Origin of the sequence: Rhodococcus sp. MH15 (genome assembly GCF_019266045.1) — a bacterium.
GTDB classification, from domain to species: Bacteria; Actinomycetota; Actinomycetes; order Mycobacteriales; family Mycobacteriaceae; genus Rhodococcus_F; species Rhodococcus_F qingshengii.
Map to the genome: position 1 here is coordinate 55,690 of NZ_LPNP01000055.1, position 41,420 is coordinate 97,109.

The 41,420-nt window shown below is 62.4% G+C and carries 40 protein-coding genes and 1 tRNA gene (1 of these 41 running past the window's edge); 20 read left to right on the top strand and 21 right to left on the bottom strand.

The window, feature by feature from the left end:
• Nucleotides 1-1,242, bottom strand: the 5' portion of a protein-coding gene (locus ATN37_RS02985) for an NAD(P)/FAD-dependent oxidoreductase (RefSeq protein ID WP_003946361.1). It extends 81 nt beyond the left edge of the window; 1,242 of the gene's 1,323 nt are visible here — the first part of the coding sequence; its start codon is at nucleotides 1,240-1,242; its stop codon lies off the left edge, out of view.
• Nucleotides 1,242-1,994 carry an SDR family oxidoreductase gene (locus tag ATN37_RS02990; RefSeq protein WP_019744767.1) on the bottom strand — a complete coding sequence of 251 codons (753 nt, stop codon included), beginning with the start codon at nucleotides 1,992-1,994 and terminating at the stop codon, nucleotides 1,242-1,244. The genes ATN37_RS02985 and ATN37_RS02990 overlap by 1 nt, the downstream gene beginning before the upstream one ends.
• 82 nt (nucleotides 1,995-2,076) lie before the next feature.
• Between ATN37_RS02990 and ATN37_RS02995 the strand changes: the two genes are divergently transcribed.
• The 3 genes from ATN37_RS02995 to ATN37_RS03005 are packed head-to-tail and all read left to right on the top strand — an operon-like array spanning nucleotide 2,077 to nucleotide 6,514.
• On the top strand, nucleotides 2,077-3,486 hold the full coding sequence (locus tag ATN37_RS02995) for an NAD(P)/FAD-dependent oxidoreductase (RefSeq protein ID WP_042449247.1): 1,410 nt from the start codon (nucleotides 2,077-2,079) through the stop codon (nucleotides 3,484-3,486).
• Nucleotides 3,487-3,515: 29 nt separating this feature from the next.
• Nucleotides 3,516-5,045, top strand: a complete 1,530-nt coding sequence (locus tag ATN37_RS03000; protein WP_218694727.1) for a carboxylesterase/lipase family protein — start codon at nucleotides 3,516-3,518, stop codon at nucleotides 5,043-5,045.
• The gene (locus ATN37_RS03005) at nucleotides 5,042-6,514 is read left to right on the top strand and encodes a carboxylesterase/lipase family protein (RefSeq protein WP_214927469.1); all 1,473 of its coding nucleotides are present in this window, start codon (nucleotides 5,042-5,044) and stop codon (nucleotides 6,512-6,514) included. Before ATN37_RS03000 ends, ATN37_RS03005 begins: the two co-directional genes overlap by 4 nt.
• A gap of 7 nt (nucleotides 6,515-6,521) precedes the next feature.
• Here the strand turns inward: ATN37_RS03005 and ATN37_RS03010 are convergent, their stop codons facing one another.
• Nucleotides 6,522-6,947 carry a hypothetical protein gene (locus tag ATN37_RS03010; protein ID WP_003946354.1) on the bottom strand — a complete coding sequence of 142 codons (426 nt, stop codon included), beginning with the start codon at nucleotides 6,945-6,947 and terminating at the stop codon, nucleotides 6,522-6,524.
• Nucleotides 6,944-7,534, bottom strand: a complete 591-nt coding sequence (locus tag ATN37_RS03015) for a helix-turn-helix domain-containing protein (protein ID WP_003946400.1) — start codon at nucleotides 7,532-7,534, stop codon at nucleotides 6,944-6,946. The genes ATN37_RS03010 and ATN37_RS03015 overlap by 4 nt, the downstream gene beginning before the upstream one ends.
• A 166-nt stretch (nucleotides 7,535-7,700) precedes the next feature.
• Between ATN37_RS03015 and ATN37_RS03020 the strand changes: the two genes are divergently transcribed.
• The 6 genes from ATN37_RS03020 to ATN37_RS03045 all read left to right on the top strand — a co-directional run bounded on the left by ATN37_RS03020 (nucleotide 7,701) and on the right by ATN37_RS03045 (nucleotide 13,663).
• On the top strand, nucleotides 7,701-8,486 hold the full coding sequence (locus ATN37_RS03020) for an aldolase (protein WP_063315946.1): 786 nt from the start codon (nucleotides 7,701-7,703) through the stop codon (nucleotides 8,484-8,486).
• Between the two features lie 33 nt (nucleotides 8,487-8,519).
• Complete coding sequence (locus ATN37_RS03025) at nucleotides 8,520-9,422, top strand: dihydrodipicolinate synthase family protein (RefSeq protein WP_064687551.1); 903 nt, start codon at nucleotides 8,520-8,522, stop codon at nucleotides 9,420-9,422.
• Nucleotides 9,423-9,481: 59 nt separating this feature from the next.
• Nucleotides 9,482-10,342, top strand: a complete 861-nt coding sequence (locus tag ATN37_RS03030; protein WP_081558244.1) for an SDR family oxidoreductase — start codon at nucleotides 9,482-9,484, stop codon at nucleotides 10,340-10,342.
• Nucleotides 10,342-12,150 carry a DEAD/DEAH box helicase family protein gene (locus tag ATN37_RS03035; RefSeq protein WP_081558245.1) on the top strand — a complete coding sequence of 603 codons (1,809 nt, stop codon included), beginning with the start codon at nucleotides 10,342-10,344 and terminating at the stop codon, nucleotides 12,148-12,150. Before ATN37_RS03030 ends, ATN37_RS03035 begins: the two co-directional genes overlap by 1 nt.
• Before the next feature lie 199 nt (nucleotides 12,151-12,349).
• Nucleotides 12,350-12,826: a nitroreductase/quinone reductase family protein gene (locus tag ATN37_RS03040; RefSeq protein WP_003946395.1), complete on the top strand. Its 477-nt coding sequence runs from the start codon at nucleotides 12,350-12,352 to the stop codon at nucleotides 12,824-12,826.
• Nucleotides 12,827-12,883: 57 nt separating this feature from the next.
• On the top strand, nucleotides 12,884-13,663 hold the full coding sequence (locus ATN37_RS03045; protein ID WP_042449057.1) for a DUF427 domain-containing protein: 780 nt from the start codon (nucleotides 12,884-12,886) through the stop codon (nucleotides 13,661-13,663).
• Between the two features lie 30 nt (nucleotides 13,664-13,693).
• Here ATN37_RS03045 and ATN37_RS03050 read toward each other — a convergent pair whose 3' ends face one another.
• Nucleotides 13,694-14,926: an MFS transporter gene (locus ATN37_RS03050; RefSeq protein ID WP_030534893.1), complete on the bottom strand. Its 1,233-nt coding sequence runs from the start codon at nucleotides 14,924-14,926 to the stop codon at nucleotides 13,694-13,696.
• Nucleotides 14,927-14,998: 72 nt separating this feature from the next.
• On the opposite strand from ATN37_RS03050, the gene ATN37_RS03055 reads away from it, so the two are divergent.
• Nucleotides 14,999-15,874, top strand: a complete 876-nt coding sequence (locus ATN37_RS03055; RefSeq protein WP_007727651.1) for a LysR family transcriptional regulator — start codon at nucleotides 14,999-15,001, stop codon at nucleotides 15,872-15,874.
• On the opposite strand, the gene ATN37_RS03060 is transcribed toward ATN37_RS03055, so the two are convergent.
• From ATN37_RS03060 to cobF, 4 genes are all read right to left on the bottom strand, one after another.
• On the bottom strand, nucleotides 15,867-16,733 hold the full coding sequence (locus ATN37_RS03060; protein WP_007727653.1) for an Fpg/Nei family DNA glycosylase: 867 nt from the start codon (nucleotides 16,731-16,733) through the stop codon (nucleotides 15,867-15,869). The genes ATN37_RS03055 and ATN37_RS03060 overlap by 8 nt on opposite strands.
• 40 nt (nucleotides 16,734-16,773) lie before the next feature.
• Nucleotides 16,774-17,949, bottom strand: a complete 1,176-nt coding sequence (locus ATN37_RS03065) for a diguanylate cyclase (RefSeq protein ID WP_063315942.1) — start codon at nucleotides 17,947-17,949, stop codon at nucleotides 16,774-16,776.
• Nucleotides 17,950-17,992: 43 nt separating this feature from the next.
• Nucleotides 17,993-19,159, bottom strand: a complete 1,167-nt coding sequence (locus ATN37_RS03070; protein ID WP_256933114.1) for a GGDEF domain-containing protein — start codon at nucleotides 19,157-19,159, stop codon at nucleotides 17,993-17,995.
• A 76-nt stretch (nucleotides 19,160-19,235) separates the two neighbouring features.
• On the bottom strand, nucleotides 19,236-19,976 hold the full coding sequence (gene cobF, locus ATN37_RS03075) for a precorrin-6A synthase (deacetylating) (RefSeq protein ID WP_047272582.1): 741 nt from the start codon (nucleotides 19,974-19,976) through the stop codon (nucleotides 19,236-19,238).
• Nucleotides 19,977-20,062: 86 nt separating this feature from the next.
• Between cobF and ATN37_RS03080 the strand changes: the two genes are divergently transcribed.
• The 5 genes from ATN37_RS03080 to ATN37_RS03100 all read left to right on the top strand — a co-directional run bounded on the left by ATN37_RS03080 (nucleotide 20,063) and on the right by ATN37_RS03100 (nucleotide 24,208).
• Nucleotides 20,063-20,863 carry a thymidylate synthase gene (locus tag ATN37_RS03080; protein ID WP_007727661.1) on the top strand — a complete coding sequence of 267 codons (801 nt, stop codon included), beginning with the start codon at nucleotides 20,063-20,065 and terminating at the stop codon, nucleotides 20,861-20,863.
• Between the two features lie 2 nt (nucleotides 20,864-20,865).
• Entirely contained in the window at nucleotides 20,866-21,357 is a 492-nt protein-coding gene (locus ATN37_RS03085) for a dihydrofolate reductase (RefSeq protein WP_050655569.1), read from the top strand.
• 84 nt (nucleotides 21,358-21,441) lie between these two features.
• The gene (locus ATN37_RS03090) at nucleotides 21,442-21,774 is read left to right on the top strand and encodes a cupin domain-containing protein (protein ID WP_003946336.1); all 333 of its coding nucleotides are present in this window, start codon (nucleotides 21,442-21,444) and stop codon (nucleotides 21,772-21,774) included.
• A 19-nt stretch (nucleotides 21,775-21,793) separates the two neighbouring features.
• Nucleotides 21,794-22,489 carry a hypothetical protein gene (locus ATN37_RS03095; protein WP_218694731.1) on the top strand — a complete coding sequence of 232 codons (696 nt, stop codon included), beginning with the start codon at nucleotides 21,794-21,796 and terminating at the stop codon, nucleotides 22,487-22,489.
• A 27-nt stretch (nucleotides 22,490-22,516) separates the two neighbouring features.
• Nucleotides 22,517-24,208: a GAF domain-containing protein gene (locus ATN37_RS03100; RefSeq protein WP_042921348.1), complete on the top strand. Its 1,692-nt coding sequence runs from the start codon at nucleotides 22,517-22,519 to the stop codon at nucleotides 24,206-24,208.
• A 3-nt stretch (nucleotides 24,209-24,211) separates the two neighbouring features.
• Here ATN37_RS03100 and ATN37_RS03105 read toward each other — a convergent pair whose 3' ends face one another.
• From ATN37_RS03105 to cycA, 7 genes are all read right to left on the bottom strand, one after another.
• Nucleotides 24,212-24,850, bottom strand: coding sequence for a response regulator transcription factor (locus tag ATN37_RS03105; protein ID WP_003946380.1), 639 nt, complete (start codon nucleotides 24,848-24,850; stop codon nucleotides 24,212-24,214).
• 76 nt (nucleotides 24,851-24,926) lie between these two features.
• Nucleotides 24,927-25,820 carry a universal stress protein gene (locus ATN37_RS03110; RefSeq protein ID WP_003946389.1) on the bottom strand — a complete coding sequence of 298 codons (894 nt, stop codon included), beginning with the start codon at nucleotides 25,818-25,820 and terminating at the stop codon, nucleotides 24,927-24,929.
• Between the two features lie 358 nt (nucleotides 25,821-26,178).
• Nucleotides 26,179-27,219 (bottom strand): LLM class F420-dependent oxidoreductase, encoded by a 1,041-nt coding sequence (locus ATN37_RS03115; RefSeq protein WP_007727670.1) that lies wholly within the window; start codon nucleotides 27,217-27,219, stop codon nucleotides 26,179-26,181.
• Nucleotides 27,220-27,395: 176 nt separating this feature from the next.
• A complete protein-coding gene (locus ATN37_RS03120; protein ID WP_007727672.1) occupies nucleotides 27,396-28,289 on the bottom strand; it encodes a universal stress protein in 894 nt (297 codons plus the stop codon).
• Between the two features lie 141 nt (nucleotides 28,290-28,430).
• Nucleotides 28,431-29,936 (bottom strand): glutamate-cysteine ligase family protein, encoded by a 1,506-nt coding sequence (locus ATN37_RS03125; protein WP_050654664.1) that lies wholly within the window; start codon nucleotides 29,934-29,936, stop codon nucleotides 28,431-28,433.
• A 125-nt stretch (nucleotides 29,937-30,061) separates the two neighbouring features.
• Entirely contained in the window at nucleotides 30,062-30,832 is a 771-nt protein-coding gene (locus tag ATN37_RS03130) for a M23 family metallopeptidase (RefSeq protein WP_003946431.1), read from the bottom strand.
• Nucleotides 30,833-30,954: 122 nt separating this feature from the next.
• Complete coding sequence (gene cycA / locus ATN37_RS03135; protein ID WP_003946351.1) at nucleotides 30,955-32,418, bottom strand: D-serine/D-alanine/glycine transporter; 1,464 nt, start codon at nucleotides 32,416-32,418, stop codon at nucleotides 30,955-30,957.
• Between the two features lie 142 nt (nucleotides 32,419-32,560).
• Between cycA and ATN37_RS03140 the strand changes: the two genes are divergently transcribed.
• Complete coding sequence (locus ATN37_RS03140; RefSeq protein ID WP_007727677.1) at nucleotides 32,561-33,277, top strand: HAD family hydrolase; 717 nt, start codon at nucleotides 32,561-32,563, stop codon at nucleotides 33,275-33,277.
• 7 nt (nucleotides 33,278-33,284) lie between these two features.
• Here ATN37_RS03140 and xylB read toward each other — a convergent pair whose 3' ends face one another.
• The 3 genes from xylB to ATN37_RS03155 all read right to left on the bottom strand — a co-directional run bounded on the left by xylB (nucleotide 33,285) and on the right by ATN37_RS03155 (nucleotide 35,324).
• A complete protein-coding gene (xylB, locus tag ATN37_RS03145) occupies nucleotides 33,285-34,682 on the bottom strand; it encodes a xylulokinase (protein ID WP_218694733.1) in 1,398 nt (465 codons plus the stop codon).
• A gap of 24 nt (nucleotides 34,683-34,706) precedes the next feature.
• Entirely contained in the window at nucleotides 34,707-35,024 is a 318-nt protein-coding gene (locus tag ATN37_RS03150) for a WhiB family transcriptional regulator (RefSeq protein ID WP_003946343.1), read from the bottom strand.
• A 69-nt stretch (nucleotides 35,025-35,093) separates the two neighbouring features.
• Complete coding sequence (locus ATN37_RS03155; RefSeq protein ID WP_020970382.1) at nucleotides 35,094-35,324, bottom strand: DUF3263 domain-containing protein; 231 nt, start codon at nucleotides 35,322-35,324, stop codon at nucleotides 35,094-35,096.
• Nucleotides 35,325-35,518: 194 nt separating this feature from the next.
• On the opposite strand from ATN37_RS03155, the gene ATN37_RS03160 reads away from it, so the two are divergent.
• Nucleotides 35,519-36,706, top strand: coding sequence for an ROK family transcriptional regulator (locus ATN37_RS03160; RefSeq protein WP_003946405.1), 1,188 nt, complete (start codon nucleotides 35,519-35,521; stop codon nucleotides 36,704-36,706).
• Between the two features lie 267 nt (nucleotides 36,707-36,973).
• Nucleotides 36,974-38,275, top strand: coding sequence for an MFS transporter (locus ATN37_RS03165; protein ID WP_007727683.1), 1,302 nt, complete (start codon nucleotides 36,974-36,976; stop codon nucleotides 38,273-38,275).
• A gap of 46 nt (nucleotides 38,276-38,321) precedes the next feature.
• Here ATN37_RS03165 and ATN37_RS03170 read toward each other — a convergent pair whose 3' ends face one another.
• A complete protein-coding gene (locus ATN37_RS03170) occupies nucleotides 38,322-39,122 on the bottom strand; it encodes a crotonase/enoyl-CoA hydratase family protein (RefSeq protein ID WP_218694735.1) in 801 nt (266 codons plus the stop codon).
• A 259-nt stretch (nucleotides 39,123-39,381) separates the two neighbouring features.
• Here ATN37_RS03170 and ATN37_RS32345 point away from each other — a divergent pair, with 259 nt between their 5' ends.
• The gene (locus tag ATN37_RS32345; protein WP_228401232.1) at nucleotides 39,382-39,480 is read left to right on the top strand and encodes a winged helix-turn-helix transcriptional regulator; all 99 of its coding nucleotides are present in this window, start codon (nucleotides 39,382-39,384) and stop codon (nucleotides 39,478-39,480) included.
• Between the two features lie 155 nt (nucleotides 39,481-39,635).
• Here ATN37_RS32345 and ATN37_RS03180 read toward each other — a convergent pair whose 3' ends face one another.
• Complete coding sequence (locus ATN37_RS03180) at nucleotides 39,636-41,015, bottom strand: LLM class flavin-dependent oxidoreductase (RefSeq protein ID WP_218694737.1); 1,380 nt, start codon at nucleotides 41,013-41,015, stop codon at nucleotides 39,636-39,638.
• Between the two features lie 242 nt (nucleotides 41,016-41,257).
• On the opposite strand from ATN37_RS03180, the gene ATN37_RS03185 reads away from it, so the two are divergent.
• Nucleotides 41,258-41,330: transfer RNA gene (locus ATN37_RS03185), tRNA-Arg, on the top strand.
• The last annotated feature ends 90 nt before the right edge of the window (nucleotides 41,331-41,420 follow it).

The following is a 41,420-nucleotide window of genomic DNA, read 5'->3' on the forward strand; positions in this document are numbered from 1 at the left end:
GCCCCAGTTCAGCACCGTGCTGGCGCGATTGCGGAACCCCGCGAGGAACGCGATGTGGATGATTCCCCATGACACCCATCCGATGAACCCGGACAACTGGACCGGCCCTGCCTGAAGCAACGCGTGGCGTCGCGAAATGTAGGCCGCGGTTCCAAGATCGCGGTACTTGAACGGTTTTCGGCTGGGCACTCCGTTTTCCACGGTTGCAGCGATCCGGGCACCGGCGTGCCGACCACCCTGCATCGCGACCTCGGCCACCCCGGCAAGTTTGTCCCTCGACATGAGGTCGCCCACCACGTAGACGTTCGGGTGGCCGGGAACGGTCAGATCGGCTTCCACCTCGATGCGGCCACCGCCGACCTGCTTCACACCCAGCGCCGTGGCCAGTGCCTCGGCGAACGGCACTGCTTCGACGCCCGCGGTCCACAGAATCGTGCGGGTCTCGTACTGCCGCTTCTCTTTTGTCTTCTTGTCCGTCGTCTCGATGCTGGTCTCGCACACGTCGGTGACGTGCACGCCGAGGTGAGTCTCGACGCCGATCCCGTCGAGAGTACGTTTGGCGGCGGCCGAGAGCTTGCGACTGAACGAAGGGAGCACCCGATCGTCGCCGTGGAAGAGCAGTACCCTTGCCTCGTCAGGGTCGATGGACCGGAACTCGTTGGTGAGCGCGTGCATCGCCAATTCGCGGATCTGTCCGGCTAATTCGACGCCGGTGGGTCCGCCGCCCGCCACGGCGAATGTCAGCCACGGTCGACGTTCTTCCGCAGTCGGGAGCGATTCGGCCATCTCGAACGCAGCAATGAGACTGCGCCTGATCGCCAAAGCGTCGTCGAGGGTTTTCATGCCAGGCGCCCATTTGATGAACTCGTCCTGGCCGTGGTACGACTGGCGCATTCCAGCCGCCACGATCAGGTAGTCGTACGGCAATTCGAAGGTCGACCCGTCGAAGCGACTGGCAGTCAGTATCCCGGCGTCGGCGTCCACCGACTTGGCCTCGCCCAGAACGACGTTCGTGTTCTTGTTGTCCTCGAGCAGATGTCGCAGCGGACTTGCGATCTGCCCTTCGGAGAGCAGACCCGTGGCGCACTGGTATAGCAGGGGCTGGAAGACGTGGCTGGTCCCTCGGTCGATCAGAACCACCTCGACGTCGGCCTTCTTGAGCCGTCTCGCTGCGTACAGTCCACCGAAGCCGCCACCGACGATCACTACGCGGGGCTTACCGTTCGAGATGTGGATGCTCATCAGACAAACCTCGCTGTCACGGAGTTGGGCAGGAATCGTAGGGCCGCATCTATCCCTTGCCACTTGAGGCCGGGTAGCGCCGCTCGTGTGGTTTCCTTCTCGATGGCGTCGACCATGGCACTGACGCCTTCGTCCAGACTGGCCATGAGCGCTGCGTCGTCGCCGGCGCCGGCGGACATGTCGGTCTTGATGAAGCCCGGCAGCAGGGTGGTGACCCGAATAGGTGTGCGCGCCAACTCGATACTGAGCGCCTCACCCAGAGCCGCTACCCCGGCCTTGCTTGCCGAATAGGCCGCTTTTGGCCCGGGTAGCCCCCGATCCGCGCTTATCGAGGACACGAGAACCAGGTGTCCGGCGTCCTGCGCGCGGAAGATCTCGAGCGCAGCTTCACACTGCGACAGCGCGCCGACAAAATTCGTCTGCGCTGTTGCAAGATTCGCGTGCGCTTTTCCGGTTCCGATCTTGGCGCCCTTGCCGAGCCCGGCGTTCACGATCACCCGGTCCAGGCCACCCAACTCGTCGCGCAGCTCACCGAAAACCCGGACGACGGAATCGTGTTCGGTCACATCGAGTTCGCGCACTGCGACGCTGATCGACGGGTACTGCGCCACCAACTCCCCTCGCAGCGTGTCGAGACGATCCGTCCGCCGGGCACACAGCGCGAGGTCGCGACCGGCCGCGGCGAATCTCCTGGCCATCTCCTCCCCCAGACCCGAACTGGCACCGGTGATCAAAATCTTCTGCCGCGTCATGGGTGCAACTGTAGCCACCATCGAGCTCTCGTACCCGGCAGTAACCGAGCGAACTCGGACCGATCCGGCATACCGTGGAGCAATGACCGACGAATTCGATGTCATCGTGATCGGCGGTGGGCCCGCCGGCGAGAACGCCGCCGCATACGCCATCGCCGGAAGTAATCGCACCGCCGCAATCGTGGAACACGAACTGGTCGGTGGTGAATGCTCGTATTGGGCCTGTATGCCCAGCAAGGCACTACTGCGCCCGGGGCAGGTCCTCGAGGCGGCCGACGCCTTGCCCGGGATCCCGGCCGGACCGCTGGACGTCGATGCCATTCTGAAACGGCGCGACTCGTTCACCCACAACCACGACGATTCGTCCCAGGTCGACTGGGCAACCTCCGCGGGCATCACCGTGATCAAAGGCCACGGGGTCATCGACGGCGAGCGAGCAGTGACCGTCGACGGGACCCGTAAGCTCCGTGCCCGCCAGGCCGTCGTACTCGCCACGGGAACGACCGCCACCGTCCCGAAGACACCGGGATTGCGCGAGGCACTCCCGTGGACCTCGCGCGACGCCACCAACCTGCACGAGGTTCCGTCGCGAGTGGCGGTCATCGGCGGCGGAGTGGTCGCAACGGAGTGCGCAACGTGGTTGTCGTCGTTCGGCGCTCACGTGACGTTGCTCGTGAGGGGCGATGCTCTGTTGAAATCAGCAGAACCGTTTGCCGGAACGATGGTGGCCGAAGCACTCGGCGCCCGCGGTGTGGACGTTCGACTGAGCACTGCCGTCAACTCGGTCTCACGCCCCGATGCCAAGGACACCGGCGAAGGTCACATCCACGGTGGACCCGTCAGCATCGAGACATCGTCCGGCGTGATCGAAGTCGACGAGGTCATCGTCGCGGCGGGCCGCGGGCCGACATCTGCCGATCTCGGCTTGTCCGTCATCGGCCTCGAGGACGGCAAGTACGTCACCACTGACGATCACCTCTGTGCCCAAGGTGAGTGGCTCTACGCCGTCGGCGACATCAACGGTCGTTCTCCCCTCACCCACATGGGCAAGTATCAGGCGAGAGTCTGCGGAGACGTCATCGCCGCGCGGGCCGAGAGCCGCGGACTCAGGGGACCTCGGTACACGGCGTCGGCGGACAACGGACAGGTCCCCCAGGTGGTGTTCACCTCACCCGAAATCGCCTGGGTGGGACGCACCGAGAAGAAAGCTCGCGACGACGGCTACGACGTCGAAGTCGTGGAGATCGAACTCGCCGTCGCGGGATCTTCGCTGCTGCGCGACGACTACTCTGGGCGCGCGAAGTTGGTGATCGACAAGGCCACCGACGTGATCCTCGGCGCTACCTTCGCCGGGCCCGAAGTATCCGAGCTGGTGCATGCGGCGACAATCGCGGTCGTCGGCGCCGTACCACTGGAAACTCTCTGGCATGCGGTGCCCTCGTATCCGACGGTCAGTGAAGTCTGGCTTCGATTGCTGGAGGCTCGCCGCTGACGCGCTCCCGAAGTACGTATAGTCGCGACATGGCGTCCGACATACTTGTGACCACGGCCGACGGCACCCTGCGCGGCCGCCGGGTGGGAAAACTTCGTGCCTGGCGCGGAATTCCCTACGCCCGGCCGCCGGTCGGAACACTGCGTCTGACGCGACCCCAGCCGGTCACGCCGTGGACCGGAGAACGCGACGCGACCAGGTTCGGCGACGCGTCTGTCCAACACAAGAAGGGGCTGTTGCTCGCGCCCGGGAAGTACCAGCCGAGCAGCGAGGACTGCCTGACGCTCAACGTGCTCGCCCCCCCGAACACCGGCAATACTCCGCGTCCCGTCATGGTTTTCATCCACGGTGGGGCAAACACCATCGGGACCTCGGCCACCGGCTTGTACTCGGGCGTGTCCCTCGTCGAACGCGGCGACGTCGTCTACGTCTCGATCAACTACCGGCTCGGCGCTCTGGGCTACCTCGATTTCACCCCGTTCTCCACATCCGAGCGCGTATTCGACTCCAACCTCGGACTGCGCGATCAGGTCGCGGCCCTGCAGTGGGTGCAACGCAACATCGCCGCCTTCGGTGGGGATCCTGAAAAAGTCACGATTTTCGGTGAATCCGCCGGAGCCACCGCCGTCACCACCCTGATGGCGACTCCGGCCGCCAAGGGACTCTTTGCCGGCGCTATCGCCGAGAGTTCGGCTCCGGATCTGGTCTCGAGCACGCAGCGATCGCATGCCTGGGGCGCGCGTTTCGTCGAGATCCTCAATTCCGGCCTACCACCCGCGAAGGCCCTGACCTCGGCGACAGCCGTCGAATTGGGCAGAGCCGGAAGCAGACTGGGCGCCGAGGTACTCGCGAACACACCTGGACTACATCCCTTCGGACCGGTCGTCGACGGCGACTTCCTGCCGCGCTCCCCCTTGGACGCATTCAAAGAAGGATCGGCACACCAGGTGCCGATGATCATCGGCACCAACAGACGGGAGGGGACGCTGTTCCCGAAGGTGCTCGACGCACTTCCGACCAACCCGTCGCGCATCGACACCATGTTTGCCCTCACCGATCCCGAGGCCGGGAAGCGCATCCTCGCAACCTATCCCGGCTACCCGGACGAGCAGTCCGCGATCGACGTCGGCGGAGACGTCACGTTCTGGCACCCGTCCGTGGAGTTGATGCAAGCGCACGCACAATCAGCGCCGACGTACGCCTACCGATTCGACTTCGCGCCGACGATGATGCGCTGGCTCGGCCTCGACGCCACACACGGATTCGAGATGTTTGCAGTCTTCGGCATCGGTGACACCCTTGTCGGGCGCGGCCTCACCCTTCCCGGCGGTCGACGCGGACTGCGCGCAGTCACCGAATCTGTTCAGGGACACTGGCTTCACTTCGCCGAGCACGGCTCGCCGCGCGGATCGTGGCCGCGCTACGAGGGGCAGGAGCGTCGGACCATGATCTTCGACGAGATCGTCCGCGTCGAGAACGATCCCAGACGTGAACAACGCTTGGCCTGGGCGGGATACAGCGGTTACCGTAGCCACGGCACCGACATCTCCCTACCGTGACGAGCCCCCTCGAGATCACTCTCGATTCCGGGGTCGTACGCGGGCGCCTCGATCGAGGACTGCGCACCTGGCGAGCAATCCCCTACGCAACGGCCCCGACCGGTCCTTGGAGATTTCGCGCACCGCAGCCGGTCGAGGCTTGGCATGGTGTCCGCCCGGCGGAAGCATTCGGCTCTCCGTCTCCGCAGCGCAAGAGCAACTTCGACGAGAACTCACTCTTCGTCAATGTCGTGGCTCCGCAGGTACCGTCGGATTCGTTGCGACCGGTCATGGTTTTCATTCACGGCGGCGCGTACAACGGCGGGAATCCGTCGACGCCCATGTACCGCGGAACTAGCCTGGTCGAACGTGGCGACATCGTCTACGTCTCGATCCAATATCGTCTCGGCGCGTTGGGCTACCTCGATTTCAGTGAATATTCCACTGCGGAAAGATCATTCGAGACGAACCTCGGATTGCGCGATCAGATCGCCGCGATGACGTGGGTCCAACGCAACATCGCCGCTTTCGGCGGCGACCCGAACGCCGTCACCGTCTTCGGTGAATCGTCCGGCGCCAACGCGGTCACCACTCTGATGGCAACGCCGGCGGCACGAGGGCTGTTCGCCCGGGCCATCGCTCAAAGTCCGCCGGCTGCTTCGGCATACGGAAAAGAGCGAGCGCACCGTTGGGCACGCGAGTTCCTCGAGATCGCACAGGCTCCGGATGCCGATCCGGCATCGTGGCTGCGCTCCGCTTCGGTGAAGGACCTGGTCGATGCCGGCGAAGAACTTGCGCGCCGCGGCGCGGACGAAGAACCCGGAACGCGGGCATTTGCCCCCGTGGTGGGTGACGACGTCCTTCCCGAACACCCGCTCGACGTGTTCGCCGCCGGACGCGCCCACCCCGTTCCGCTGCTCGTCGGTTCGAATCTCCACGAGGGAAGAATCTTCCCGCGCGTTCTCGACATCTTGCCTACCGACCCGGTTCGGATCGAGAAGATGTTCTCCCACACCACCCCTGAAGTGAAAGCACGTGCGCTCGCGGCGTATCCCACGTATCCGCACCGGTTTGCTGCCGCAGATCTCGGCGGCGACATCACGTTCTGGGAGCCCGCGATACTCTGCGCACAGGGTCATTGCCAGGTAGCTCCTACCTACAGTTACCGCTACGATTTTGCGCCTCGCCTGCTCAGACTCATCGGCATGGGCGCTACCCACGCCACCGAATTGCTTGCGGTCTTCGGGCGTTCGGATGCACTCACCGCGGCCTTGACAGCGGTCGGTGGGCGCCGCGGACTGACTGCGGTGACCTCCACCATGCAGCGCCACTGGATCCATTTCGCCCGCCACGGAGTGCCGGACCGGGATTGGCCCGCCTACTCCGTACCGGAGCGGCAAACAATGATCTTCGACGAGACGTCCCGAGTGGAGAACGACCCGATGGGTGAGCGTCGACGGGCTTGGATCGGCTACGAGCACAGGCGCTGAAGCCCGATCAGAAGAACTGGCCTTTCACGAAACCTGCGAGTAGGACGGCAAATCCGCCCACCTCGCCGAGAATCAGCAGAAACATCCCGAGGTGCAGGGGCGGACCGGCGGACTCGAACTGATTGTCGGTGTCCTTCATCGCACCGTGAGCGATGTAGCTGAATATCGCTGCGAGAAAGAAGAACACGACCACTGCGGCACTGGTCAGGTTGATCCACGTCGGCCACGCACTGAGTTCGACGAACACCGCGATCAGCAGCGTCGCAAACGAGTACATCAGGGCAGCGCGGTGTGCGATGTCGACATACGGATGGGCGAGGTGATTGTCCGAAGTGGCCATCTGTCGGTATTTCCAGATTCCCAGGCACAGGGAGAGAAGGAAGATCAGACCGGCCGCGAGAAGCGTCAGTGTCGTGTCGATCCCCAGCGTCATCTGCCCACCCCGCAGTGCGTTTCCAGCGAGTCACCGCTGGGTGATCCAGCCGAAGGCTTGTCGTAGACGACAACCAGCACCACCGCACGATCCGCCGACACCGACCGCATCCGGTGCGGCGTATTCGCGTCGAAGTACAAGCTGTCGCCGGCGTCGAGGTGCATCGTCTGCCCGGGGATTTCGAATTCTACGGATCCGGAATGCACGAACACGAACTCCTCTCCCGTGTGGTCCATGAACTTGGGACCCATCACCGAGGCCGGATGAACCACGAACGGCTGCATGGCCTTTCCGACCAGTGAGGGCGCGATCGGATCGTAGACGGAAGACTGCACGGAGTTGGCCGGGTCGATCACGCGGTCCTTCGCGCGCACGATCGTCATGGCATTTCCCTCCATACTGTCCGAGAACAGTTGCCCCACATCGGCGTCGAGCACACGCGCAATCTTGAGTGCCACCGCGATCGACGGGGTACTGATACCCCGCTCGACCTTGGAGAGATAGCTCTTCGTCAGACCGGTCTGCTCGGCCAGGCCCTCGAGCGTCAGACCGGCGCGACGCCGATGTGTTCGCAAAAACGCTGCCATTCGGTTCCCCTCACGAGACTTTGTGTCATCACCCTACCAATACATTGACCTGCGGCGATCAGCGATGCAGGAATCGAAGGTTGCACATTTCCGTCCTATATGACACTTTGTGTCTTATAGGTGACTGAATGTCATTGATTCCCGGGTCCCGAGAAAGGCACACCCTATGACCGACACGATGCATGCGAGCAAGCAGGAACTCATGGCCACCGCCGAGACGAAGATGCTCACCGAAGTAGCGACAGGTAGTTGGACTCTTCGACAGAAGATCGCACTGACCTGCCGGGCACTGTCGGACGCCGGCCACGACTCCGGCCTTGCCGGACAGATCTCCGCCCGCGGTGAGCAGCCAGGAACGTTTGTCACACAGCGACTCGGCCTCGGGTTCGACGAGATCACCGAGGACAACCTCCTGCTCGTCAACGAGGATCTCGAAGTCCTCGACGGGGAAGGCATGCCGAACCCCGCCAACAGGTTCCACAGTTGGATCTACCGCGCACGACCCGACGTCAACTGCATCGTCCACACACACCCGCTACATGCGACGGCGCTGTCGATGCTCGAGATTCCCCTCGTCGTCTCCCAAATGGACATCGCGCCGCTCTACGACGACTGCGCATTTCTCGCCGACTGGCCCGGGGTTCCCGTGGGAAACGAGGAGGGCGAGATCATTTCGGCTGCACTCGGCGACAAGCGGGCAATTCTGCTCGCCCACCACGGCCAACTCGTCGTCGGCAACACGGTCGAAGAGGCATGCTCTCTCGGGCATCTGATCGAGCGAGCGGCCAGACTGCAGTTGCTGGCGATGGCTGCCGGAGACATCAAGCCGCTACCGCCTCGCCTGGCGAAGGAGGCACACGATTGGACACTGACTCCTCGGCGCAGCGAGGCGAACTTCGCTTACTACGCCCGTCGCGCTCTCCGCAATCATCCCGACACACTGACCAACTGACTTTTGTTTCCCACCAACAGAACTGAGAGCCTCATGAGCAGCACCATCAAGGGAATCGTCGCCTATCCCATCACCCCGTTCGACCGGGACACCGGAGCATTCGACCCCAAGCCGCTACACACGCTCCTCGACAGCATGATCAGCAGTGGTGTCGACGCGATAGCCCCACTCGGCAGTACCGGCGAGAGCGCCTATCTCGACGATGCAGAGTGGGAGACGGTCGCTCGGGAGACTGTCGACTACGTCGACCGCCGAGTCCCCACCGTCGTCGGAGTGTCGGATCTGACGACGGCGGGAGCACTCCGCCGAGCATCGATCGCGGCAGACGCCGGAGCCGACGCAATGATGATCCTCCCCACGTCGTACTGGCATCTGGGTGAGCAGGAGATTCGTGAACACGTCACCGCGGTGGCCGATTCCGTCGACATTCCCACGATGATCTACAACAATCCGGCCACCACCGGGATCGACATGTCGCCGGAGTTTCTCGTCGATCTCGTCTCCACCGTCGACGGCATCACGATGATCAAGGAATCCACCGGCGACATCACCCGGATGAACCGCATCAACGAACTGAGCGGTGGCACGATCCCCTTCTTCAACGGCAGCAATCCTCTTGCACTGCAATCTTTCTCTGCCGGTGCAAGCGGATGGTGCACGGCAGCCCCGTGTCTGGCCCCCGAACAGGTGGTGCACTTCTGGCGTCTACTCGAATCCGGTGATCGGTCGGGTGCCGCCGCTGTGTTCGAACAGATCGAGCCGCTACTGAAGGTCCTCGTCAGTCGCGGACTGCCGTCGACGGTCAAAGCCGGGTTGGAATCTCTCGGCGTCGACGCCGGCCTTCCCCGCCGGCCCCTGCTGTCCCTCGACGACAACACCAGGACAGCTTTGTCCGACGCTCTGTCGGTGGCTCGCGGTGTAATCGTCGCGTCGTGACCTGACGTGGGAGTGGGTTCCGGCAAGATGGGATGCACACCGACCGAAGGAGGGGCACCATGTCCGTAGATTCACGGTCTGCGAGGATCGCCGTCACCGGCGCGACCGGTCATATCGGCGGACTGGTGGCCCGGTCGTTGGCCGACGCCGGTGTCCCGCAGCGGCTGATCGCACGGTCGGTCAACCGATTACCGCAGCTCCCCGGTGCCGATTCGGCCGAGACCACGTACGGGGATCAGGAGCGCGCTCTCGCGGCTCTGGCCGGAATCGACACCCTCTTCATGGTCTCGGCGGCCGAAAGCGCAGATCGCCTGGATCAGCACCGCACCTTCATCGACGCCGCAGCGGAGGCCGGGGTCAGGCACATCGTGTACACGTCTTTCCTCGGCGCTGCTCCGGACGCGACGTTCACGCTCGCTCGCGATCACTGGGTCACCGAAGAACATATCCGCGCTTCCGGGCTCGCATTCACCTTCCTGCGCGACAGCTTCTACCTCGATTTCCTACCCGCTCTCGCCGGTGAAGACGGTGTGATCCGCGGACCCGCAGGGGACGGTCTCGTCGGCGCGGTAGCGCGCTCCGACATTGCTGCCGTCGCTGTGTCGGTTCTGCAGGATCTGGATTCTCATGTCGGACAGACGTACAGCCTGACCGGACGGGAGGCACTGACGCTCTCCGAGGCCGCGAGCATCATCACCGAAGTCACCGGCAAGCGAACCACGTACGTCGAGGAAACGCTCGAGGAAGCTTACGAATCGCGGGCGTCGTACAACGCACCCGCTTGGGAACTCGACGCATGGGTGTCGACGTACACCGCAATCGCGCAGGGTGAATTGGCGCTGATCACGGGCACCGTGGAGGACCTTGTCGGCCGGCCTGCGCTCACGCTGCGTGAATTCCTCACAGCAGAAACCGCCTGATGCCACCACGCAAAGCAACCACGGCACGCAAGGCTGCCGCAAAGAAGGCTGCACCGCAGAAGGCTGCACCGCAGAAGGCTGCACCCAAGAGGAACACGACCAGAAAGACCGCCCCGAAGAAGACTGTCGCAAAGAAGAGCTCACGCGCGACGATGCCGGATGTGCCGACTGCCGGCCCTGGTGAGAGAGTCTGGCTCCTCGACGTTCCCTTTCGGACGCCGGCGCCTGGTGCGCAGTTCGTCAAGAAATGGAAGAGCTACGCGTGGGTCGGTACGGAGTTGCCCGTAGAACTCGCTCCATTCAAGGCACTCCCCTTCTCTTATCAGCAGTGGGTAGAGGACGACATCAATGACAGCACCGGTGAACGTCCCGTTGCTGCACCCAAAATTCCTCGGCCCGAGCAGGTTTCGGGGGCTGCAGCCGTCGTCGATGCCGCTCGCGCCGGCAAACGCGGATTTCTGTTGGCAGACAATGCAGGCCTGGGTAAGACGCTGATCGCAGTGATGTCTGCCAAGACGATTGCCGAGGAGCGTGGCGAAACCAACATCCTCGTCCTCGTCGATCGACCCGCACAGATCACCATTCCGCATTGGCGCTATTCCATCGCCTCGGTGGGCGACGGTGGATTCCGCTGGTTGATCATGTCGCCTGACCAATTGAAGAAGCTGATCGCGCGAAACGGCCGCCCCAAGTACACGTTCGGTGTGGTGATTGCCGACGAGGCCCAGCTTTACAGCAACGACACACAGCGCACGGCGGCATTCGAGAAGGTCGCGCGCTTTTCGAATGCTCACGAGCAAGCGCCGTTCGTCCTGTCCGTGACGGCAACACCGGGACACACGCCGGCCGACCAGCGTTACCTGGCACCGCTTTTCGCGCAGCTGCATTCAGAACCTTCGGAGTACTGGTCCGACCTGGGCGCCAGGCTGGTCGAGTCCGGCCTTCCGCTGGACAAGTCCTACGGGAAGTGGACGTGGAGCGCAGAGGCGAAGGAATCACCTACGCTGCAATCTCGCGCGCTCGAGACCGTGCGTGGGTGGATGTCGAACAGCAAACCGCCCTTGATGATTCATCGACCGACTCCGTGGGGACCTGTTCCGCTCGACGGTATGCCGATCGACCTCACCCATGCCCAGCGCGCCGAGTACGAGACGGAGTGGGCCGAGTACGCCTACGAAATGGGATTGGCCCGCAAGAGTCGCAACATCGCGCGCGGCCGTGCGCTGGTTCTGCGCTACCGACAGAAAGCGGGCATGATCCGCGCCGAGTCGACGGCCCAGTGGGCGCAGGCGCAGGTCAAGGCAGGCAAGCAGGTGTTGGTGGCCGTCGAATTCGTCTCCACGGCAGGTGATCCACTGGTCGAGATGATCGAAGACGCCGGGATCTCGGTGGCAAAACTGTTCGGCGCGGTGCCGGACAAGGAGGGTCAACGTCTGCGGTTTCAACGCGGGGACGCACCGGTCATCGTCTTCAATGTCACGACCTCGATCTCGCTCCATGCCAACGAAGCACTCCCGGACGGCACTCACGCGTCCCCGTTGCCACGGACGGGAATCTTTCATCAACCGCGCTACTCAGGGATCGCGGCAGAACAGACGTTCGGTCGGTCGCATCGCGACTACCAGACGTGCCCGTGGGTCATACCCTTCGGCGTGGGCACCAAGGAAGAGGACGTCGCCACGGTCATGTTGCGCAATCTCAATTCGGTCACAGGTCTGAAAGGTGGTGATCGATCCGGTCTGCGGTCGCTGTCCGAACTGCTCGGCGTCGAGTGGCTAGAGCCTGATGTCTTGACCTCGGAGGGTTGATCTTCCAACGACCGTCCAACGCGCACAAACGAACGGTTTCGGCGGTATGCCCCAATTCCACTCCACCAAAACCGAATTCGGCTGACCGCTTCATTCCTTTCGGGACCTTGGGACTCAGGTATCTGTGACCTGACGTGGCAGACTCTTCCGAGTCGAGGTGCACCAGCCTCGAAACAGTGCCGAGAATGCGAGGGGTCCGATGCGCAATATCTACCGGTCATTGATGCGCAATGTCGGCCATACACAATGGTTCTCGGATCTCGGCAAGGATCTGGTTCCGCTCGATCGAGCAGTGCAGAGAGTGTCGGGAGGCAAGCTCTCGCTGGTCGGAGAGAACACCGTGACTCAGCTACTGCTCACCACGACGGGCCGTAAGACCGGCCGTTCTCGAACCACGCCACTCCTGTACGCACCCGACGGCGATGCGTTTGTCGTCGTCGGTTCGAACTGGGGGCAGGATACGCATCCAGCATGGACACTCAATTTGATGGCAAACCCCACCGCGATCGTGACAGTGAAGGGCGTCGAAATACCGGTCGGTGCGAGTCTGGCGGAGGGCGCCACGCGTAAGAAACTGTGGGAGCTCGCGACCACCACGTGGCCGCCGTACGAAACCTACGCCGATCGAGCATTCGGGCGCCAGATCCGCGTATTTCGACTCCAACCTGTCAAATAACTGCTGCCGGGCGCAGGATGGGAAGGACCACCCTGCCGATCTCAGGAGCATTCGCGAATGTCCACAGCACTGACTCACGCAGAAGACACACAGATCACAGCTTCCAACGGGCGGATCGCACTGGAGCCGAACCCCCGCCGAATTCGAGCCTTCTTCGCTGGTCACGCCGTCGCAGACACCACTCGTTCGGTATACCTTTTCGAACGCGGCCGCCTGCCGATGTACTACATCCCCCTCGCGGACGTTCGTACCGAATTCCTCGTCCCGACGTCGACGACCACCCATTGCCCATGGAAAGGTGACGCCACCTACTGGACGATCGAGATCGGGGATCGCCGGGCCGAGGACGCCGTCTGGACCTACCCTGAACAGTTCGACGGTTCCCTGGATCTGAGTGAGTACGTCGCATTCTATTGGGATCGCATGGACGCCTGGTACGAGGAGGATCAACAGGTCTTTGTCCACGCCCGCGATCCATACGTACGTATCGACGCACTCCCCTCGTCCCGCCACGTCCAGGTTTTTGTCGGCGACGTACTGGTCGCCGAGACGAGACGACCCAGACTGCTCTTCGAAACCGGACTGCCCACGCGGTACTACATTCCGAGAATCGACGTTCACAGCGAGTACTTTGCGCCGTCCCCGACCACCACGGCCTGCCCCTACAAGGGCACTGCGTCGTATCTGTCGTTCACCGGCACAACCGAACTCGCTCCGATCGAGGATCTGGCGTGGTTCTATCCGTTCACTACCGCCGAAGCGTCCGGGATCGACGACCACGTGTCGTTCTATCCCGAACGCGTCGGCAAGATCCTGGTGGACGGTGCCGAAATCTGAAAGGTGCTGGAGCCGAGAAGGTGTGGGTGCCTACCCCACTGCAACAGGGGATTGCGGGATTCGCAGTTCAGCCGTCTCCAGTCGGCGATCATGCACCCACACCATCGCCGTTGCAACGGAGAAGACCAACCCGGCGATGCATACTCCGTTCCAGCCGTACGACTTCCACACCACTGACCCCACCGCCGAGCCCACGGCAGCACCGACGAAGTAGGTGGTCATGTACACGGAATTCACACGCGAACGCGCTTCGGGGACAAGGGCGTAGATCACGTTCTGGTTGCTGACGTGCACTCCCTGCAGCGCGAGGTCGGCAAGGACGATGGCAACGAGAAACCACACCACGTGGGTGGCACCGGCGACAAAGGGAAGCCACGACACCAAGAGAATCGCGATGGCGCCGCCGGTCGCCAGCTGACCCAATCCCCGATCGGCCAGTCTGCCCGCCACCGTCGCCATCAAAGCTCCCGCCACACCGAGTAGTCCGACCAAGCCGATTTGAGTGTCGCTGTAGCCGAATTCGCCGGACAGAAGAAAGGCCATCGTCGTGAAGACGGTGCTGACAGCAGCAAAAGCCAGTCCGCCCATGGCCGATCGGGTTCTCAGGCGCGGCAAGGTCGCAGCCAACTTCCCTACCGAAGCGAGCGTTGCGCGGTAGCTTGCCTTCGGGCGATCTGCGGAATCGGAAGGCAGAGATCGCCACAATGCCACGGCCATCACCACCATCAGCACCGCCGCAACCTTGTATACCGTCGACCAACCTCCCAGTCCGGAGAGGACGCCGGCAACGCTGCGCGCCAGCAGGATTCCGATCAGCAGTCCGCTCATGATCGTGCCGACCACCTGACCGGACCTCTCAGGTTCGGCCAGTGAGGCGGCAAACGGAATGAGCACCTGGGCGGCGACCGAAAAGACGCCAGCGACAGCGATTCCCACTGCCAGCGTGGCAAAGTTGGGCGCAAATCCGCTGACCGCTTGACCGGTCGCCGCCAGCAGCATGAGCCCTACCGTCAGCTTGCGTCGGTCCACCATGTCGCCCACCGGAACCAGAAGTATCAATCCGAGTGCATACGCGACCTGCGCGATGGTCACCGTCGCGGCCGCTGCGGAGGCCGACACATTCAGGTGATCTGCGATGGAATCGAGGAGTGGCTGGTTGAAATAGTTACCGCCCGCGCACAGGCCCGTCGCCGCAGCCATCAGCAGCACTATCGGTAGTCCGAGCCTCGGACGCGCGTCGCTTGAAATCATGTCGTCAAGCATGACCGCCTACACCGACGCGCGTCCAATAGATAGATATGCATGATCTATCTCCAGAAACGATAGATTGGTGTAATGGAACTACGTCACATCCGCTACGCCCTGGCAGTCGCGGAAGACAGACACTTCAGCCGAGCAGCGTCGCGGTTGCACGTTTCCCAGTCCGCCTTGAGTGCCCAGATCAGAGACCTCGAAAAGGAACTGGGAGTCGAATTGTTCAACCGGAACAGCCGAAACGTCGGCCTGACTGCTGCAGGCGAGGTTTTTGTCGCCCGCTCCCGCGAGGTACTCGGCGCCGTGTCGAGACTCGTCAGTGATGTCTCGGCACGGAGCAACGAGCAAGTGCGGTTGACGGTCGGCACCATCACCTCGGCGGGGCGCGTCGACGTCGGACGCGCCCTGGCAGATCTGACACGGCGCCACCCTGCAATCAACATCACCGCGCGACCGTACGGCAGTGAAGTAGTTATCGAGGGAGTCCGGTCCGGTGCAATCGACGTCGGCATTGTCGGATTGGCCGCAGGTCGCCTACCCAAGAGCTTTGCCGCCGCACCGCTGTGGAGTGAACCCACCGCAGCGTTCGTTGCTCCCGACCATCCCTTTGCCCAGGCTTCGTCGATCAGGCTCGAAGACCTACGCGATCACACTCTCGTGGACTTCGCCTCCGGCAGCGAGGCCCGTGTCCAAACCGACCAAGCCTTCGCCGAATCACAGGTCCCTCGGGGAAAAACACTTGAAGCCAACTCGGTAGACCTGATCTGTTCACTGACCGCCAACGGCCTGGGCGTAGGTTTGCTCCCCCAGTCCATGAGCGCCCTGCACCCCGAATTGGTCTGTATTCCGATCACCGATGCGCCGCATCGGATCGTCCACGCAATCACCGAACCCACCCATTCGTCGGCACTCGCCCGCGAGTTCGTCGAACTACTCGCAGCACAGTTCGCTACTTGAGCAGTTTCGACATTCGCCTGTCCGCCAACGGCTTACCGCCGGTCTGGCACGTCGCGCAGTATTGAAAAGAACGCTCCGCGAACGACACTTCGCGTACGACGTCACCGCACACCGGGCACGGAAGTCCGGTACGAGCATGCACTCGCATCCCCGAGCGTTTCTCACCTTTGAGCCGGGCCGCGTCCTGACCTTCCGAACGCTCGATCGCGTCGGCCAGCGTGGATCGCATCACGGCATACAGCGTCGAAATCTGATCCGGCGTCAGCCGCGACGAGGTCGCGAAAGGCGAGAGTTTCGCGGTGTGGAGGATCTCGTCCGAGTAGGCGTTCCCGATACCGGCGATCAACGACTGCTCGACTATCGAGTTCTTGATCCGCGCCGACGTTCCGCCCAGAATCTGTGCGAACTCGGCTTCGGTCACGGCCATCGCGTCCGGCCCCAACCGGGCGATGCCCGGAACCTCCTGCGGATCGTTCACGACCCAGACGGCGAGGCGTTTCTTGGTGCCGGCTTCGGTGAGATCGAATGCCGGCGTCAACCCTTCGGGTGTGAAGAAATGAACGCGCAGCGCCAACGGCCCCTTCCCCGGCTTCGGCGGCGTCGCCGATGGATTGTCCAGCCAGCGCATCCAGCCGGCACGGGAGAGATGCGTGACCAACCACAACCCGTCGCAATCCAGAGCCAGATGCTTCCCGAAGCGGGCGGCGCCCGTGACGTCACGCCCCTGCAGAGCAGTGATCGGCGGATCGAAGGTCTTGAGCACACTCAATGCAGCGATGTCGACGCGTCCCACCACTGCGCCGACCGCGTGCTGACGAAGGAACCCTGCCAGCGCTTCCACCTCGGGTAGTTCAGGCATGGCAACAGACTAACGCCGACCACGGACACTCACAGCGCGCTCAGTCCGTTTCCGTCTGCAGCACCACCGAATGCCCACCGCGTGCCTTCGCGGAGTACATCGCCCGATCCGCTCGCCGCAGCAGAGTCGGGTAGGCGACCAGCGCATCATCCGCTGATTCGAAAGGCCCTGCAATCTTCGCGATTCCGACGCTCATCGCCACCTCGGGATGATCGGGCGAGGTGATCGTCGAACGGAGTAGCTCATGTTCGAGTCGATGGAACGAGCGTTGATCGACCGAATCGACGATGACGAACTCGTCGCCGCCTATCCGTGCGATCAAGGCCGCCGGGCCGGCGCATTCGACCAGTCTCGATCCGACTTTTTCGATCACGGCGTCACCGACGGTATGTCCGTACTCGTCGTTGATGGCCTTGAATCGATTGATGTCGACGGCGGCGACTACCAAGAGCGCCGAGTGCGTGTACGACCGCTCCAGCAACAGTCGCACTTCGTCGGCCAGTCCCCTCCTGTTGAGCAGTCCGGTCAGTGGGTCCAATTGCGAGTTCAACGCGTCGGTGCCGAGGATGGAGAAAATGAACTGACAGGCAAAGGGAATCACGTAGATTGCCGCGCCGACCAGTACTACCAACGCGACCAGAACCGGAGCATCCACATCGTTTTCGACCACCGCCGTACGTGTCACGATGCCGATGACCACGACGAGTACCCACAACATGTGAAGGCTCTGTATTCGAGCATTGTGGAAGAACGCGATGTATCCGCCGATCACCGAGAACATCACGGCGTGTGCCAGTGCTGCAAGTGGATTGGAGTACAGCAGCATTGCGGCCGCTATTCCCACTTCCGAGTAGAGCACAAAGGCGTAAGACCAGGAACGGGAGAGATTGCGCCTCGTCGAGAGGGCGACGGCCATCATCACGGTTATGACCATGATGACTGCGTTCGCGGTGCGCGCGTGCGAAGTGGTCGGTCCCTGTGGACTGAAGCGAGTGAGGAACATGATCACGGTGACCAGCACCAACGAGCAGACGACGAGAAACCGCGAGGCGACGGTCAACCCTTTGTCCGCGAGATAGCGATTGAAGGTGTCGAATTGGTCCGGACGCCGATACCAATCGACAAGTTGAGAAGAGATCAGCCGGAACGCGGGACCCGAGAGCGGTCGTCGAGACGCCACGGCGTCCGAACGCTCAACACTCTCGGCAGATTCCATAGGGTCAGGGTAATCCAGTCAACTCCCCGCAATCAGACAATTTTCACTGTTTGCCGTCCCACATCACAACCTGATCGCCGCCGGCGGCCTTCGCGCGGTACATCGAGGCATCGGCTACTCGAAACAGTTCCGTCAACTCCTCGTCGGAAATAATCGACGACCATTCGGCAGAGGTGATCGCGACTCCGACGCTGGTGGTCACTACCGGATCACGATCGTCGATTCGCAAGTGCCTTCGCAGATTGTCTTCGAACGCAGGCGCTGCGCCGACGTCTATCGTGTCTACCAACACGAACTCGTCCCCACCGAATCTGGCGAAGAGCGCCTTCTCGCCGCCGCACCACCGCAGTCGATCAGCAATCTGGCGAAGTACGAGATCGCCTTCTTCGTGCCCCTGTGAGTCGTTGACGCTCTTGAACGAATCGACATCGACAATCGCGACGACATACGACGACTTGCTCGACGCATGCCCCGTCGCCCCCATTTCGACAACAGCTCGCTGCAGCCCGCGCCGATTCAGAAGCCCTGTCAACGGATCCACGTCCGAACTGTCCGCGTCGGAGCCGAGAAGTGAGAGGACGAACTGGCAGGCGAACGGGATGACCACGATCCCGGTGGCGATGATCAGACACAGTGCGGTGGCCAACGCAGGATCCGCGTAGACCGCAACCTTTCGGCCGACCACTGCCAGAACCACGATGGACAGCGCGATGTGAACCGCCTGGAGTCTCGCGTTGTGAAAGTACGCGATGTAACCACCGATCAGTACGAAGAGCACACACTGGATCAACCCGATGAAAGGGTCGTTGTTCAAGAACACACCGACGAATACGCCGACCTCGCAGTAGGCGACAAAGAAGTACGACCACCGACGCGTGATTTCGGGCAGAAGGCAGAAGAGCACGATCACCGCAATCGTGACGGCGATGATAACGGCGTTGACGACGCTGGTGACGTGGTTGTGCACGCCCGCGTCGCTGAAGCGCAGCAGAGTCATCGCAATGATGACCGTCGTCAGCGAGCCGATGACCAGCAATCGGACAGCTAGCTCCTGGCCCTTCGTGGCGAGGTATCGATTGAAACTGTCGAATTGATCAGGACGCCGATACCACTGAACCAGAAGGTCGAAAGCCGACTTCACAGCTGATTTTTCACGGCCACGCGGCGCGGGCAGAATCGACTGCAGTCGGTCCTGCCCGAACGATGTCATGCGCAGATCATAGGTGCGCAGACCGTCGTTCGGGATCAAGAGTGCAGGATCAAGGCGGCAAATTCGGGGTCGGTTGTCAGCGCCGAACGAGGTACGTATCCATGATCCAACCGTGCTTCTCACGCAACTCCGCCCGGCAAGCGACGATCCGATCTTCGACGTCACGCAGTTTGCCGGAAATCAACTCCTCGTCCGGGGTCCCGAGGTACGCGCCCCACCAGATCTCGGCGTCGTTTTCGCTTACCTGAGTGAAGGTGCAATGCGCGTCGAGCATCACGACGGCATTGTCCACGCCGTCGGGCAATCCCTCGGCCAGTTTGCGGCCGGTCGTGATGTGGATGGGTTCGCCGATTCGGTTCAGGACGATCCGGTGTTGTGCAGCCAGCGACTGCACGCTGGTGATTCCCGGGATGACGGAGTAGTCGAACGAAACTCTCCCGCGAGCGAGCACGCGCTCGACGATCCGCAGAGTGCTGTCGTAGAGGGAAGGGTCACCCCAGACGAGAATCGCGCCGACGCCAGGTTCGGCCGCGAATTCCGCTTCGAATTTCGCGGCCCGACGCTCGTGCCAGTCCTCGACGACGCCCTCGTAGTCGGTCGGGGTTCGGTCCCGCGGCGGGTCCGTGATCTCGACCACCTTGTAGTCGAGGTGAACGTGCTCGTCGAGGATGCCGGTGCGCAAGTCGACCAGGGCCTGCTTCTCGTCACCCTTTCCGATGATGAAGAAGGTATCGGCCCTGTTCATAGCCTTGATCGCCTGAACCGTCACCTGGTCGGGATCACCAGCACCGATACCGATCACCAAGAGTTCGCGCATGTGCCGAGGCTATATTGCCGTGCGCCCTTATTAACCGCCGGAGGTTAATAAAGGCGCACAGCAGGGCAGGCCCTAGACTGATTCCCGTGACTGTCTCCACTGCTTACGAAGACCTCCTCCGGCTCGTCATGGAGACGGGTACCGCCAAATCCGATCGAACCGGAACCGGCACCCGCAGCATCTTCGGTCACCAGATGCGTTTCGATCTTGCCGACGGCTTTCCGCTCGTCACCACCAAGAAGGTCCACCTCAAGTCGATAGTCAACGAACTCCTGTGGTTCCTGCGCGGCGACTCCAACGTGGCGTGGCTGCACGAGCACGGCGTCTCCATCTGGGACGAGTGGGCCGACGAGAACGGTGAACTCGGCCCCGTCTACGGCGTCCAGTGGCGTAGCTGGCCCACCCCTTCGGGCGAGCACATCGACCAGATCGCGCAGACCGTCGAGACTCTGCGCTCCAACCCCGATTCGCGGCGGATCATCGTTTCGGCGTGGAACGTCGCCGACATTCCGCAGATGGCCCTGGCGCCGTGCCACGCTTTCTTCCAGTTCTACGTCGCCGACGGCAAGCTCTCCTGCCAGCTGTACCAGCGCAGCGCCGACATGTTCCTCGGCGTTCCGTTCAACATCGCCAGCTACGCGCTGCTCACCCACATGATGGCCCAGCAGGCCGGACTCGACGTCGGCGAGTTCGTCTGGACCGGCGGCGACTGCCACATCTACGACAATCACGTCGACCAGGTGACCGAGCAGCTCGGCCGCGAACCGCTGCCGTTGCCGACCCTGAAGCTGAACAAGCGCGACTCCATCTTCGACTACACCTTCGAGGACGTGGAGATCGTCGACTACCAGCACCACCCCGCGATCAAAGCCCCGGTAGCGGTCTGACGATGACCGATCGCACAGTCACCCTCATCTGGGCGCAGGCCCTCGGCGGCGTCATCGGCGCCGACAACTCGATCCCGTGGCGCGTGCCCGAGGACATGGCTTACTTCAAGCGCGTCACCATGGGCCATCCGGTAATCATGGGGCGGCGCACCTGGGACTCCATTCCATCGAAGTTCCGTCCGTTCAGCGGGCGTCGGAACATCGTCGTCACACGCGATCCGCAATGGCACGCCGAAGGCGCCGAGGTAGTCCACAGGCTGGACGACGCCCTGGCGTTGCCGGACGGTGACGTCTTCGTCGTCGGCGGCGGGCAAATTTATTCGGCTGCACTGCCATTCGCAACGCATCTACTGGTGACCGAGATCGACCTCGACATCGCCGGTGATGCTTTTGCTCCCGAGATCGGCCCCGAATGGAACCTGAAATCCGACGAGCCCTGGCAGACCTCGGAGAAGAGCGGCCTGCGCTTCCGCTGGTTGGAGTACACGCGCTGACCGACTTCCGCCGATAACGAGGCACCTCGCGAGTGAGTCGGTCATACTCCAAGAAGGACATTCACCGCTTCCGAGAGGTCTTCGATGGACAAGAAGTCACTGACCGCTCTCGCTCGCCAACAGTTGAAACTGGCGGGCTCGGCGACCAGCGGTCGCAGTTCACAAACCGTCTACGGTGGCCACCAGCGCAGCCTGCGACAAACGGTGATCGCGCTGAGCGCCGGCAAGAGCCTCGCCGAACACGACAGTCCGGGCGAAGCCACATTGTTGGTCCTGAGCGGGAAGCTGAATCTTGTATGTGGGAGCGACCAGTGGAAAGGATCCACGGGTGATTTCCTGACCGTCCCGGCCGACCGGCACAGCGTCGAAGCGCTCGAAGACGTTGCATTTCTACTGACCGTCGCCATGAAGGGCTGAAATCGGTAGCGTCTTCCGCGTGAGCGAAACCGTGATCGAAGTGTCCGTCGTCGCAGCCCCGTCCGTACTCTGGCCCGCGCTGCGCGACCCGTCGCTGATTCGACGTTGGTTCGGCTGGGAGTACGACGGACTCGACGACGAAATCACCCAGATCTACTCCACCGCTGAGGCCGACCCCGAAGCGTTGACGCTGAAACTCGGAAACGGCGACCGTTTCTCACTTCGCGAACAGGACGGCAAGACGGTCGTCCGCATCGATCGGCCGGCCAAATCTGCCGACGACGACTGGTACGACGACATCACCGAGGGCTGGACGACATTCCTCCAGCTGCTCAGATTCGCAGTGGAGCACCACGGACTGGCCGAGCGTAGAACCATTTATCTCGACGGCCTTCTGCTCCCCGGTGAGAACGTGGCAAGCGTCCTCGGGTTCACCGAAATCGAATTGGAAGCGGGAAGTCGGTACGCGGTGACAATCGCTCCCGGCGACTATTTCGAAGGCGTAGTCGACTACGTCACCGACCACCAATTCGGGTTGACAGTCGAGGATCTCGGCCCTGGCCTGCTGTCTGTCGCCACCCAGTCGGTGACGGCGCAGCGGCCCGACGGAGGCATGTCCATCCTGCTGACCACCTACGACCTGAGCGATGACGAGTTCGACGAGATCAAGCATCACTGGTCGTCGTGGTGGGAAGGTCGCCGCCAGGAGAGCTGACGTTCGGTGAGGCGATATGCTTCGACCATGGTCGAAGCTTCGGGTCACAGTCCGGCACGTACGTTCGGCGAGTTGCTCGACCGCCTGGGCGATTCCAATGCCGACATACCGACACTCCACCGCCTGCTCGAGGCGGTCCTGGTGGTCGGCTCCGGCCTGGACCTCGACCTGACGCTTCAACGGATCATCACCTCTGCGACAACGGTTCTGGATTGCCGCTACGGCGCCCTGGGGGTCGCGGCGCCGGGGGGCGGGCTCTCGGAATTCGTGTACGAGGGAATCTCCGGGTCCCAACGCGCGACCATGGGACATTTCCCCGAAGGTCATGGCGTGCTGGGTGTTCTGATGAATCACCCGCAGACTTTGCGTGTGGCCCATCTCGGCGACCATCCCGAATCGGTGGGATTCCCCGCAAATCATCCACCGATGGAGAGCTTCCTCGGAGCGCCGATCATGATGCGGGGAAAGGTGTTCGGAAGCATCTACCTGACCGAGAAACGGGGACAGGCCGAGTTCACCCAGGAAGACGAGGTCATTCTCGAAGCCCTCGCCATCGCAGCCGGTATCGCTGTGGAAAACGCCCGACTGTTCGAGCAGTCACGAACTCGTGAAAGATGGCTCACCGCAACATCTGCCATCCGCTCGCGGTTGCTGGCCGGTGACTCGCTCGAGGACGGCCTGCAACTTCTTGCCAGTCGCGTTCGGGACCTGACCGGCGTCGACGACGTGATCGTGGTGATCTGCGAGAACGGCTACGCACAGGTTCACGCCGCGGCCAGCGCCCGGACCACGTCACGTGGAGTCAGAATCCCGGCGACCACTTATCCGTTCGACGTGGTGCGGAGCACTCGAAAGCTACAGGTACTCACCACTTTAGGCGCACTCACCGAACTGGTGCCGTCGGCTGGGAGTGCGGTCGTGGCACCGATGTGCGTCGCCTCGGGTGTAGTCGGCGCGGTCATCGTGGCGTCGAATTCCACCAACACACACTGGGATCACGACGAACTGACCCGGATCGAGTCGATGGCCGAACTCGGCTCCGTTGCAATCGAGTTCGACGAGAAACAAAAGGCGCAACGCCTGTTGTCCGTTCTCGCCGACCGCGACCGCATCGCACGAGACCTGCACGACAACGTCATCCAGCGACTGTTCGCGAGCGGAATGAGCCTGCAGAGCACGCTTCCGGACGAGACCCTCCCGGAGTCGGCGCGCGCGATTGTCAAACGATCTCTCGAACAGCTCGACAAGACAGTCCGCGAGATTCGGACAACCATCTTCGATCTGCAGACTCCGACGGCCACCGATTCGTCGAGCCTGCGCCGACGCCTCCTCGATGTCATCGGCGACGCCACCGCACAGTCCGCGGTGACCCCGAGCGTCCAATTCTCCGGCGCCATCGACACTCTGGTGAATCCCGGGATCCACCAGCACGCCGAAGCCGTGCTGCGTGAGGGGTTGAGCAACGTCCTTCGGCATGCACACGCACGCCACATCACCATCGCTGTCACCGCGGACGTCGAATTTGCGATCACGATCGAGGACGACGGCGTCGGACTCCCCTCCGACTTCCACAAGAGTGGACTGCACAATCTGGAGCGCCGCGCCGAACATTGCGGCGGTACGTGCACGATCGTCAATCACGATCCGAGCGGTGCACGCCTGCTCTGGCGAGTACCGCTCGGTCGAACCAACTCGAATCGACCGAAATCCGGTCGTTAGATCCTAGCGACTACCGCTACGGATTTCGGTCGCCAGCACCGCAGCCTGAGTACGACGCTGCATGCCCAGCTTCGAGAGCAGACGCGTCACGTAGTTCTTGACCGTCTTCTCCGCGAGGAACAATCGCGCGCCGATCTCCCGGTTGGTGAGCCCTTCTCCGATGAGGTCGAAGACTGCTCGCTCCTGATCGGAAAGTTCGGCCAACGGATCAGCTGTACGGTCGCTGCGGATCCGCTGCATCAGCGCCTCGGTTGCACGACTGTCGAGCAGTGAACCGCCGCGCCCGACTGTGCGGACTGCAGCGACCAGATCGGTTCCGAGAATCTGCTTGAGGACGAATCCCGAGGCGCCCGCCATGATCGCGTCGAGCAACGCCTCGTCGTCGGCGTACGACGTGAGCATCAGGCAGCGGAGGTCGGGAAGCATCGAGCGGAGTTCTCGGCACAGTTCGACGCCGTTGCCGTCAGGCAGGCGTACGTCCAGAACAGCGACGTCGGCGTTGCTCTGCGGTACCGCGGCCAGCGCTTCCCCCACGGACGCCGCCTCGCCCACCACCACGAAGTCCTCGACCCCACCGAGTAGGTCGAACAATCCGCGTCTGACGATCTCGTGATCGTCGACCAGGAATATCCGCGTTGTCATCGAACCCCTCCAAAAGACATCTCACGTCGAACGGTACCGGAGACGGTGGACTCAGAACTCATGGAATGCATTCTCTTCACTTGTTGACGTGCCGGACGATGAGAACCGGGCAATCCGCGGTGTGCAGGAGCGCCCGACTGGTCGATCCGAGGAGCATTCCTGCGAATCCGCCGCGCCCGCGACTGCCGACGACTATCAACTGCGCCGTCTCCGCGTATTCGCTCAGGACTCGGACCGGACGGTCACGCGCGACGACTCTTTCGACGACGACGTCCGGGTAACGCTCGGTGAATCCGGCCAATTGCTCGGCGAGGACAACTTCCTCACCCGTCTGGATGCTGCTCCACAGTGGGTCGTCGGGGGTGGCGCCCAACGAGGGCTGCACACTCACGTCGCTCCACACGTTGACGGCAATCAAGGTGGCGCCCCGCGCGGAGGCCTGCTCGAAAGCGTGCTCGACTGCCTCGATGCTGCTTTCGGATCCATCGACACCGACGACGACGGGGCCCTCGGTCGGTGGTCGACCGTCGAGCGTCCGTCCTCGGACAACTGCAACCGGAGATTCGCCGTGCGAGACAACCGAGACCGTCGCAGAACCGACGACCAATCCGGTGAATTCGCCGTGCCCGCGAGGGCCGAGCGCAATGATGTACGCGCCCTTGGACAATTCGATCAGGCGATCGGAGACGCTGCCGTCGAGTAGTTCGGTGACGATCTCGAGGTCGTCGTCGATGCTTTGCCGCGCGAGAATCTGTGCGCTGTCCAGACGAGCGGTGGCAGTGCGCCGCAGTTCGTCCTTGAAGCTCTCGGCGAGGTAAGGCTCGGAGTAGTAGAAGGCTGGGATGTGCACCACCGTCGCGATGTGGAGTGGTCGACCGAGCGCCACTGCCGTCCTCGCCGCCCAGACGACAGCCGACGACGCCGATTCCGAACCGTCTACCGCTACGACGACGGGTTTGGTTGCACTCATGTTCGTCCCTCCACAATCGACCACAGAATCTCTTCGCCCTCACACTATTGCCCAATGACGGCAAAAAGGATTCATCAGCCGACGCGAGTCCCGAATCGGACATTGGGTGTTCGGGTGGACTGCGGCAACGGCCCCGCCAACATCCCTTTCGGGCGTCAACGAGGCCACCGGTGCCGGATTCGCACGCAAACCCTGGCTACTCGATCCACGTTAGGTGAAGAACCCGACCGGTCAGAAGTGAAAAAAGTCCTGTCAACAAGCGCCCAAAATCGGGTTTCGTACGCAGGAGATCCCGAACCACCCGCCCTGCTGTGCGCCTTTATTAACCGCCGGCGGTTAATAAAGGCGCACAGCAGGGTCAGTCACAAATCTTGCGGAACTTCTCGATCAGCTGCACTCGGCCGTTGCGGTCGGCCGCCAACGGCGTGACGTTGAGCGTCGTGACACCGGCTTCGGCGAAGGCTGCGACGCGTTCCTTGACGTAGCTCTCGGGACCGATCAACGACACGGCGCGAACCAGTTCGTCCGGCACTGCTGCGGCGGCTTCGTCCTTCTTGCCCGCGAGGTAGAGATCCTGGATCTTCTCGGCGGCCTCTTCGTAGCCGTAGCGCACCGCGAGGTCGTTGTAGAAGTTCTTGCCCTTGGCGCCCATGCCACCGATGTAGAGCGCAAGGCTCGGGCGTACCCAGTCGAGCATGTGGTCGACGTCGTCACCGATGGCCAGTGCCGGCGACGCGTACACCTGAAGCTCACCGAGGCTCGGATCGCGCTTGGCCTTGCCCTTGGCGATCGGCTCACCCCACACGCTTGCTGCCTTCTCCGGATGGAAGAAGATAGGTTCCCAGCCTTCGGCGATCTCCGCCGTCAGCTCGACGTTCTTGGGTCCGAGCGAAGCGATCAGGATCGGGATGCGCTCACGCACAGGATGATTGATCAGCTTGAGCGGCTTTCCGAGTCCGGTGCCCTTCTCGGCGGGGAGGGGAACCTGGTAGTACTTGCCCTGGTACTCGACCTTCTCGCGGCGCCATACCTGACGGCAGATCTCGACGACCTCACGTGTGCGTCCCAGCGGAGCGTCGTACTTGACGCCGTGGAACCCCTCGATCACCTGCGGTCCGGAAGCGCCCAGTCCCATCACGAAGCGACCGTTGGAGACGAAGTCCAGGCCCGCCGCCGTCATGGCGGTCAACGAGGGCGTACGGGTGTAGATCTGAAAGATTCCCGAAGCGAGTTCGATGGTCGACGTCTTGGCCGCCAGGTAACCGAGCTGGCTGACGGCGTCGAAGGAATACGCCTCCGGGACGAAGGCGATGTCGAGGCCCGCCTTCTCCAGGTCACCGACCTCTTCGACGGTTTCGGCGAACCCGCCGCTGTAGTTCAAACCCATACCGATACGCACGTTGTAACCCCAATCCTGACGATTGCTGCCGTGTGCGACGCGCACACGAGCAGTGGTACTCCCATCGAACACTTACTCACATCGAACACTACGGAACCTGAGTCCGTATTCATGTGACTACCCCGTTCATATTCGATGACCGAAATGAACGGGGTAGTGGGAGAGCCTGTCGAGGGTCAGGATTCTTCGGGGCGAACCACCATGACGGGGCACTTGGCCGAAGCGATCAGGGTGTTGCTGGTCGAGCCGAGCAACATGCCGCGGAATCCACCGCGACCACGGCTTCCGACTACGACGAGCTGCGCTTTTGCCGACCAGTCCAGCAGCCGTCCGCGTGGGTTGTCGAGGTATACCTCGCGCCGGACCTTCACGTCCGGGTATTGCTCGGACCATCCGGCCAAGCTCTCGCTGAGTACCGCATGCTCTTCCTCTTCGAGAGACTGCGGGGCAAGCGCAGCGGCCCTCGGGTCTTCGAATGCCGCACTGCCGAGGTCACTCCACACGTGCAACGCCACCAACTCGACTCCGCGGAACGACGCTTCCTCGAAAGCCGCACCGACGGCCTGGGCGCTCAACGCGCTGCCGTCGACGCCGACCACTACGGGTCCTTCCGAGGGCACCGCACCATCGCGGTCTCGGACGACGATGACCGGACACTTGCCGTGACTGGCCACACCGACCGCGGTATTGCCGAGGACTGCTGTCGCCGCCTTGCCTGACGCCGACGCTCCGACAACGACCCGCCTGGCCTGTGCCGAACTCTCGATCAGCCACTGAGTTGCGCTGCCGATGGCGATTTCGGTGTGAACTTCGAGTTTCGGATCGATCTCACGGGCGAATTGTTCCGCCTCTGCCAAGATCGCTTTTCCGGCCTCTTCGACCCATTCGTACACCCCACCCGCGTCGACGTACGGTCCGCCGAAACCGTAAGGCGCGAAGTCGAGAGCGTGGATGATGTCGAGTCGCAATTCGCGCTGGGCGGCGATTTTCGCGGCCTCGCGGAGCGCTGTGGACGCAGTGTCCGAACCCTCGACTCCGACAACAACACTGTTATGTTCGCGTGAACTCATGTGCCCACCTTCCTGAAGAAGTAACCGAGCCACTTTCACTCTAACCATCCCACTTGTCCGGCTTTTTTGGGGTCGCCCCCTCTTCATTCCGGGGACTTAGGTCCCCGAAACTGTTGACGGATAGGAGAATTAGCAGAGCAATCAGGACCAGGTGTGAACAGGATCTCCCGTCCGCATGTTCTCCACGTAACCGCGGAGCATTCCGGTGAGCGCAGTCGAGCGGTCCGCGCCCGAGGCCTCCGCGTGCGCCACTTGCTCGCGTTGCCAGGCGGCACCGGTCTGCCGATTCATGCACCGCCCTTCGATCACGCCGAGGTACCGATCGCGGGCCGCGGCGGACAATCCGAAGTCGGCCAAACCCTCGTCCGCCAACGGCAGCAGCCTTCGCAGGACCAACTCGTCGGCACCGACCCAACCGATCTCCGGCCAGTACAGGGTGGCGTCGAGTCCGTACTTGGCGCCGATGTGCAGGTTCTCTTCGGCCGCATGGAACGACATGTGCGACCACAGTGGCCGCTCCGCGTTCACCAATGCGCGAACGGTTCCGTAGTAGAAGGCCGCATTGGCCATGATGTCGACGACGGTCGGCCCGGCCGGCAGCACCCGATTCTCGATACGCAAGTGCGGCTTGCCATCCGAGCAGTCGTAGACAGGCCGATTCCAGCGATAGACCGTGCCGTTGTGCATCTGAAGCTCGCTCAACTCCGGAACCCCGCCCGCCGCGAGCACTTCCAGTGGATCGGTGTCCGAGACATCAGGGAGCAGCGCCGGGAAGTACCGTGAATTCTCCTCGAACAGGTCGAGAACCGAATGGATCCACCGCTCACCGAACCACACTCGCGGTCGCACACCTTGGTTCTTGAGCTCGAAAGTTCGGGTGTCCGTTGCCTGTTCGAAGATCGGAATGCGTGATTCGTGCCAAAGCGCCTTCCCTGCCAGGAAAGGGGAATTGGCCGCAAGCGCCACCTGTACTCCGGCCAGACACTGCGCGGCATTCCAGTGCGCTGCGAATTCTTCCGGCGCGACGCGCAGGTGCAACTGCATGGACGTACAAGCCGCCTCCGGCACCACCGAATTGGTGTCGGCCCGAAGGATTTCCACGTCGCCACCGGGTAGCGCGACACCTTCGACGTCGAGTTCGATGTCCTCTCCTCGCGCGGCAAAAATTTGCTCGTTGAGCAATTCGTAGCGCGGGTTGGCGGTGATCCACTCACGATCGAGATGCTCGAGCTGCAGTGTCGGCAGCATCCCGATCATCACCATCTCGGCGTCGTGCGCGTGGATTCGCGCGTCTGCGACGTCGAGGGACGCCCGCAGTTTCTTCTCCAATTCAAAAGTCGCATCACCGGTGAGTGGGCCGGGCTCGACGTTCATCTCGACGTTGAACTGTCCGAGCTCGGTTTGGAAAACCGCAGAGTCGTCGATGGATTCGAGCACTTCACGGTTGGACATCGCGGGCGTCATGTCGCCGGTCACGAGGTTGAACTCGATCTCCATGCCCAACAGCGGAGCGGGCTTGTCGACGGCGTCTCGGAAGTCACCACCGTCGAGCATCTGCTTCATGGCGTCGACGCACGAGCGCACCTTCTTACGAAAGAGCCTACGGTCGGCTCTGGTGAATTCTCGCGCCGTGACCTCTGCACCCATTGCGCATTCCCCCTTCGACGATCAACGTCACTGAAGGCTATCCGTCCGGTGTCACCGACAAACGAGAACTGCGGTGGCACCGAGAAGAATTTCCCGACGCCACCGCAGTTCTCCGAAAGTTTCTTCTACGAGTTGTCGACCCAGGTGACAGCTACGCCGCGAGCCTGCAGCCACGCTGCGGGATCGACCTTTGCGCCGTTCTCGGCAACCTCGAAGTGCAGGTGCGGGCCGGTGGACTGGCCACGGTTACCCACGGTGGCGATCTGCTGGCCGGCGTTGACGCGCTGGCCGACGTTGACCTGGTAGTCGTTGACGTGGCCGTACGTGGTGACCGTGCCGTCGTCGTGCTGGACGCGGACCCAGAGGCCGAAACCTGACGCCGGGCCGGCGTCGATGACCTGGCCGTCGGCTGCAGCCAGAATCGGCGTACCGATCGGAGCCGCGATGTCGAGGCCACCGTGGTGTGCTCCCCAGCGCGAACCGAAGGTTGAGGTCAGCGTTCCGGACACCGGCTGCACGGTACGAGCTGAGGTGCCGGGGTTGATCCCAGCGAGGAACTGCTGTGCCTGCGTGTTGAGGTCGGCAGCAAAATCGGGAAGCTCGGGGATGTCGAGAGCCGGAAGTGCCGCCAATTCAGCCGGAACGACAACGCCCTCGGGGAGCAGACCCTGCGGGATTTCGATGCCGGCGATGGTCTGTGTTGCCGGCGCCGCAGCAGCGGTTCCTGCGCCCATCTGGCCTGCACCGACGAGGAGTGCACCGGTAGCCGCAGCTACGACACCTGCCTTGACACCGGCACCAGGGCCAGCCGACGGGGTGCGGTGGCGGCCGCTTGCTGCCTCGGGATCGATCTCGAAGACAACATCGTCATTGCCCGTGCGGTGGTGGTTTCCCACAGTGTGTACTCCGTCAGTCGTCGGCGTGCAGCGTCCTTCTGATGAAGCCCGCTCCTCTGTCTGCCGAAGAATGTAACAGTTTGATCAAGGCGGCCGCCACCGTTACCCGATCTTGACCAAAACTATTTGTCGCCGTTCTGTCGGCTGGCGTCCAGTTCTGACTTGAATGCGTCGTATCGTGCCCGGTGAGCGGGTCGACGCCGGATGATCGCCCACGCGATGCCCAGAACCACGAACCAGATCGGCGTGACGAGAAGTGCCTGCAGGGTGTCGTCCTTGGTTGTCAGTGCCCAGAGGATGAAGACGAAGAACGCGAGCACGACCCAGCACATCACGATGCCGCCGGGCATCTTGAACTTCGACGCCTCGTGCAGGTGCGGACGACGCTTCCGGTACACCATGTAGCTCGCCAGGATGATCGTCCACACGAACATGAACAGCAGCGCCGAAATGGTCGTGACGACGGTGAAGGCCTCGATCACGGAATCGCCCGAGAACAGCAGGATCAGCGACGCCAGCAAGAAGATGCAGGAGAACATCAGGGCGTTCGCGGGGACCTTGCGCGAGTTCAGCTTGCCGAGTGCCCGCGGTGCGTCGCCCTCCTGCGCAAGGCCGAACACCATGCGCGAGGTGGAGTAGATACCCGAGTTGGCCGAAGATGCAGCGGAGGTCAGCACGACGAAGTTGATGACAGATGCAGCGATGCCGAGGCCGGCGAGTGTGAACATGGCGACGAACGGACTCTTGTCTGCGCTGATTTCACGCCACGGAGTCACCGCGATGATCACGGTCAGTGCAACGACGTAGAACAGCAGGACACGAATGGGGATGGAGTTGATGGCCTTCGGCAGGTTCTTCTCCGGGTCCTTCGCCTCGGCTGCCGTCGTACCGACGAGCTCGATACCCACGAAGGCGAACACGGCGATCTGGAAGCCGGCGACGAAGCCCATGAATCCGGTCGGGAACATCCCGCCGTCGTTCCAGAGGTTGTCGATACCGGAGGTGGCACCGTTCGGCGCCGTGAACCCGGAGACGACCATGACGATGCCGACGACGATCAGGCTGACGATGGCGATGATCTTGATCAGCGCGAACCAGAACTCGGTTTCACCGAAGGCGCGAACGGTCGGGAGATTGAGGAGCAGCAGCGCCGCGATCGTCAGCAAAGCAGGAATCCACGCCGCGAGCCCTGGCCACCAGTACTTGAAGTACCCGGAAATCGCGATGACGTCCGCGATGCCGGTGACGATCCAGCAGAACCAGTAGGTCCAGCCGGTGAAGAATCCCGCCCAGGGGCCCAGCAGATCCGCGGCGAAGTCGGAGAACGACTTGTACGCCATGTTCGAGAGCAGCAGCTCCCCCATCGCCCGCATGACGAAGAAGAGCATGAATCCGATGATCATGTACACGAAGATCACGGAGGGCCCGGCGAGCGAGATCGTCTTGCCCGATCCCATGAACAGTCCGGTGCCGATGGCACCACCGATGGCGATCAGCTGGATATGCCGGTTGGACAGCTGACGTGAGAGGTGGGGGTCTTCGCCGGACGGCTTCGTCAGGTCTGGTGTATTCGCGTGGTCGGACACGGAGGATCCCCCTCGTCATACGGTTCATCCGGGGCATCGAAATCGTGCCCGTCGGGGGAACCTCGGAAAATGTGCTCTCTCAAAGTACGCGTGCACTGGCTCACATCACGCATCGGAAAGCGGACGCCGATAACCTGTCGAGGTGAACACTGACAGCACGGCCCATCAAGACGGACATATCGCCGCGACGCTGTTCGATTTCTCCGGAACCCTCTTCCGTTTGGAGGAGAGCGACGATTGGACCGAGCACCTCGTCGATCACCAAGGCGATCCGCTCGACGTGCACGCTCAAGCCGAGCTGATGCGTCGGATGACCGCGCCGGTGGGCAGAACCGTGGAGATGGACGAAGCGGGGATCTACGCGTGGGAGAACCGCGACCGGGATCCGAAGTTGCATCGTCAGGCTTACCTCGACGTGTTGAGTAAGTCCGGGGTGCCCGATCCGGTTCGGGCCGAAGCTTTCTACGCCCTGCTGGTCGATCCGGATCAGTGGTCGCCGTACCCGGATACCGGCGAGGTCCTGAAGTCACTGTCGGAGAAGGGCATACGCACTGCCGTCTTGAGCAACATCGCCTTCGACATCCGTCCGGCGTTCGCCGACCGCGGCTGGGACGTCTGGGTCGACGAGTTCGTTCTCTCGTTCGAGGTGGGTGCAGTCAAGCCCGAACCGGCGATCTTCGAGTACGCCCTCGCACAACTCGATGTGGATGCGGCACAGACTCTGATGGTCGGTGACAGCGACATCGCCGACGGCGCTGCCCGTGACGTCGGTTGCCAGTTCGCACTCGTCGATCCCCTGCCGACGACCGAACGCCCGCACGCGCTACTCGACGCAGTGCGGAAGTTCGGGCTTCTGTAGGGAGCGCTCAGACACCTTCGGTGAGTTCGCGCAACGACGCGTAGCGCTCGCGCACGTGGGGAGCTGGTTCGGCGTCGAATCGTCGCTCTTCCGGTTTCGGCCACACCGGCGGCTGCGTGTCCCCGGACAGTGCCCATGCTGCTTGCCTGCATGCCCCTTCGGCGACGTACTCACCCGGAGCAGGGATCACGACCGGCACTCCGAGAATTGCCGGCGCGATCTCACAGAGAGCGCGCGACTTCGCTCCGCCTCCCACGAGGAGAACTCGCTTCACCTCGACGCCTTGACGAACCAGGTCGTCGACGCCGTCGGCCAAGCCGCACAGGAGCCCTTCGATTGCGGCTCGTGCAAAGTGCGCAGGCGTCGAGTTCTGCAGCCGGAATCCGTGCATGGCCCCCGTGGCGTCAGGGCGGTTGGGCGTCCGTTCACCCTCGAAGTACGGAATCATGACCAGCCCGTCGTTTCCGAGGGGCGCCGTCAACGCCAAGCGCGACAGTTCGGCGTGATCGACACCGAGAATGGACGCCGTCGCATCAAGAATGCGCGCGCCGTTGAGAGTGCACACCAGCGGCAAGTGCAGGCCGGTTGCGTCCGCGAATCCTGCCACGTTCCCGCCGGGATCATGCGTGGGGGTGGCCGATACAGCCGAGACGACGCCGGATGTTCCGATCGAGATGATCACGTCACCGGGAACTGCCCCCAAACCCAGTGCGGCTGCGGCATTGTCACCGGTGCCAGGCCCGACAATACCTCCGGAACGTGTACTTCCGATCTTTTCGTTCGGCGATGCAACTCGGGGAACATGCGGGGTTCGACCGCGAAATGCCAACGCCAGCAAATCTTTACGATATTCGCGCGTCGAGGCAGCATAATAGCCGGTTCCACTGGCGTCGCCCGCGTCGGTAACAAGCTCCTCGATCGAGCCGGACCCACCCAACTTCCAGGACAACCAGTCATGCGGAAGACACACCGCGGCAGTGCGATCGGCATTGCCGGGTTCGTGATCTGCCAGCCATCGAAGCTTGCTTGCCGTGACCGCGGCGACCGGAACTACACCAACTGCGTCGGCCCACGCCTTGGGTCCGCCGAACTCTTCGACCAGATCGGTCGCAGCCTTCGCCGACCGAGTGTCGTTCCACAGCAACGCCGGTCTGACAACCTCGCCGCCAATGTCCAGACACACCATGCCGTGCTGTTGAGCTCCGACCGATACGGCTGCGACGTCGCCGAGCCCACCCGCCGCGGCGATTGCACTGTCCATCGCCTCGAGCCAGCATGCCGGATCTATCTCGGTACCGACGGGGTGCGCCGCCCGCCCTTCTCGTACCAGCTCTCCCGAATCGGCATCACGGACAATGACTTTGCACGACTGGGTAGACGAATCGATACCGGCTACGAGGGTCACACTGGCGTCCTTTCCGAAGGACCGTCAGCTCGCGTTGGCGACCGCGGGCATCCGGTTGCTGCGCTTACGCAGCGATCGCACATATTCTGCGCGCTCGGTCTCCGTCATTCCACCCCAGATGCCGTACGGCTCGTGGACGGAGAGTGCGTGTTCGCGGCACTGCTGGAGTACAGGGCACGTCGCGCAGACCTTCTTGGCGTTGCGTTCACGGTTCTCGCGGGCGTGTCCACGCTCGCCGTCCGGATGGAAGTACACCGCGGAATCGTGCCCGCGGCACGCTCCCTGCAGCTGCCAGTCCCACACTTCGGCGGTCGGGTACGGCATCGGAAGGTGCTTGTGCATGATGGCGACCTCAATTCCTTACTCGGGTGACACGGATTCGGGTGACTCTGGGCTGACGCCGGGTCGGACTTATCGACGCCTGGCCGATTGGCCGAGTCGATGTGCACAGACCGTTGCGAGTTCGCCGGTGACCGGCGGAGTCAGCGCTACGACGCCGTCGTCGAGAATTGCCTGCAGCCTGCGGAAATACTCGTCCGGGGCGAGGCCGAAGGTTACAAAGATCTCTTCGTCAGGTCCACCGTCGAACTGCTGCCACTTACGTGCGAACTCGACGATCTCTTGTGTATCGGTGCGGCTCATCAGGTTCTCCCCTGTTTGTGCGCCCTGCTTCACAGAAACTGCGACTCGTCTCCTCGGACGCCCGTGGCAGTGAGTCAAGACACAGACTATGCCTACTTCTGCTTTTTCACAAGACCTACTTACGTCTTTTTGTGAACAAAGTATGCCAACTTTCGCACGCTGAAGTTACCGACGAGGAATGCTTGAATAGGACAATGACCCGACCGTCCACGACTCCGGCTACTGCGGGAGAGGTATTCACGCTGATACGCAGCGGTTCCGCAACCACGCGCAGCGAGATCGGGAAGCTCACCGGCCTGTCCAGGACGGCGGTATCGGCCAGGGTTGCAGCACTTCAATCGCTTGGTTTGATCGCCGATGACGACGAGGGCCCGTCGACAGGCGGTCGGCCGCCGTCCACTCTCACGTTCGCGAACTCGTCCGGCGTGGTTCTCGTCGTGGCAATCGGTCGATCGCGGGCACAACTTGCCGTCACCGACCTGGCGGGCACGATCCTCGCGGCAGAAGACATCGACAAGTCGGTCGGGGTCGGCCCCGACGAACTGATGCCCGAAATTGCCGAGCATCTTTCGTCACTACTGGCCCAGGTCCACCGCGCGTCTACCGAGGTCATCGGAATCGGACTGAGCATTCCCGGAACGGTCGACGTCGCCGCGGGAGCAAGCCTCGACTCTCCGATGATGGCGGGGTGGGACGGAGTCGCGCTTGCCCCCTATCTGGCATCGGTGACCACGGCTCCGCTGTTCGCGGACAACGATGCCAACGTGATGGCTCTGGCCGAATTGAGCGAGCGACGCGAGAGTGCGCCCAACCTCCTGATGATCAAGGCGTCAACCGGCCTCGGCGCAGGAATCGTCATGGGCGGAGTCCTCCAACGCGGTTCACTCGGAGCGTCCGGCGAGATCGGGCATACCAAAACCGCTGCAGCGCGGGGCATGAAGTGTCGCTGCGGCGACGTCGGCTGCGTCGAAACTGTCGCCAGCGGTTGGGCTCTCGTGCACGCCCTCCGAGATCAGGGCCGAAGCGTCGGTCACGTGCGTGATGTCGTCCGCCTCGCCCTGGACGGCGACAGCGAAGCCCGCCGGCTCATCAGAAGCAGCGGCCGACTGATCGGCGACGTCATTTCCGGCGCGGTCAATCTCCTCAATCCCGAGGTCCTGATCATCGGCGGCGACATGGCCGAGGCGGACGAACTCTTCCTCGCCGGGCTTCGGGAGTCCGTCTACGGCAACGCAACGGCGCTTGCCACCCGAAAGCTTCAGATCGCTTCGGTCAGCCACGGCGCACAATCCGGCATCCTCGGTTGTGCGGTTCTCGTCCTCGACCATCTGCTCAGCGCCAGGGAAATCGATCTGCGGATCGCGGCGTCACTCCACACGTGAGTCGCTGACTTCTCGCACGCTCCGCATCAAACAATCAGACTTTTCCGGCATCGCTTGTGTTGACGCTCACACTTCTGCATAATTCATTACCTACCGATCATTCGGTTGTCGATATCGACGATGAGATCGCGCAGGAACGCTCCGAGTCAGCCAAAAGCATGCACCGAGCACACCGGCAACGTCGCAGATCGAACAGCGTTTCTCCCCTGTTCCGACTTCGCAGTTTCACCGTGTCGGTGAACCACGTGACTGGCAGAAAGTAGCTCGATGACCACAACCAGAACTGGCACCAAGCCCGCCGCGAAGGAATACGACCGCGCCGCGATGGCGTCGATGGTCGGCACCACCGTCGAGTGGTACGACTTCTTCATCTACGCCCAAGCTGCAGCCCTGATCTTTGCCGACCTGTTCTTCAAGCCGATGGGCTCGGCAGGCCAGATCGTCTCCTACGTCACGGTCGGCATCAGCTTTGTCTTCCGTCCTCTCGGTGCCATCGTGGCCGGCTATCTCGGCGACAGGCTCGGCCGCAAACGTGTCCTGGTCGCGACGTTGGCGATGATGGGTGCCGCGACGGTTCTCATCGGCGTGCTGCCGACGTATGCATCGATCGGAATCTGGGCACCGATCCTGTTGATCCTGCTTCGCGTCGTCCAAGGATTCTCGACGGGCGGCGAATGGGGCGGGGCCGCTCTTCTTGCCGTCGAACACGCACCCACCAAGCGTCGAGGATTCTTCGGAGCGTTCGTACAGATGGGAGTACCGCTCGGAATGTTGCTCGCCACCGGCGTTTTGGCACTGTGCACGTTCACCCTCACGGACGAACAGTTCACCACCTGGGGATGGCGAGTGCCGTTCCTGCTCAGCGTCGTGTTGATCGGCGTCGGCTTCTACATTCGAAGCAAGGTCAGCGAGTCACCCGTATTCGCCGAACTCAAGGAACGCCGCACCGAGAGCAACACGCCTATCCGAACTCTGTTCAAGAAACACCCGAAGCAGGTCGTACTCGCGGCGCTGTCCTTCATCGGCACAAACGGCAACGGCTACATGGTGATCGGCGGATTCATCGTCGCGTACGCAACCAAGACCTATGGCCTGGGTAAGACCGAACTACTGATTGCCACGCTCGCAAGTGCCGTCACGTGGGGCGTTTTCACCATGATCGGCGCCTACTGGTCGGATCGACGCGGCCGCACCACGGTGATGAACGTGGGCAACCTCGCAATGGTCCTCTTCGCGGTGCCGTTCTTCCTCCTCATCGACACCGGGAATCTCGGCTGGATCTACGTGGCGATGATCCTGTTCTCGGTCGGACTCGGGCTGTCGTACGGACCTCAACCCGCGTTGTTCGCCGAACTGTTCCCGGCTTCGATCCGTTACAGCGGTGCGTCGATCTCCTACGCGGTAGGCACCATCTTCGGCGGCGCCTTTGCTCCCACCGTCGCACAGTGGCTCCTCGGCAAGACCGGTGGCACCCTTGCCATCTCGATATACCTCGCCCTGCTGGCCGCGGTCTCGTTCGTCGCCACGATGCTCATCAAGGATCGATCAGGACGAGACCTGATGGTGTAATCGACCTGAATGTGGACGCCCAACGGCGTCGCGATGCCGGAGTTTGTCAGCCGAACTTTCGAAAGGCGAACTCCGGCAACTTCTTCGCAGCATTCGCTGTGCGCACGATCTTGTGGTTCTTGCCTCGCATCAGCGCCAGTTGGATCCGCGATTCGATCCAGAACGCGCCGCGAGGCGAGCGGTTCCAGGTCTTGTGCAGCAACGTCTTCGTCGCTGCGACGGCGTCCGGCGAGCGAACCGCGATCTGCGACAGCAGTTCCTGCGCCGGCTTGATCGGATTGTCGCTGACTCCGCTCACGAACCCCCACTCGAGAGCCTGATTTCCGTCGAACAGTTCAGCAGTCATGGCGAGGCGTTTCACGACGTCCATTGCCGCGAGTTCGCGCATCGTGACCGTTCCGGTCATGTCGGGGATCAATCCCCACTTCGCCTCCATCACCGAGAACGTGCAATCGGGGGTGGTGAATCGAAAGTCTGCGGCGAGCGCCAATTGCAGTCCCCCGCCGAAGCAGTGCCCGTGAACGACCGCGATGACCGGCACGGGCAATTCACGCCACACCCAGCACGCGCGTTGGAAGAGGTTGGTCGTCTGACCGGGAAACTTCGCGAAGGCCTTTGCCATCCGCCTCGGCTGCTTGCCCGCAGAAGCGAAGTCCAACCCGGCAGAGAATGCGTCACCCGCGCCTTGCAGAACCACGCCCCGAATCGAACGATCGGTTTCGATCGTTCGAGCGGCATTCACCAGCGCGTCGAGCATGTCCAGATCGAGACCGTTGAGTTTCTCCGGTCGGTTCAGCGTCACGTACGCCACCGACTGCACTACCTCGACACGAACACGATCACTCACGGCAACTCCTCCGATTCGACATATCCCCGACGAACTTACCTGAGAGTAAGTTCCCCGGGGATTCGTCATGCCATCTCGGCAAGAAGTTCCATGGTCACTTTGCCGGCAGGATCCGAATCAGTGGATGAAGGCACGGCCACAACGGTGTCCACGCCCGTTCGCCTAGTTAGGGTCGCGGCGCTACAACGTCTGGCTGGCGCGGGGGAAATCTCCAACTCCGTGTTGTCCGCACGGTTGGCAATCCTGACGGCCGACGGAAATGCGCGAGCCTCGTGAATATGAACAGAACCCACCGAGACACGAGTACTCGGTCACTTGCAAAGGGCAGTCAATCTGGCCCGTCCTCATCACCATGTAATCGCGGGAGAAGCGGTGTGCGCCCAATAAACCGCACCGCTACCACCACTACGGCACAGCACCTTCGGAAACGAACCGAGGTCTTCGGACATCGAGGCCGTCGACCTCACCACCTCGGTTCACGTACCCGGGTCCGGCTGGTCCTGAGGTCCCCGCTCAGCCGGCAGTGCGGATCCGGTCGAAGCTCCGGCCTCGGTGTTCGAGCGGCAGCCTGTCCCCTCGCCCGAACAGTTTGTTGCGCAGCGTTCCCTCATCGTAGTCGTCCTGGTAGGCACCTCGTTTGGTCAGCTCCGGAATCACATGCTCCACAATGTCTTCGAAGGTTCCGGGAGTCACCGCGTACGCGAGATTGAAACCGTCGACGTCGGTCTCGGACACCCACTCCTGCAACTCGTCGGCGACCTCCGCGCCGGAACCGACAACGATCGGGCCGAGCCCGCCGATGCCCGCCCACTCCGCGATGTCCCCCACCGTCCATTCGCCGCCCTTCTCGTCGGCCTGACGAAACGATGCGACCGCGGATTGAATGGCATTGCTCTCGACGTTCCCGATCGGCTCGTCCGCTCGGTATCCGGAGAGGTCGATTCCCATCCACCCCGAGGTGAAAACGAGCGCGCCTTCACTACTCGCGTAGCTGCGGTAGTCCTCGAGCTTCGCCTGGGCCAACTCAGGGGTTCGGTCGGTGATGATCGTCAACAGTGTGTAGATGCGGGCCGAGTACGGATCTCGCCCGACCTTCGTCAGTTCGTTTCGGATTCGAGCAACGGTGTCTTTGAGAATCGCCTTTGTCGGTGCACCCACAAAGATCGCCTCGGCATTCGCAGCGGCGAACCGCACCCCACGAGGCGACGCGCCGGCCTGGAAGATGACCGGCGTCCGCTGCGGAGAAGGTTCGGAGATGTGGATGCCCGGAACCGTGAAGTGCTTGCCTTCGTGCTCGATCGGATGAACCTTGGCGGGGTCCGTGTAGACCCCGGTGGTTCTGTCACGCACCACCGCGTCGTCTTCCCACGACGTTTCCCACAACTTGTAGAGAACTTCGAGGTACTCGGCCGCGTGGTCGTAGCGATCGTCGTGCTGGAGTTGGTCGTCCTCGCCCATGTTCCGCGCGGCCGAGGGGAGGTATCCGGTGACCACGTTCCACCCGATTCGCCCGTTCGTCAGATGGTCGAGGGTGCTCAAGCGCCGAGCGAACGGGTAGGGATGCTCGAAAGCTGTACCTGCGGTGATCCCGAAGCCCAAGTGCTCGGTCACGGCAGCCATCGCCGACGCCAGCAGTAGCGGGTCCGAGACCGGTACCTGCGCGCCCTGCCGCAGCGCTGCGTCGTGATTGCCGCCGTACACGTCGTACGTTCCCAACACGTCAGCCAGGAACAGCCCGTCGAATCGTCCACGCTCGAGGAGCTTCGCCAACTCCGTCCAGTACGTCAGATCCGTGTACCTGGACGACTGGTCCTCCGGGTGGCGCCACAGACCTGGCGATTGGTGGGCGACGCAGTTCATGGCAAAGGCGTTGAAGCGGATTCTGCGGGTCATTCCCGCACGATGCCGTGCCTGCTCCGCGGTGAACACCATTGCGATCAGTGCGATCGGTTCGGCTCCTGCTTGCACCCGGCGATACCGTCGACTTCGCGACCTCGTCGGCGGGCCGCTACACTGACTAGCGCAGCTGTGACGCCCGAGGCTTCGTGCCGACAGGTCGAGCGGACGCAACAGCAGTATCGAGAAGCGAAAACCCCGGCAGCACAGGGTTTTCAGTGCTTGTCGGTACGCTCCCCGCCCTCGTAGCTCAGGGGATAGAGCATTCCTCTCCTAAAGGAAGGGTCGCAGGTTCGAATCCTGCCGAGGGCACATCCATGCCTCAAACCGCAGGTCAAAATATCGATCTAACCTGCACTGCATCCCTCGGTACATACCGTAATATTCGGTGTTATTCGATGT

Coding starts and splice junctions, on each gene's coding strand:
- ATN37_RS02990 (WP_019744767.1), bottom strand. CDS start 1,994: ATGACGCGGCAGAAGATTTTGATCACCGGTGCCAGTTCGGGTCTGGGG.
- ATN37_RS02995 (WP_042449247.1), top strand. CDS start 2,077: ATGACCGACGAATTCGATGTCATCGTGATCGGCGGTGGGCCCGCCGGC.
- ATN37_RS03000 (WP_218694727.1), top strand. CDS start 3,516: ATGGCGTCCGACATACTTGTGACCACGGCCGACGGCACCCTGCGCGGC.
- ATN37_RS03010 (WP_003946354.1), bottom strand. CDS start 6,947: ATGACGCTGGGGATCGACACGACACTGACGCTTCTCGCGGCCGGTCTG.
- ATN37_RS03015 (WP_003946400.1), bottom strand. CDS start 7,534: ATGGCAGCGTTTTTGCGAACACATCGGCGTCGCGCCGGTCTGACGCTC.
- ATN37_RS03020 (WP_063315946.1), top strand. CDS start 7,701: ATGACCGACACGATGCATGCGAGCAAGCAGGAACTCATGGCCACCGCC.
- ATN37_RS03025 (WP_064687551.1), top strand. CDS start 8,520: ATGAGCAGCACCATCAAGGGAATCGTCGCCTATCCCATCACCCCGTTC.
- ATN37_RS03030 (WP_081558244.1), top strand. CDS start 9,482: ATGTCCGTAGATTCACGGTCTGCGAGGATCGCCGTCACCGGCGCGACC.
- ATN37_RS03035 (WP_081558245.1), top strand. CDS start 10,342: ATGCCACCACGCAAAGCAACCACGGCACGCAAGGCTGCCGCAAAGAAG.
- ATN37_RS03040 (WP_003946395.1), top strand. CDS start 12,350: ATGCGCAATATCTACCGGTCATTGATGCGCAATGTCGGCCATACACAA.
- ATN37_RS03045 (WP_042449057.1), top strand. CDS start 12,884: ATGTCCACAGCACTGACTCACGCAGAAGACACACAGATCACAGCTTCC.
- ATN37_RS03050 (WP_030534893.1), bottom strand. CDS start 14,926: ATGCTTGACGACATGATTTCAAGCGACGCGCGTCCGAGGCTCGGACTA.
- ATN37_RS03055 (WP_007727651.1), top strand. CDS start 14,999: ATGGAACTACGTCACATCCGCTACGCCCTGGCAGTCGCGGAAGACAGA.
- ATN37_RS03060 (WP_007727653.1), bottom strand. CDS start 16,733: ATGCCTGAACTACCCGAGGTGGAAGCGCTGGCAGGGTTCCTTCGTCAG.
- ATN37_RS03065 (WP_063315942.1), bottom strand. CDS start 17,949: ATGGAATCTGCCGAGAGTGTTGAGCGTTCGGACGCCGTGGCGTCTCGA.
- ATN37_RS03070 (WP_256933114.1), bottom strand. CDS start 19,159: ATGACATCGTTCGGGCAGGACCGACTGCAGTCGATTCTGCCCGCGCCG.
- cobF (WP_047272582.1), bottom strand. CDS start 19,976: ATGCGCGAACTCTTGGTGATCGGTATCGGTGCTGGTGATCCCGACCAG.
- ATN37_RS03085 (WP_050655569.1), top strand. CDS start 20,866: ATGACCGATCGCACAGTCACCCTCATCTGGGCGCAGGCCCTCGGCGGC.
- ATN37_RS03090 (WP_003946336.1), top strand. CDS start 21,442: ATGGACAAGAAGTCACTGACCGCTCTCGCTCGCCAACAGTTGAAACTG.
- ATN37_RS03100 (WP_042921348.1), top strand. CDS start 22,517: ATGGTCGAAGCTTCGGGTCACAGTCCGGCACGTACGTTCGGCGAGTTG.
- ATN37_RS03105 (WP_003946380.1), bottom strand. CDS start 24,850: ATGACAACGCGGATATTCCTGGTCGACGATCACGAGATCGTCAGACGC.
- ATN37_RS03110 (WP_003946389.1), bottom strand. CDS start 25,820: ATGAGTGCAACCAAACCCGTCGTCGTAGCGGTAGACGGTTCGGAATCG.
- ATN37_RS03120 (WP_007727672.1), bottom strand. CDS start 28,289: ATGAGTTCACGCGAACATAACAGTGTTGTTGTCGGAGTCGAGGGTTCG.
- ATN37_RS03125 (WP_050654664.1), bottom strand. CDS start 29,936: ATGGGTGCAGAGGTCACGGCGCGAGAATTCACCAGAGCCGACCGTAGG.
- ATN37_RS03150 (WP_003946343.1), bottom strand. CDS start 35,024: ATGCACAAGCACCTTCCGATGCCGTACCCGACCGCCGAAGTGTGGGAC.
- ATN37_RS03155 (WP_020970382.1), bottom strand. CDS start 35,324: ATGAGCCGCACCGATACACAAGAGATCGTCGAGTTCGCACGTAAGTGG.
- ATN37_RS03160 (WP_003946405.1), top strand. CDS start 35,519: ATGACCCGACCGTCCACGACTCCGGCTACTGCGGGAGAGGTATTCACG.
- ATN37_RS03165 (WP_007727683.1), top strand. CDS start 36,974: ATGACCACAACCAGAACTGGCACCAAGCCCGCCGCGAAGGAATACGAC.
- ATN37_RS32345 (WP_228401232.1), top strand. CDS start 39,382: ATGCGCGAGCCTCGTGAATATGAACAGAACCCACCGAGACACGAGTAC.
- ATN37_RS03180 (WP_218694737.1), bottom strand. CDS start 41,015: ATGACCCGCAGAATCCGCTTCAACGCCTTTGCCATGAACTGCGTCGCC.